The sequence below is a fragment of the Xanthomonas pisi DSM 18956 genome, assembly GCF_001010415.1.
GTDB classification, from domain to species: Bacteria; Pseudomonadota; Gammaproteobacteria; order Xanthomonadales; family Xanthomonadaceae; genus Xanthomonas; species Xanthomonas pisi.
The window spans coordinates 1-43,013 of record NZ_JPLE01000073.1 but is presented as its reverse complement, the minus strand read 5'-3'; the positions used below and the strand labels follow the sequence as shown (position 1 = coordinate 43,013).

The 43,013-nt window shown below is 65.9% G+C and carries 31 protein-coding genes and 1 riboswitch; of the genes, 13 read left to right on the top strand and 18 right to left on the bottom strand.

Annotation, left to right across the window (positions count from 1 at the left end; translation table 11 throughout):
• From Y887_RS15375 to Y887_RS15355, 5 genes are all read right to left on the bottom strand, one after another.
• Positions 1-1,474, bottom strand: a 1,474-nt coding sequence (locus Y887_RS15375) for a Tle-like phospholipase domain-containing protein (protein ID WP_046965178.1), incomplete at its 3' end; no start/stop codon positions are given.
• 144 nt (positions 1,475-1,618) lie between these two features.
• Positions 1,619-2,470 (bottom strand): ankyrin repeat domain-containing protein, encoded by an 852-nt coding sequence (locus Y887_RS15370; RefSeq protein WP_245879434.1) that lies wholly within the window; start codon positions 2,468-2,470, stop codon positions 1,619-1,621.
• A 161-nt stretch (positions 2,471-2,631) separates the two neighbouring features.
• Complete coding sequence (locus Y887_RS15365) at positions 2,632-3,489, bottom strand: ankyrin repeat domain-containing protein (protein ID WP_046965173.1); 858 nt, start codon at positions 3,487-3,489, stop codon at positions 2,632-2,634.
• Positions 3,490-3,846: 357 nt separating this feature from the next.
• Entirely contained in the window at positions 3,847-5,112 is a 1,266-nt protein-coding gene (locus Y887_RS15360; RefSeq protein ID WP_245879435.1) for a phosphodiester glycosidase family protein, read from the bottom strand.
• Complete coding sequence (locus Y887_RS15355; RefSeq protein WP_248827424.1) at positions 5,102-7,738, bottom strand: TonB-dependent receptor; 2,637 nt, start codon at positions 7,736-7,738, stop codon at positions 5,102-5,104. Before Y887_RS15355 ends, Y887_RS15360 begins: the two co-directional genes overlap by 11 nt.
• A gap of 146 nt (positions 7,739-7,884) precedes the next feature.
• Between Y887_RS15355 and Y887_RS15350 the strand changes: the two genes are divergently transcribed.
• The gene (locus Y887_RS15350) at positions 7,885-9,030 is read left to right on the top strand and encodes an ROK family protein (protein ID WP_046965177.1); all 1,146 of its coding nucleotides are present in this window, start codon (positions 7,885-7,887) and stop codon (positions 9,028-9,030) included.
• A 73-nt stretch (positions 9,031-9,103) separates the two neighbouring features.
• Here the strand turns inward: Y887_RS15350 and Y887_RS15345 are convergent, their stop codons facing one another.
• The 6 genes from Y887_RS15345 to Y887_RS15320 all read right to left on the bottom strand — a co-directional run bounded on the left by Y887_RS15345 (position 9,104) and on the right by Y887_RS15320 (position 16,018).
• Entirely contained in the window at positions 9,104-9,859 is a 756-nt protein-coding gene (locus Y887_RS15345; RefSeq protein ID WP_245879437.1) for a hypothetical protein, read from the bottom strand.
• Between the two features lie 56 nt (positions 9,860-9,915).
• Positions 9,916-10,806 carry a peptidylprolyl isomerase gene (locus tag Y887_RS15340; RefSeq protein ID WP_046965171.1) on the bottom strand — a complete coding sequence of 297 codons (891 nt, stop codon included), beginning with the start codon at positions 10,804-10,806 and terminating at the stop codon, positions 9,916-9,918.
• Positions 10,807-10,893: 87 nt separating this feature from the next.
• Positions 10,894-11,901 (bottom strand): glycerophosphodiester phosphodiesterase family protein, encoded by a 1,008-nt coding sequence (locus Y887_RS15335; RefSeq protein ID WP_084726065.1) that lies wholly within the window; start codon positions 11,899-11,901, stop codon positions 10,894-10,896.
• Between the two features lie 623 nt (positions 11,902-12,524).
• Positions 12,525-14,252, bottom strand: a complete 1,728-nt coding sequence (locus tag Y887_RS15330; protein WP_046965169.1) for a cation acetate symporter — start codon at positions 14,250-14,252, stop codon at positions 12,525-12,527.
• Entirely contained in the window at positions 14,249-14,566 is a 318-nt protein-coding gene (locus tag Y887_RS15325; protein ID WP_046965168.1) for a DUF485 domain-containing protein, read from the bottom strand. Before Y887_RS15325 ends, Y887_RS15330 begins: the two co-directional genes overlap by 4 nt.
• A gap of 69 nt (positions 14,567-14,635) precedes the next feature.
• Positions 14,636-16,018 (bottom strand): DcaP family trimeric outer membrane transporter, encoded by a 1,383-nt coding sequence (locus tag Y887_RS15320; protein WP_046965167.1) that lies wholly within the window; start codon positions 16,016-16,018, stop codon positions 14,636-14,638.
• Between the two features lie 295 nt (positions 16,019-16,313).
• Here Y887_RS15320 and acs point away from each other — a divergent pair, with 295 nt between their 5' ends.
• Together acs and Y887_RS15310 are read left to right on the top strand one after the other, a co-directional pair.
• Positions 16,314-18,257, top strand: a complete 1,944-nt coding sequence (gene acs, locus Y887_RS15315; RefSeq protein ID WP_046965166.1) for an acetate--CoA ligase — start codon at positions 16,314-16,316, stop codon at positions 18,255-18,257.
• Positions 18,258-18,487: 230 nt separating this feature from the next.
• Complete coding sequence (locus Y887_RS15310) at positions 18,488-19,156, top strand: response regulator transcription factor (protein ID WP_005995494.1); 669 nt, start codon at positions 18,488-18,490, stop codon at positions 19,154-19,156.
• 300 nt (positions 19,157-19,456) lie between these two features.
• On the opposite strand, the gene Y887_RS15305 is transcribed toward Y887_RS15310, so the two are convergent.
• Positions 19,457-20,362 carry a DUF4424 domain-containing protein gene (locus Y887_RS15305; protein WP_046965165.1) on the bottom strand — a complete coding sequence of 302 codons (906 nt, stop codon included), beginning with the start codon at positions 20,360-20,362 and terminating at the stop codon, positions 19,457-19,459.
• Between the two features lie 449 nt (positions 20,363-20,811).
• On the opposite strand from Y887_RS15305, the gene Y887_RS15300 reads away from it, so the two are divergent.
• On the top strand, positions 20,812-21,375 hold the full coding sequence (locus tag Y887_RS15300; RefSeq protein WP_181113180.1) for a peroxiredoxin family protein: 564 nt from the start codon (positions 20,812-20,814) through the stop codon (positions 21,373-21,375).
• 3 nt (positions 21,376-21,378) lie between these two features.
• Complete coding sequence (locus tag Y887_RS15295) at positions 21,379-21,582, top strand: hypothetical protein (RefSeq protein ID WP_046965163.1); 204 nt, start codon at positions 21,379-21,381, stop codon at positions 21,580-21,582.
• A gap of 138 nt (positions 21,583-21,720) precedes the next feature.
• Here Y887_RS15295 and Y887_RS15290 read toward each other — a convergent pair whose 3' ends face one another.
• Positions 21,721-23,343, bottom strand: a complete 1,623-nt coding sequence (locus tag Y887_RS15290) for a family 43 glycosylhydrolase (RefSeq protein ID WP_046965162.1) — start codon at positions 23,341-23,343, stop codon at positions 21,721-21,723.
• A 607-nt stretch (positions 23,344-23,950) separates the two neighbouring features.
• Between Y887_RS15290 and Y887_RS15285 the strand changes: the two genes are divergently transcribed.
• From Y887_RS15285 to Y887_RS15265, 5 genes are all read left to right on the top strand, one after another.
• Complete coding sequence (locus Y887_RS15285) at positions 23,951-24,976, top strand: aldo/keto reductase (protein ID WP_046965161.1); 1,026 nt, start codon at positions 23,951-23,953, stop codon at positions 24,974-24,976.
• Positions 24,973-25,845 carry an amidohydrolase family protein gene (locus tag Y887_RS15280; protein WP_046965160.1) on the top strand — a complete coding sequence of 291 codons (873 nt, stop codon included), beginning with the start codon at positions 24,973-24,975 and terminating at the stop codon, positions 25,843-25,845. Before Y887_RS15285 ends, Y887_RS15280 begins: the two co-directional genes overlap by 4 nt.
• Positions 25,842-26,612, top strand: a complete 771-nt coding sequence (locus Y887_RS15275) for an SDR family oxidoreductase (RefSeq protein ID WP_046965159.1) — start codon at positions 25,842-25,844, stop codon at positions 26,610-26,612. The genes Y887_RS15280 and Y887_RS15275 overlap by 4 nt, the downstream gene beginning before the upstream one ends.
• A gap of 225 nt (positions 26,613-26,837) precedes the next feature.
• A complete protein-coding gene (locus tag Y887_RS15270) occupies positions 26,838-27,695 on the top strand; it encodes a fumarylacetoacetate hydrolase family protein (protein WP_046965158.1) in 858 nt (285 codons plus the stop codon).
• 592 nt (positions 27,696-28,287) lie between these two features.
• On the top strand, positions 28,288-29,610 hold the full coding sequence (locus Y887_RS15265) for an L-fuconate dehydratase (RefSeq protein ID WP_046965157.1): 1,323 nt from the start codon (positions 28,288-28,290) through the stop codon (positions 29,608-29,610).
• A 320-nt stretch (positions 29,611-29,930) separates the two neighbouring features.
• On the opposite strand, the gene Y887_RS15260 is transcribed toward Y887_RS15265, so the two are convergent.
• Together Y887_RS15260 and fucP are read right to left on the bottom strand one after the other, a co-directional pair.
• Positions 29,931-30,290 (bottom strand): L-fucose mutarotase, encoded by a 360-nt coding sequence (locus tag Y887_RS15260; protein ID WP_046965156.1) that lies wholly within the window; start codon positions 30,288-30,290, stop codon positions 29,931-29,933.
• 2 nt (positions 30,291-30,292) lie between these two features.
• A complete protein-coding gene (gene fucP / locus Y887_RS15255; protein ID WP_046965155.1) occupies positions 30,293-31,594 on the bottom strand; it encodes an L-fucose:H+ symporter permease in 1,302 nt (433 codons plus the stop codon).
• A 179-nt stretch (positions 31,595-31,773) separates the two neighbouring features.
• Between fucP and Y887_RS15250 the strand changes: the two genes are divergently transcribed.
• Together Y887_RS15250 and Y887_RS15245 are read left to right on the top strand one after the other, a co-directional pair.
• Entirely contained in the window at positions 31,774-32,523 is a 750-nt protein-coding gene (locus Y887_RS15250; protein ID WP_046965154.1) for an IclR family transcriptional regulator, read from the top strand.
• Between the two features lie 439 nt (positions 32,524-32,962).
• A riboswitch (yybP-ykoY riboswitch) is annotated at positions 32,963-33,124 on the top strand.
• Between the two features lie 12 nt (positions 33,125-33,136).
• Positions 33,137-33,718, top strand: coding sequence for a manganese efflux pump MntP (locus Y887_RS15245; RefSeq protein ID WP_046965175.1), 582 nt, complete (start codon positions 33,137-33,139; stop codon positions 33,716-33,718).
• Between the two features lie 420 nt (positions 33,719-34,138).
• Here Y887_RS15245 and Y887_RS15240 read toward each other — a convergent pair whose 3' ends face one another.
• The 3 genes from Y887_RS15240 to Y887_RS15230 all read right to left on the bottom strand — a co-directional run bounded on the left by Y887_RS15240 (position 34,139) and on the right by Y887_RS15230 (position 41,812).
• Positions 34,139-37,588: a hybrid sensor histidine kinase/response regulator gene (locus Y887_RS15240; RefSeq protein ID WP_046965153.1), complete on the bottom strand. Its 3,450-nt coding sequence runs from the start codon at positions 37,586-37,588 to the stop codon at positions 34,139-34,141.
• 439 nt (positions 37,589-38,027) lie between these two features.
• Positions 38,028-40,427 (bottom strand): GH36-type glycosyl hydrolase domain-containing protein, encoded by a 2,400-nt coding sequence (locus Y887_RS15235; RefSeq protein ID WP_181113171.1) that lies wholly within the window; start codon positions 40,425-40,427, stop codon positions 38,028-38,030.
• 2 nt (positions 40,428-40,429) lie between these two features.
• Entirely contained in the window at positions 40,430-41,812 is a 1,383-nt protein-coding gene (locus Y887_RS15230) for an MFS transporter (protein WP_046965151.1), read from the bottom strand.
• A 157-nt stretch (positions 41,813-41,969) separates the two neighbouring features.
• Here Y887_RS15230 and Y887_RS15225 point away from each other — a divergent pair, with 157 nt between their 5' ends.
• Entirely contained in the window at positions 41,970-42,554 is a 585-nt protein-coding gene (locus tag Y887_RS15225) for a gluconokinase (RefSeq protein ID WP_046965150.1), read from the top strand.
• Positions 42,555-43,013: the final 459 nt, after the last annotated feature.

Here is a 43,013-nt window from a genome sequence, read left to right as displayed (position 1 = left end):
GCGCCGACACGCTGCGCACCTGATCTGCAGCTGCGTTTGCGGCGCCTGCGGTGGTGCGCATCAAGGCCTCGGCCTGGTGGGCGCTGTCTTGGCGCAACCGCGCGGCGTGCTGCTCGGCCTGCTGGCGGTCTGCCTGGGCCTGTCGCTCCAACGCCTGGGCCTGCTCCAGCAAGGTGGCCTGTGCGGTATCGGGCAACCAGCGTGCGACACCGCGCAGTGCGGCGGCGGCGGTGTCCTGCGCTTGCGCCTGGGCCTGCAACGCCCAGCGTTGCGCGCTGGCATCCAGCTCACCGGCAACCGCACGGCCTGCGGCCAGCCCACGTCCGAGCGTGTCGCCACCGGCGTCCAGTGCCGTGCCTGCGGCGCTGCCGCCATGGCGGATGGCCGCGCCGCTCATCTGCATGCTGCGCGCCGCGCCGTCGCCGGCCGCATCCAGCGCCGCACCGCCCGCCCGTCCCAGCGCGGCGCTGTGTTCGCCCAGGCCACGCCCGATCTGCGCGCCGGCAGCGCCAGCCCGCAACACCCCGAGCGCCGGGCCGGCCAGGTAGAGGCTTTCCTGCAAGGTCAGCGCCTGCGCGCGGTCTACCAGCGCGCCATCCTGGCCCTGCATCTTGGCCGGCAACACCGGCTCGATGCGGCCGGCGGCCAGCGGCAGCTGCTGCAGCAGCCGGGCGGTATCGCCCTGCGCCAGCCGGTCCACGAACGCATGCACCGCCGGCTGCGCATTCAGCGGCACATCGCGGGTCAGCGCGCTGTCGAGCAAGGCCTGTCCCTCCGGCAGGGTGCGCACCAGGGTGGCGGTGTCGCCCATCACCGCGGCCAGCTGCTGGCGCCGCGCCGCATCCAGCCGGTGGATATTGTCCTGGATGCCGTTGTTGAGCATTTCGCCCTGGACTTGATAGGCAACGACGGTGTCGGCGGTGTCGTAGAGCTGCACACCCGGTGTGCTCTTGGCAAAGCGCTGGGCGGTTGCCGGATGCAAACCGGCGGCATTGAAGGTGGTTGCCGGCACGCCGCTCACCGCCGAGGCTGCCGAACCCATACCGCCACCCAGGGAATGGCCGGCGATTTCGAAATCGACGTTCTGCAGTTTCAACTGGGATGCCAAACGCATGGCACGATCGTAGTAATCGGTTTGCATGCCGACCGACTGCGGGAAGTTGTTGGCCAGAAAATCTTCGGCGCTGGTGTCGCGCAGACCATTGGCGGTTTTCACTTCCCCTGCAGAGCCTTTGTAGACCACGGTGGGCTTGTAGCCGGGGCCAAGGACTGCTGCATCTGGGAGGTAGATTTCGGCGCGGAAGCCGGATTTTTCGGGCCGGAGAAGATCCCGAAGCTCCTCGTCGTTTACCCTCGCCAATTCCGGCATGCCGCTACGAAGCCGATCAAGATTCTCGCTGCCGCGAAGCCATCCAGCTGGCGCCTGTCCATATCCCTTTGCAGAGTCGTAAACATCATCTGCCAGCGAAGCCATTTCATGCGCATGATAAAGCTGTTGCAACTCGGTAGCGCGCGCCGCAGCCTGCGCAGTGTCACTGGCACGCAAGTCCTCCAGCAGTTGCTCGCGTTGTCTGTGCAAGTCTGGCGTTTGCATGCAATCAATCCTTGTGCATGGAGGTCAAAGCAACGGGATATCTTTTTCTTCCGTTGGGAAGTGGAACGCCTTGCGCATGCGTTTGTAATGGTCCGGCATTGCAGGCCGCGCGTACCCACGCGCGAACAGCCATTGCTGGCACTGTCGCTGCCAGCTGGGATCCTTTGGATTTCCCGGATGCCAATAGATCGAAGTGATCGTGCGTGAGTCCAGTTTCCTCATCGCGGCACCTCCGGAATACTCAATACGCGGATCAGCACCGTGCTCCAATAACCAGAACGCTGGCTCGAATCCGCCCGTACCGACGTAGTTCTCGATAAGAGTCCCTCCCATTCCTGCCAATGCATTGACATCGGCACCGCGCTCGACCAACAACTGGATGTTCGGCCACTTGTCTTGCTTGATGAGCGCATGAAACAACAAGCTCTCGTTGTTCGCATTGCGCGTATTCGGGTCACCGCCATGATCCAGCAACAACTTGAGATAGATCGGATCGTCCTGCTCAGCTGCCCAAACCATTGCATTTGGGTTATTGCGCACGCCTCGATCCAATGTCTGATAGGGCAGCGCCACATTCGGATCGGCCCCATTCTCCAGCATCGCCTTCAACCCGGCCGGGCTGTGGGTGAAGATCGGCCAGAACAACAATGGATATCCGTCCTTGGAGAAGATGGTGTCCGGGTTCACGCCTTCGACCTTCATCAGCTGTCTTACTTCCTCGGCATCGCCCTGCTCGGCCGCCAGCGCCAGCGCCAATGCCTTGGGATCGGTGAAGTTGCGTTGGGGCGAATAGCGCGATTGCGCCGCTGGCGAGCAGCCGGTGATGGCCAGCAACACCATGCAGCAGAACCGGATTAAAATATGCGGTGGCTTCACGCGCGCCTCCGTTGCGGCTGATTGCACAGGTGCTGGATGGTAAGCCAGTTGGCCGCTTGCCGTGCGCGATCTGCCCCGCACTTTGTGTGGGCTGCATCATATTGGCGTTGTGGTGCGTGTTGGTCGGGCGTTTGCATGCGATCAATCCTTGCGCATGGAGGTCAAAGCAACGGGATATCTTTTTCTTCCGTTGGGAAGTGAAACGCCTTGCGCATGCGTTTGTAATGATCGGGCATTGCCGGTCGCGTGTATCCGTGTGCCAGCAGCCATTGCTGGCACTGTCGCTGCCAGCGGGGATCCTTTGGATTTCCCGGATGCCAATAGATCGAAGTGATCGTGCGTGAGTCCAGTTTCCTCGTCGCGGCACCTCCGGAATACTCAATACGCGGGTCCGCCCCATGCTCCAACAACCAGAAAACCCGCTCGAATCCACCGGTGCCCGCGTAATTCTCCACAAGGGTTCCTCCCATGCCCGCCAATGCATTCACATCGGCGCCGCGCTCTACTAACAACTGGATGTTTGGCCACTTGTCCTGTTTGATCAGTGCATGAAAAAGTAATGTCTCGCCGTTTGAATTATATGTGTTCGGATCCACGCCATGATCGAGCAGCAGCTTGAGATAGACGGGATCATCCTGCTCGGCCGCCCACACCATTGCGCGGTTCCGGTAACGTCCCTTGAACCGCGTAGTCTCTTGCAAAGGATGCAACTGCCCCGCGTTGGGATCGGCCCCATTCTCCAGCATCGCCTTCAACCCGGCCGGGCTGTGGGTGAAGATCGGCCAGAACAACAGCGGATGACCGTCCTTGGAGAAGATGGTGTCCGGGTTGACGCCCTCCACCTTGATCAGCCGTCTTACTTCCTCGGCATCGCCCTGCTCGGCCGCCAGCGCCAGCGCCAATGCCTTGGGATCGGTGAAGTTGCGTTCGGGCGAATAGCGCGATTGCGCGGCAGGCGAACAGCCGGTGATGGCCAGCAGCACCATGCAGCAGAACCGGACGAACAAATGCGATGGCATGACGCGCCTCCGTTGCGCCGTGCCCGCCGAGCGGCGGGGTGAGAGTTATCGCCGCTGGGCATGCGCTGCCACCGACCGTTGCGGCGACCACCACACTAGTGCAAGCGATACTAACGCACATAGCATAGCCCAACGCGGCGGCCTGGCAAGTCGGCGAGTCATCGATTCCACAGGTATAGCCGCAGTGGCAGACAGATGCGGCGAGGCGGCCGTGTAGCGGAAGAACGCCTCAGAGGGGCACACCTCAACGTGGCGATCGGCGGCCACAGAGAGTGGACGACGCGGACACCGGCGTGCGCGTGGGGCATGCCGGTGTCCGGAAAACCCGCGCCCTGCGGTGAGCGCGTCGTAGATGTGTCAACGGCTCTCAGTGGAGAGGTGCGATGCGCACCCCCAACTGGTTGGCCACCGGGCGTTCGCGCCCCGGAATGCCGGTGTGGATGGGGCGGTTGAGCGTGCGTACGCGCCCGTCGACGCGCGCGGCCAGGTGCTGGAACCGCCACCGTCCAGGTTGATGGCCGCGTGGGCGCCGAGTTGCTGCAGCACCGCGGTCAGCGCGTCCAGCGTCATGCCGGCGCTGTAGCCGGGCTGGCGGCCGTCGGCGACCACCATCCACAGGGTCTTGCCGGCGCGGTCCAGGCCCAGCGCGCTGCGCGGTTCGGGGCCGTCGTAGTAGTCGGCACGGCTGGCTTCGCGCGGTTGGTGTTTGCCATCGAGCAACAGCAGCGGGCCGGCGCCCACACCGACACGCGTGCCGGCTGGGCAACTGCCGCGCACGATGTGCACCGCGTTGCGCTTACTCACGCAAAAAGCGCCATCCACGCGCGCATCGCCGGTGGCGGCCGCCGAATCGAGATGGCCGTCGTCGATCGCCAGGCCTTCGGCGGTCACGCCCTGCCCGGCTGCCGGCACGAAGGCCTTGTCGAACAGATGCCCGCCATCGAACGGCAGGAAATAGTCGGCATTGATCGCCAGCGCCAGCCCGCCATCGCGCACGAAGGCGGTGGTCGGGTTGGCGAGAAATTCGCCACCGCCGCTGCGGTCGCCGCGCGTGCCGACCAGTTGCAGGCCCGGCGTGGTCAGGTCGATCCGTGCGATGTGCAGCATCACCGGCTGCGGCCCATCCACGCGCTGGCGCCAGTAGCGCACGCCCGGCGCCAGCGTGATCGGTTCCGCGGGCGCAGGCACCGCCTGCACCAGCGGCTCGATGCTCGCGCGGGCACGCGCCTGCGCGTGATCCAGCGCCGCCACCACCGCAGCGATGCGGGCCGGCGGCGTGCGCAACAGCAGGGCTTGCGCCGGTGCCGACTGCAGCAGCTGCGCCAGATCCGCGCAGCGCGCGCCGTTGCAGGGCTGCGCATCGATGCCGACCCGTGCGGGGCCATCGGCATCGTCGATGACCTGCAGGGCGATGCGATTGTGCTCGGCCGGTTTGCAGCGGCTGACCGCCGCCAGCACATCGTCGGGCCATTGGCCCCAGCAATCGCCGCTGACGACGGTCTCCATCGCCACGAACGGCGGCGTTGCCGCGGGCATGGCGGCTTGGTCGGCGGATGCATTGCCGATGGAGACGGCCATCAGGCAGGCGAGCAGCGTCGACGCGCAACGGCGATCAGAACGCATAGTCCACTCCCAGGTAGTACGCGCGGCCGTTATCCAGTTGCTCGCGCATCAGTTGCTGGTCGGCGCCGATGACGCGGGTCAGCCGCGCGTTGCTGAGATTGCGGCCTTGCAGGGTCATGCGCAGCTTGTCGGACACGCGCCATGCCAGCTGCGCGTCGTAGCTGGTGATGGCGTCGTAATAGCGGTCGTTGACGCGGTTGTCGGTAGCCGCCGACAGCAACTGCAGGCCGGTGTAGTTGGCGCTGACACGCGCACTGAACCGGCCGATGTCGTACAACAGCGAGGCATTGGCGCTGCGCTTGGGCGACTCCATCAGGCCGGGCAGCGCGCGCAGGCTGCCATCGCTCATCTGCACGTCGGCGGTGCGAGGGGCGAGCAGGGTCAGATTGGCCATCGCGCCAAGATGCGACCAGGCGCCGGGCAGAAAATCGAAGCGCGTATCGATGGCGGTGAACTCGACGCCGCGCACACTGGCCGCACCGGTATTGATCGCCTGGGTGGTGGTGACCTGATAGGTGCCGATCAGCCCGCCCGGATTGCGCTGCAGATCGGTGCTGGTGACGCGCACAATCTCGTCGTCGATGCGCTTGTGGAAGAGCGCCACCGACAGCTGCGTATCCTGATCCGGATACCACTCCAGCGACAGGTCCAGATTGTCGGCGCGGCGTGGGCGCAGCTGCGGGTTGGCGATGCTACGGTTGATGGTCAAGCCGGTGGTGTCCACCACCGGACTGCTGTTCTGGCCGATATCGCCGTAGGTGGGCAGGCCGATGCTGCGGCTGCCCGCCATGCGCAGTTTCAGCGCCGGGGTGATGTCCCAGGCAAGGTTGGCCGATGGCAACAGGAAGCGTCGGTCGCTGGCGTCCGATTGCTGCAGGTAATTGGTGGTGCTGCTCAGCGGCTGCGGCACTGCGCTGAGCACCTCGCGCTGCAGATACTCGTTGCGCAGGCCGAACGCGGCCTGCGTGCGCTGCCCATGCCAGGTGCCCATCAGGTAGGCCGCGCCATTGCGTTCGTCGATGCGGAAATCGCTGATCGCACTGTTGCGTGCATTGGTGCCTGCCAGTGCGTAGGCGCCTGGCGAGGCGTCCGCAAACGCAGCCACCCGCGCCGGATCGACCAGCAGCAGGCAACTGAAATGGGCGTACGGGCAGATACGTGCATCGTCGCTGCCCACGGTCGCCAGACTCACCCGCCCCACCGGATTGCGGCGTACTTCATCCAGATTGTACCGCTGTTGCAGATCGCGGTACTGCAGGCCGGCGCGCAGCCCCCACCCCTGCGCATCCGCATCGGCGTTCTGGCTGTAGTCGACCTTGACGGTGGTGGTGTCGGTGCTGCTCCTTTCCACCCGGGTCAGGAAGTACGACTGCAGGTAATTGTCCGGATTGCCGTAGTAGCCGGGGTCGACCAGGGCGATGGTCGGGCGCGTGTGGTCGCCCAGCGCGTAGCCGAATCCCAGCCGTGCGGAAGCGGCCGCGGTGAAGACATCTTCGCGCGTGTCTTGTCGATACTTGCCGGTGGCACGGTTGAACAACACATCGAGATGGCCCTGCTGATTGAGGCGGAAGCGGCCGCTGGCCTGCGCGTAACGCAGCGTGCGGGTCTGGTCGAAGCGGTTGGCATCGGTCTGTGCGCTGCCCTGCGCATAGCGGCCGTCGTCGGCATCGGCCACCACCGCATTGCCGACCCGGTTGATCCACTGCGAGCGACGTTGTTCGTCGTTGTCGTGTTCGAAGGAGCCGGCGCTCAACGCCAGTTTCACCACATCGCCATCGTCGTACTCCAGCTTGCCGAACACGCTGCGGCGCTGACGCACGTTGTCGTAGCTGAGCGGGCGGAACCGGTCCGGCGCGATCGCCATGCCGTCGGTGTCCAGCGTGGGGGTCAGGGTCTGCCGTGCGCCGTTGGCGTAATAGCTGTAGCTGTCGATGGCGGTGTTCAACGACGAGGAGTCGCGGCGGAAATAATCGGCCGACAGCACCACGCCGAAGCGGTCGTCCGGCCCGAAGGTGTCGCTGAAACTGCCCTGCACCTGCCCGGACGGGCCGCTGCCCTGCAGTTGCCGGCGGTTTTCCCAGTCGGCCAGGTTTGCGCGCACGGTGGCGAACGGGCCCTGGTGATCGAACGCGCTGCGCGTGCGCAGCGACGCGATGCCGCCGATGGCATTGCTGTCCATGTCGGCGTTGAAGGTCTTGTAGATGTCCACCTGCTGCGCCAGCGATGCGGGGATCACATCCAGCGACTGCACGCGGCGGCTGGTTTCGGTGGATGGCAGCGCCACGCCGTCGATCAGCACCGTGTTGTAGTCGGGGTTGAAGCCGCGCAGGCTCATGAACTGCGCTTCGCCGCGGCCGTTGTTGACCACCATCGACACGCCCGGCACCCGCTGCAGCGCCTCGCCCAGGCCGAAGTCCGGGATCGAGCCGATATCGTCGGCGGCCACCCCATCGGAGACCACCGCCGCTTCGCGCTTGGCGCCGATGGCCTGGCGGATCGACAGGTGCTGGCCGGAAACCTGCACGGTGTCCAGCTGTACCGGTGCGTCGCTGGCGGGAGCCGACGACGCCGGAATCGGCTCGACGGCATGGGCGTTCAGGCTGGTGCCGATACACAGGGCCAGCAAACAAAGACGGGGGCACGGGCGGGTGCTGAAGCGGGACATGGGACGGCCGGTCGAGGATGAGGCCGACAATTTAATAACTTACTGTGAATTAATTATTTCAGCCAGGGGCGGGTAAGCTAGCCGCTCCCCCCGTGACACTGCGTGCCATGCCCTCCACCGTCGCTTTTGCGCTGCCTCCGCACGCGCCAGCCCTGCCCGGCTTGAGCCTCAACGAGCGCGACATGCTCGACCGCCTGCGGCTGGCCGGGGTGCTGACCCGCGCCGACCTGAGCCGTGGCACCGGGCTGACCGTGCAGACCGCGGTGCGCCTGATCGAGGGCCTGCAGACGCGCGGCATGGTGCAGATGGGCAGCAGCATCGCCCGTGCCGGGCGCGGCAAGCCGGGCGTGGCGGTGTCGTTGAACCCGGGCCACGGCCACACCCTGGGCATCTCCATCGCCACCGACGCGCTGAGCCTGGCGCTGATGGATTTTTCCGGTGCGGTCCTGGCCGTCACCGACGTAGCGCTGACCGATACCACCTTGTACGGCGTGCTGGCGCAGCTGCAGGCCGCCGATGCCGCGGTGCTGGCGCGTGTCGACGCGGCAGGCCCGCGCCTGGGGATCGGCGTGGCGGTGAGCGGGTTCTTTACCGGCGTGGACAGCTTCATCAATCCGCCCGAGCCGCTGCGCGCCTTGGGCCAGATCGCGCTGTGTCCGTGGCTGGCCGAGGCATTCGCGCAGCCGGTGTGGATGGACAACGACGGCAGCGTGGCTGCGGCCGGCGAGGCCATGCTCGGCGTGGGCCGGCGATACCGCGATTTCGCCTACCTCTACCTCAGCTACGGCTTCGGCGGCGGGCTGGTGGTCGACGGCCAGGTGCTGCGCGGCGCGCGCGGCAATGCCGGCGAGTTCGCCGGCATGCTGCCTGCGCAGAAGCTCGAACGCGCCACGCTGGAACTGCTGCGCGAACTGCTGGCCGACGACGGAATCGCACTGCCGGACGTGCGCGCGCTACTGGCCGCCTATGACCCCACCTGGCCGGCGATCGAGCACTGGATCGCACGCAGCGCGCCGGGCGCATCGCTGGTCGTCTCGGCGATCACCGCGGTGTGCGACCCGGAAGCGATCGTCTTCGGCGGACGTCTGCCGGCGGATCTGGCGCAGCGCCTGATCGCCGCCGTGCAGATCGACAACCAGCCGCGTCGCGGCCAGGGCCGCCCGCTGCCGGCGCTGCTGCCGGCCGAAGCGCCGGCCGATGCCTGCGCGATCGGGGCGGCGACGCTGCCGTTGAAGGCGCGCTACTTCCGTTGAGTGAAGGTACCCCTGCCCTGCCGCGGGTGCTGACAGTCTGCGTTGCCGTTGTTCGTGCGTCGCAGAACACGCGTCAATCTGCGGTGGCAGTGCGCCCACGGCAGCAATAGCCGAACAACTCGACCGCCAGCCCACGTGCCTGTTGCTGCTGCTGTTGGGTAAGCGACTCCAGCAATTCGTCTTCTGCCTGCAACGGTGCCGATGGATCCAGCGCGTGGCCCGGCGGTTGGCGCGATGCCAGCCGCCACGCCGCCGCGTACACCGGGTCGGGCGCAAGCAACAGCGGCGATTCCACCACCTGCGCCAAGGTGTCGATGGCATCGCGATGGCCCGCCAAGGCCAGCGCTTCCAACTCGGCCACAATCGCGGCCATCTCCTGTTCGTCGCTCGCCGACAGTTGCGCAGGCATGCCGGCAGGTGCGCCGGCCACCGCACGTTGCAGCAACTCGGCCGCACGCCGTGCCAGCAGATAGCGTTTTGCATCGGCATCGCCATTTGCTGCAGCGGTGCGCAGCATTGCTTCGATCTGTAACTGCGTACCTGCAACGCAGCGATTGCTGGCCGACTCTGGCGCGGCTGCGCCAGCACCTCGGGCGATCTGCGCTGCGTGTTGCTCGCTACGTTCGCGACAGGCCAGTTGTTGCATGGCACTGTCGAACAAATCCAGCGGCGCATGCGCCAGACGTGGTGGCAGTGGAACGGCTGCACGCGCTGCATGCCCCATTACCGGGACGTTCTGCACGCTGCGCGCATCCGGCGTGCGGATTGCCCAAACGCCAGATGCAAGAAGTAGCGCTACCACACTCAGCACGGGCGCCACCGAGCGCATGTGATTGCCGCCGGGCACGCGCGCGTCTTGTCGCTGGCTGATCATCGTCACTGCCTTCAGCGCAATGCCGCTTCCAGCGTTGCGTGATCGAACTGCAGCGGATTGGCCTGACGCAAGCGTTCCATCGCCGCACTCGCCGCCTGCTCGCGCAGTTGCACTTCGATCTGCCCGCGCGCCGTTTCAAACGTGGCCGGCGTGCGCGCATCCACACGGATCAGGTGATAGCCCTGCGGGCCGCGCACTGGCGCCGACACCTGGCCCACCGCCAAGCCCTGCACCGATGAGACGAAGACATCAGCCACATTGCGCAGGAAGATCGACGACAGTTGCCCCCCCTCGGACGCAGTGGAGGCATCGTCGGATTCCCGTATCGCCAATTCGGCGAAGGGCGTGCCCGCATCGAGCTGCTGCTTGAGCTGCTGCGCACGTGCTGCTGCTTGCGCATCACTCAGCGTGTGACCGCGACGTGCATCGCCCTGCGGATCGAGCGCCACAAACAGGTGGCTCATGCGCACTTCGTCGTAATCGTGCGGATGTGCATCGAACTGGGCCTGCACTTGTCCTGCGTCGATATGCGCCGACTGGTATGCGCGCGCCTGCATCGCGTTGACAAGAATGGCGTCGGTGGCCTGGCGAATGCGCGCAGCGACGGCCGGGTCGTCCTGCACATCCGCCTGGCGCGCCTGCTCCACCAACAACAGACGATCGGCAAATTCGCGTACGAACGCCGGGTCCGCTGCGGTAGTCGGGTTGGATCCTTGTGGTAGATCGGCCAGGGCAAGCGCGCGATATTCCGGCGCACTGAACGACTGCTTGCCAATCTGCAGCACCGCGCCGGAGCGCGGGCGTACGCCGGTGCTGGCAGTGACATCGGCTGCCTGCGCCAGCGACGTGCTGGCGATCAGGCTCAGCGCAAGCGCGGCGGAAAAGAAACGTATAGGGAACATGCAAAAGATCTCCGTTTTTGGCAGGAACCGACGGCGGGAAGCCGCCGTCGGGGTCGCCGACCCGGATGGGCCGACCAACTGCATTGCCTAGTCGTGCTTGCCGCGCGCACGCAGGTAGGCGATGGCCGCTTTCGGGTCGTCGCTGGTGATCAGGCCAAAGGCCTCGTCGCGCACGATGAAATCCAGATTGCCGCGATTGTCGGCGGTGTCGCGACCACCGCCGTAGGAGAAATACAGATCCGACAACGCGTAGCAGCAGGCGCCGCTGTTTTGATAGAACTTGCCGGCAGACGGGCCGTCGGGAATCGCCTGGAACACGCCCACGCGATAGCCACGCTCGCGAATGAAATCGGCATCGCTCTGCAGCAGGCCGCCGAGTTGCTTGACGTTGATCTCCATCGTCTGGTGACCGTTGTTCATCCATGCCGAGATCGTCTGGCGCACATTGATCTTGCCCAGCATGTTGGTGGTGAACACCGGAATGCCGACCATGCCGCTGCCATCTGCACGGTAGGCATCGCGACTGGTGTACAGCGTTGCATTGACCTTGGCGGCCACATAGCTGCCCGATGCCACGCCGAACTGGCTCTCGGCGGCCTTGCGCACTGCGCGTACCGTGGCCGCATCCTTGATGTCGAACACCATCGGCGTACGCAGGTTGTGCTGCTTGTAATAGGCAAACAGCTCATCCACACGCGGTACGTGATAGCCGGTGGTGGTACGACGATCCGGCGTCAGCAGGAACAACTGGCTGACCTGCGACCACGGGGTGACCAGAATCGACGGGTTGACGCCCTGGTTGGTGATCGGGTCGTACTTCACTCCGGGATGTTGCTGCCACACGGTGGTGGTGCGGCCCAGGTTGTAGTCGTGCAGCAAAACCGGCACGCCATCGCTGGTGAGCTTGACGTCCAGTTCCACGCCATCCATGCACTGGTCGTTGGCGATCTGCAGCGAGCCGCGCGAGTTTTCCGGCATGTCGGCGATGCCGGCGTATTTGCCCCATAAGCCACGGTGCGCCAGCACAACGGTATTGGAGGAGTTGAACAGGATGCGTTGCATCTTGATGTCGGAGCTGTCGTTGCAGGCGGCCATCGCCAGCTGCGGCAGTGCAGCCAGCAGGGCCAGGGCGCCGAACAGGCGGCAGGCGCGCGCCAGCGGATGTGGAGCGAGGAGGGTAGGCATGGTCTCTGTGTCCCGGTTCGTAGGTGCAGGAAGGGCAAGGGATGGACGAGAGCCGACGGGTCGACGCAATCGGCGGACTCGCTTGCAGCGCACTCGCCAGCCGGTCGATACCGGGGAGAGGCCAAGCCGGGCGTGATCAGCGTTCGGCTTGCGGCCAATTTAGTCACCCTCGATGACTTAATTTCTTCGCTGGTGTTGCGGTTGTTCGCGATCGCGCAAGCATTGCGTGAAAAACGAAGTGGACGATGCGATCGCGTCGATGCCACGCAAGGACGCAGCGCGTGCATGGGCACTCAGCGCGTCGGGCGCGTGCGCGCCGAGGTCTGATGTGGCATTGCGCCTGGGTGGTCACGACGCTGGATCGCTGCCGGCATCCGCGCTGTGCGCACGGTCGACCGATAAAACCCCCGGACCTCACGTCGGCGGATGATCGTAGTGACCTGGCAACACAGACGCTGCCCGCTCCCAGCCTTGGCCAAAACGCAAAACGCCGGCACTAGGCCGGCGTTCTGCGACTGCTCGGTGACTATGCGTCAGTGACCCGACGCACCGCTGGCACCCAGGCCGGTTTCGGCGCGGATCTGCTGGGCCTTGAACGCTGCGCGTTCGTTGGCCGCCTGCGGGCTGTGATCCAGGATCGAGAACAGCCAGATGCCGACAAAGCCAATGGTCATCGAGAACAGCGCCGGCGAGGTGTACGGGAACGGCGCCGAACCGGCCGCGTTACCCAGCGTGTCCACCCAGACCGACGGCGACAGGATGGTGAGCACCAGCGAGGAGACCAGCCCCAGGAAGCCGCCGGTCACTGCGCCGCGGGTGGTGCAGTTCTTCCACAGCAACGACAGGATCAGCACCGGGAAGTTGGCCGAGGCCGCGATGGCGAAGGCCAGCGAGACCATGAAGGCCACGTTCTGCTTCTCGAACACGATGCCCAGCAGCACGGCGATCACGCCCAGCACCAGGGTGGTGGCGCGCGAGACCTTCAGCTCCGAGCCCGGCGCCGGATTGCCCTTCTTGATCACCGTGGCGTACAGGTCATGCGACACCGCCGAGGCGCCGGACAGGGTCAAGCCTGCGACCACCGCCAGGATGGTGGCGAAGGCCACCGCCGAAATGAAGCCCATGAACACGTTGCCGCCGACCGCATTGCCGACCAGCACCGCCGCCATGTTGGCCGCACCCTTGCCGCCGTGGATGGTGCCGGTGGTGACGTCCGCAAACTGCGGGTTGGTCAGGACCAGCGCGATCGCACCGAAGCCGATGATGAAGATCAGGATGTAGAAGTAACCGATCCAGGTGGTGGCCCACAGCACCGACTTGCGTGCCTGCTTGGCATCGGGAACGGTGAAGAAGCGCATCAGGATGTGCGGCAGGCCGGCGGTGCCGAACATCAGCGCCATGCCGAACGAGATCGCCGAGATCGGATCCTTGACGAAGCCGCCCGGGCCCATGATCGCAAGGCCGGCCTTGGCCGCGTCTTGCTGCGATGCGCCGCCATTGGCCGCAATGGCCGTCTTCACCCGCACGCCCTCGGCAAACAGCGCCTCGAAGCTGAAGTTGAAGTGCCACATGATCGCCACGGCCATGAAGGTCACGCCGGTCAGCAGCAGCACCGCCTTGATGATCTGCACCCAGGTGGTGGCGGTCATGCCGCCGAACAGCACGTAGATCATCATCAGCACGCCGACCAGGGTCACCGCGACCCAGTAGTCCAGGCCGAACAGCAGCTTGATCAACGCACCGGCACCGACCATCTGTGCGATCAGATAGAACAGCACCACCACCAGCGTGCCGGAAGCGGCAAAGCTGCGGATGGCGGTCGGCGCGAAGCGGTAGCCGGCCACGTCGGCGAAGGTGTACTTGCCGAGGTTGCGCAGCCGTTCGGCCATCAGGAAGGTCAGGATCGGCCAGCCGACCAGAAAGCCGATCGCATAGATCAGGCCGTCGTAGCCGTTGGCCATCACCGCCGCGGTAATGCCCAGGAACGAGGCCGCCGACATGAAGTCGCCCGCGATCGCCAGGCCGTTCTGGAAACCGGTGATGCCGCCACCGGCGGTGTAGAAGTCAGCGGCCGACTTGGTCTTGGCCGCCGCCCACTTGGTGATCCACAAGGTGCCCAGCACGAAGAAGCCGAACATGCCGATCGCCACCCAGTTGGTGGGCTGCTTGTCGACCTGGCCCATGTCGCCGCCAGCGGCCAGCGCGAGGCCTGCCGGCAGCAGGCCGGCCAGAATCAGGAGAAGGCGCGAAGTCTTGCTCATTTGCGGGCTTCCTCGAGGATCTGCGCGGTCAGCTGGTCGTAGGCGCTGTTGGCGCGACGCACATAGATGGCGGTGATGATGATGGTGAACACCATCACCCCGATCGCGATCGGAATGCCGATCGAGGTCACCCCGGCGCCGATCGGCTTGGCGAGGAATTCCTTGTCGAAGGCAATCAGGCCGATGTAGCCGTAGTAGGCGAGCAACATCAGCACGGTCAGCGTCCAGCCCAGCGTGTTGCGTTGGCGTTTGAGCGCGTGGTACTTCGGATTGGCATCGATCTTGGCGATCAGTGCGTCATTCGAGACGGTCATGGTCTGTCTCCTGGAGTGCGGGCGGCACGGCCCGCCCACATACGTGGCGGGCCGCCGGCGGGATGAAGCTTAGAAGCTGTACTTGGTGGTGAACTGCAGACGCGAGATGTCGCCGGAATCTCCGTTCTCCGCTTCGCGGCGGCCGTACATCAGCTCAGCACCCACATCCACCTTGGGCAGCGGCGAATAGAAGACGTTGGCGCGGATGCTCTGCTGCGACTTGCTCGCCAGCCCGCCGGTATTGGCGATGTCGTGGTCGTAATTCACTCGCGAATACATGATGGTGCTGCGCAGCTTGGCGTTGTAGTCGTGGCGCCAGGCCACCCAGCCTGCGATCGTGCTGACGGTCTGGATATTGCCGTCGATGTCGATCTCCACGTCCGAGCCGTTGCCCAGGCCCAGATAGCGGCCAAGACCTTCGCCATAGCTGAGCTGATAGCGCAGATCGTTGTTGGAGTTGATGATCCAGCGGCCGCCACCGGCGATGGCGCCGCCGAAGTCGGTGTCGTTGGTCAGCGCGCTGCGGGTGCGGTACTGGCGTGCGATCGCCGACAGTCCGAACGTGCCCCAGGTGCCCTTCCAGTTGTAGCGCATGGTCAGATCCGGCATCGCGCCGTGGTCCGAGGCCAGGATGGTATTGCCGCCCTGGTAGGGCGTGGTCAGCGTTTCGGGGTTTTCCGCCGACACGCTGAAAGCGCCGCGGGTGTAGCGGATCTGGGTCTGACGGCTGAACAGCGCGCCGTCGGTCGGCCCGACGATGTCGGCCGCCTCTGGCAGGATCGTGGCGTCGATGAAGTTGGACCAGGTCTGGCCAGCCAGCCAGTTGTTCCAGCTCATGTAGGCATGCCGCAAGGTGCCGCCGTACAGATTGTTGACCTGGTTGGCCAGCGCGTTGCCGAAGAAATCCAGTTCGATGAAACCGGTGAGCTTGTCGCCGTTTTCGGTGACCGTGTCCACGCCCAGGTTGAAGCGCGAGAACTTGGCATGGAAGTCGGTGTCGGTGCTCGACGCCTGCCCCCCGACAGGCGTCTGCGTCGGAATGTACAGGTAGCGCCCCACCGCACCTTCAGGCAATGCGCCGTCGCTGGTGCGGGTGGTCATGAAGTCGGCCTTGATGAAACCACCGTAACGGAACGTTGTCCCCGGCAACGCGTTCGGCGTGATGCTGGTCAGCTGGATCGGCTTCTTGCCGGCAGGAACCGCCGGCGCGGCAGGTGCCTGCGCCTGTGCAGCGCGGACCTCGGTGACCTGGGTCTGCGTCTGGGCGATCTGGCCCTGCTGCTGTTGCTGCGCAGAGACCAGCAATTGAACCTGGCGCTCGAGCTCGGCAATGCGCGCTTCCAGCGCCTTTTCCTTGGCCGTCTGCGCAAACGCCACGCCCGGCAGCATGATGGCCACGAATAAGGCGGCGGCCAGCGGTTTGCGCACCAACGGTGCAATACGGTGTGTCATGGAACCCTCTCCCCAATGAAGGCCTCGCGCTTGATGGCGATGCTGTGCGGAGCGTGAGGCAGTCCGCGGTTTGCAGCCTATTCGCCTTTGGTCGTAGCTGCAACGCAGCATTCCACAAGGTGACCGATGGTCGCACCAGGACTCGCAACGGATGTGCGCCAGCGCACGCCACCGGTTACGACCATGGTCTAACGCGCCGTTGACCACCGGGACAGAATGGATACGGCACACTGATTGCCTACCGAGGGCAGCCGCACCGCCCTCTCCCGACAAGTTCATCGCAAGTGAGGGTGCCATGGCTGATGTTTATCCCGTCGATCCCGCGTTCGCCAAGGGCGCACGCGTCGATGGCGAGCAGTACGCAACGCTGTACCGCGAATCGATCGAGCATCCCGAGCAGTTCTGGGGCAAGGCCGCACAGCGGCTGGACTGGTTCAAGCAACCGACCCAGGTCAAGGACGTCAGCTTCGCGCTGGACGACTTCCATATCCGCTGGTTCGGCGACGGCGAACTCAATGCCAGCGTCAACTGCCTGGACCGCCAGCTCGCCACGCGCGGCGACAAGACCGCGCTGCTGTTCGAACCCGACAGCCCGGACGCGGCGTCGTACCCGGTGACCTATCGCGAGTTGTATGAGCGCGTCTGCAAGCTGGGCAATGCGCTGCGCAATCTTGGCGTCAAGAAGGGCGACCGGGTCACCATCTACCTGCCGATGATCGTCGATGCCGCCGTGGCCATGCTGGCCTGTGCGCGCATCGGTGCGGTGCATTCGGTGGTGTTCGGCGGGTTTGCCGCCAACTCCATCGCCGACCGCGTGATCGACTGCCAGAGCAAGCTGATCATCACTGCCGACGAAGGCCTGCGCGGCGGCAAGAAGATTCCGCTCAAGGCCAACGTGGATGCGGCGCTGAAGATTCCCGGCACCAACACGGTCGAAACCGTGCTGGTGGTGCGCCACACCGGCGGCGCGGTGGAGATGCAGGCGCCACGCGATCGCTGGTTCCATGACGTGGTCGATGGCCAGCCGGCCGAGTGCGAACCCGAGCGCATGAACGCGGAAGACCCACTCTTCATCCTCTACACCTCCGGCTCCACCGGCAAGCCGAAGGGCGTGCTGCACACCACCGCCGGCTACCTGCTGTTTGCCAGCTACACGCACGAAGTGGTGTTCGACCTGCGCGAGGACGACATCTACTGGTGCACCGCCGACGTGGGCTGGGTGACCGGCCACAGCTACATCGTCTACGGCCCGCTCGCCAATGGCGCCACCGCGGTGATGTTCGAAGGCGTGCCCAACTACCCCAACGTCTCGCGCTTCTGGGAGGTGATCGACAAGCACCAGGTCACCTTGTTCTACACCGCGCCCACCGCGATCCGCGCACTGATGCGCGACGGCGAAGCGCCGGTCAAGAAGACCTCGCGCAAGAGCCTGCGCCTGCTCGGCAGCGTCGGCGAGCCGATCAATCCGGAAGCCTGGCGCTGGTACTACGAGGTAGTCGGCGACAGCCGCTGCCCGATCGTGGACACCTGGTGGCAGACCGAAACCGGCGGCATCCTGATTTCGCCGCTGGCCGGCGCCGTCGACCTCAAGCCGGGCTCGGCCACCCTGCCGTTCTTCGGCGTGCAGCCGGCGCTGGTCGATGCCGAAGGCAAGATCCTGGAAGGCGCCACCGAGGGCAATCTGGTGCTTCTGGATTCGTGGCCGGGCCAGATGCGCAGCGTCTACGGCGACCATCAGCGGTTCATCGACACCTATTTCCGCACCTATCCGGGCAGCTACTTCACCGGCGACGGTTGCCGTCGCGATGCCGATGGCTATTACTGGATCACCGGCCGCGTGGACGACGTGATCAACGTGTCCGGCCACCGCATCGGCACCGCCGAAGTGGAAAGCGCGCTGGTCTCGCACCCCAAGGTCGCCGAAGCGGCGGTGGTCGGCTTCCCGCACGACGTCAAGGGCCAGGGCATCTATGCCTACGTGACCCTGATCGCCGGCGAGACTCCGAGCGAAGACCTGCACAAGGAACTGGTGAGCTGGGTACGCAAGGAGATCGGCCCGATCGCCTCGCCCGATCACCTGCAGTGGGCCCCCGGCCTGCCGAAGACGCGCTCGGGCAAGATCATGCGCCGCATCCTGCGCAAGATCGCCGAAAACGCCCCCGACCAGCTCGGCGACACCTCGACCCTGGCTGATCCATCGGTGGTGGATTCGCTGGTCAATGAACGGCTAACGCGCTGAAGGGCCGGAATTAGGCATTGGGGAGTGGGGATTCGCAACAACGGGTTCCCAATCCTTCGCCATTCCTCTCCCTGGATATCCAGGATTGAGCGGCAATCGGGAGGCAGACGACTTGCAGACCGGCTGTTGCGAATCCCGACATCCCCGGTTCTACGACTCACGGCTCCAGAATCCCAACATCCCACGCTTGTGCGAATCCCGAATCTCCAATCCCCAATCCCGGCCCCTCAATGACCACCCTGCTGATTGCCGATGACCATCCCCTGTTTCGCGAGGCCTTGCGCGGGGCGGTGCAGCGGGTCATGCCGGGCGTGCAATTGTTCGAAGCCGACAACGTGGATGCGTTGTACACGCTGGCCGATGCGCAACCGGACGCGGACCTGCTGTTGATGGATCTCAACATGCCGGGCGCGCAGGGCTTCAGTGCGTTGGTGCATATGCGCTCGCTGCATCCGCAGTTGCCGGTGGTGGTGGTGTCCGCACGCGAAGAGCCCACGGTGATGCGGCGTGCGATCGATCACGGCGCGTTCGGCTTCATTCCCAAATCCGCTGACTCGGACACCATCGGCCGCGCCTTGGCCACCGTGCTGGATGGCGAACGCTGGATTCCGGCCGAAGCGCAGAACCTGCCGCCCACCGATAGCGAAGAGCGCGAGGTCGGCCAGCGGTTGCGCGATCTGACCCCGCAGCAGTTCCGCGTGCTGCAGATGCTTGGCGCAGGCCGGCTCAACAAGCAGATCGCCTACGACCTGGGCGTGTCCGAAGCCACCATCAAGGCGCACGTCACCGCGATCCTGCGCAAGCTCGGCGTCACCAACCGCACCCAGGCGGTGCTGATGGCCGGCAAGCTCGCCATCGATGCCGACGGCATCGTGCTGCCGCCGCCGGAAGAGGACTGACGCGCGCAGGGGTCGGCTGCGTGCGTGGGAGTTGGTCGGTAACGCTTCGTCGCGCCCGGCTGCGCTCCTACGTGCGATCCCGTCACCTCGGCCGTCGTCGGTGGTGGGCTATCGACGGATTGCCATGCAACGCGGCGCGTCACCTAGCGTAGGAGCGCACCTCGGCGCGATGCGCATTCTCGGCAATGCTGCATTTTGCAGAAGACAACCGATGCACGTAGGCGCGGACGAGCGTGATGGGCGTTGCCGGTAACACTCCGTCGCGCCCGGGTGCGCGCCTGCGGTTGCTGCTTGGCGGGTTTATTCCGGCGCGCGCACGAACAGGATGTTCAGATCGCGCATCGGAACGAAGTTGGCCTGCTTGAACTGGAAGGTCAACGGGTCGATCTTTTTCAGCTCGCCGTCGAAGCACAGGCTGAGGATGTCGCTGGCGGCCTGCTTGCGGATGGTCAGCTGAAACTCCTTGATCGGGCCGTTCCAGTTCTTGCCGGTGGTGAGCACGTAACGCAGATTGGCCCAGGCCAGGCCGAACTGGCCTTCGCGGCGCTGCATGCTGGCCTTGGTGGCCGGTTCGATGCAGGTGTCCTTTGCATAGGACTCCAGCAGAGACGTGCTGGGCTGCGGCACGCCGGTGGACAGACTGGGCACGTACGCATGCCGGATCTGCACGCTGCGGCGCGCCGCAAATGCCTGTTGCCAGACGAAGTACTCGTTGAGGGTGAAACGCGGTTGCGCATCGGTATCGACCCAGCGCGCGGGCAGCGGTTTGCGGCCCTTGGGCGGGCTGCCGGATTCGGTGAAGGCTTCCACGTCGTCCTGGGTCCATCCGGTGGCGGCGAACGCCTTGGAGATGTCGCTGCCGTCGTCCAGCAACACCACCAGCGTGCGCGTGGTGGCGACCGGCTTGCCGTCCACCCAGAGTTTGAAGTCGGTGAGCGCGCTGTGGTCGGCCATGCCGAAATACATCGGCGGCATCGGGAAGGCTACCGGCACGCTGAGGTCGCGCTCGCTGTTGTTGGTGAACACGTAGTCCACCTGCACGCGTTCTTCGCTGAGCAGCAGCGCTTCCTTGTCCATGCTGATGTCGGGCTGGTGCAGCAGCCGGATGGTGCCGTTGTCGTCGCCAAAACTGCTGTCGTTGGCGTGCGCGCTCGCGCAGACGAATACCGCCAGCAACAGCCGGCGCGCGATTGAACCCTTGTGCATCGCTCCCCCCGAAACCGGCACGCACCGACGCGCCGCGGTGCACAGCATGCCATGCACCGCACACCGGCAGATGGCAGCGTGCGACAGCTCCCTGCTGCCCCTCGCAAGGCCGGGCCTGCCGCGGTGTTTGGCGCGCGGCGCCGGCGTGTCATTGCCGATGCTGGCAAGCCCAAGTGTAGTTGCTTGATCGCAGCGGCAGAGCGCATCACGCCACTGCTGCGTGAGTCACCTGCAAGGCCTGCCGGCAGCCGCGTTTGCGCAAACCGTTCGTCTGGCGTTTTCCGATGGTGGCAAGCCCAAGCGCACCGGCGTGATCGCATCCACACCTGTGCACCGCACGACATCGCAGTTGTCGATATCACCATTGACCATGAGCTGATGCCTGGGCAAGGCTCGGGCATCAAGGACGCTTTGGAGATGGCATGGCGCGACGTTTTCCCTGGCTATGGATTGGCCTGCTGGTGGCATGTGCCTTGATTGCCGTGCTGGCGTGGCAGAACCGACAACTGCGCGTGCAGCAGCAGTGGCTGCAGACGCGCGTCAGCACGCCGTACGAGGGGATGTACGTGCCGCGCATCGAGGCGGTGGATGCACAGGGGCAGCGCCATCTGCTGGGTGCGCCGCAGGGGCAGCCACAGGTGCTGTTCTTTTTCACCACCACCTGCCCGTATTGCCAGCGCTCGGCGCCGACCGTACTGCGTGCGGCGCGGCAGTTGCAGGCCAACCTGCCGGGTCGGCCGCAGTTGCTGGGCGTGTGCCATTGCGATGCGGCGCAGGCCGCGCGCTATGCGCATGTGCATGGCTTCGATTTTCCGGTGGTCACGTTGACCGATCGTCGCGCGCTGATGCTGTTCCGCGCGCGCAACGTGCCGCTGCTGATGGCCATCGATGGAGACGGGCGCGTGCGCCATTCCCATGTTGGCGTCTTCGATACCACGGAGCGGGTGCAGGACCTGGTCGCCGCCTTGGGCCGCACGGATGCGCCAGCGGCTTTTGCAACGTTGAGGGAGTAATGCATGAAAAAGCGTTGGGTAAGCTTGCGCAGTGCGTTGATGGCAGCGACGTTTCTGGCCAGCACCGGCTTCGGTGCGTTTCAGGTGATGGCGGTCGGTAACGTACAGCCGAAAGTCGAATCGTGTAGTGCCTGGGCCTGCAAGGCCGAGTGTCCGGAGTTCGGCGGCGATCTGGGACAAGGCAACGTCTGCTACTGCTGCGGTTGAGTCCAGCGGCGGGGGCCCCACGGCCCCCCCCCCCCCGCGCGCACCCCCGCCCCCCCNNCCACACCCGCCTGACGACTGCTCGCTACGTTTTGTTAGCCACTCTTAGTGCCAGTGCGCCTGGTCCGCCGTGCGCCGCGCTCAGCCCAGCGCGCTGTACCGAAAATCGTGCAGCACCACCTCGCCTTGCTGCGCGGCATACAGGCCCAGCTGCAGGCTCAAGAAACCGCCGAACACGTTGTGATGGAATCCGGACACTTCCATGCGCGTGGGATGGCGCGTCCATTGCCGGCCGTCGTCGAACGAATACTCAAAGCTCACGACGTGGCGATCGTTGGTCAGCCGCACGCGGATGCGGCGATGCGTATTGGGCGCGCGCGCCCACACCAGTTCTTCGGAATATTCGTAGGTCTTCATGGTGTCGGCGGTGAAGCCGATGCCGACGAAGGCCTTGTGGTTGTAGAACAGCACGATGCCGCCTTCGGCATCGCCGACCAACTCCAGCGTGACCTCGGCCGCGTAGGCGCGATCGGGCATGCCGCAGGTCAGCGGCGCGCTGTCGATGGGCGATGTGCCCGCGCAGGTCAGCGTCAACGCCCTGTTGGCCCGCCGCACGCGCGCCTGCTCGCCCGGTTTGGGCGCGTGCAGGCTCCACTGGGTGCCGAATCGGTCGGTGGAAAAATCATCGGACAACGCCATGCCGGTGGCGATGGACGCACCGCCGGCGGCAGCGCGTGCCGGCGTGCGCAACGGCTTGGACAGGTCGCCGCCGGTGGCGCGAAACCAGCCGTCGGCGGTCCACTCGATCGGCTCCAGCAGGGTCTGACGCCCCAGGGTGCGGAAGCCGTTTTCGTAGCCGTGATAGACCAGCCACCAATCGCCACGTGGGCCCTGCACCAGCGTGGCATGGCCGCGCGACCACCAGGGCTCCTGTTCGGACTGGGTGCGCACCAGCGGATTGCGTGGGCAGTGTTCCCACGGCCCGTGCACCGAGCGCGAGCGCGCGGCGATGACCATGTGCCCGGTCACCGGGCCGGCGGTGCCACCGACGGCGGTCACCAGATACAGCCAACCGTTGTGCCAGGTGAGCTTGGGGCCTTCGGGCGCGAAGTTCTCCACCACCCAGTCGTCGGGATAACGCCACGGCGCATAGGCCGGTTCGAGTTGCCCATCGGTGGCCAGGCCGTCGTCGCGCAGGCGGATCTTGCGGATGCCGTTGACGAACAGATAGCGCTTGCCGTCCTCGCCCACCACGTGGCCGGGATCGATGCAGCCGGCGATGTTCAGATCGATCGGCGCGCTCCATGGCCCACGAATGTCATCGGCCCAGATCACGAAGATCGACCAGCCCTTGTCGTCGGGATTGGCCGGAATGTAGATGTAGTAGCGATCGTTGTGCTTGCACAGATCCAGCGCCCAGATCGTGCCCAGCTGTTTGCGCAGCGCCGGGCCGATCGGCGTCCAGTTGACCAGGTCGGTGGAATGCCACAGCACGATGCCGGGGTAGGAGAAGAACGACGAGAACGTCATGTAGTAGTCGTCGCCATCCTTGAGGATGGTGGGGTCCGGGTGATCGCCGGCCACGATAGGGTTGAGGTAGGTCCCGTTGCCCAGGTCTGCCTTGCGCTGGCCCTCGATGCCGCGCGCCCACTGCGGCGGATGCGCGCCGCCCATGGCGGGCGCCTGCGCGGCGGCCGGCAGCGGCGCGACCAATGCGCCTGCGGCCAGCACCTTGAACAACTCCCGCCGGGTCGTGTCTGGCATGCATCAGCTTCGTCGGATCAGGGTTGACATCTAGCCTGACGCGCTGCCACGAGGCAACCGCGCAAGCGGCGTTATAGGAATTGGTGATGCGGCATTCGGATTTTGAAATAGCAGCACTTGGTTGGCGTCGCAGCGTCAGGAACAACATCGCCGCGGTGCGTGTCTTCGCCGCGCAAGCGGGCATGCCCGCGATCAGGCCGCGCGAGTTGGCGGGGCCAGCGGCAGTGCAGCACCTGCGGATGAGCGCGCCCGGATGGGTGCTCGCTGGTCCGAGGCCATGCCGGTCTGCATCCTGGATGGCGCGCTGTTGCCGGCGCATCGTCGGCACCGGGATCGCTCCGGCCGACCAGCGGGTCCGGTCTTGCCATCGGCCAACCGACCACAGCGCGGGAGGCCAGGCCTGCAAGGCCAGCCACACCCCTCGCACAATCCCGCCCCCGATCCAGCCTCATCCCGCCATGCTGCACTGCAGCGTGATCTGTTCATTGATGATTGCGATATTCATATGCGAACAGCCGGGCGCCTGCCGGCTGGTGGACGTCGCAATGCAAAGCTGCCGCCTTTCAGAATCAGCCCGCGCCTGCGCCAGCCCTGCCGGGCGTCGCGCGTGAGCGCGCTGGCACGGCAACGCCTGGGCCGCACCGAGGTGCAGCTGTCGGCGCTGGGCTTTGGCGCTGCGCCGATCGGCAATCTGTACGCCGAGGTCGCCGAGGCAGACGCACTGGCTGCGGTGGCGGGCGCGTTCGAGGCCGGCATCCGTCACTTCGACACTGCCCCCTACTACGGCTACGGGCTCAGCGAAGCGCGCCTGGGCCGTGGCCTGGCTGGCCTGCCGCGCGCCGCCTACACGCTGTCGACCAAGGTCGGCCGCTGCGTCTACGACGACGCACAGGCGATCGCGGGGCGCGACGGTTTTGCGGTGGCCGGCCGCCGCGCCGAGTTCGACTACAGCGCCGACGGCATACGGCGCGCGTTCGCGTCCAGCCTGGAGCGCCTGGGCACCGACTACATCGACGTGCTGCTGCTGCACGACATCGGTGCCCTCACCCACGGCGACAACCACGCCCACGTGCTGCAGCAGGCCTTGGAGGAGGCCTTGCCGGCCATGGCGGAGTTGAAGGCGGCCGGTGCCTGCGGGGCGATCGGGCTGGGCGTCAACGAGCAGGACGTGGCACTGGAGGTGTTGCCGCGCTTCCCGATCGACTGCGTGATGCTGGCCGGGCGCTATACGCTGCTGGAACAGCACGGCGCGCGTGCGCTGCTGGACCAGGCGCAGCAACACGGCGTGTCGATCCTGTCGGCCGGCCCGTACAGTTCCGGGCTGCTCAGCGATGCGCGCGGCCCCGGCGCCACCTATAACTACGCTCCGGTGGACACCGCCACCTTGCAGCATGCACAGCGTCTGTATGCGGCCTGCGCGGCCTTCGACGTGGACATCGGCGCGGCCGCGTTGCAATTTCCGTTGGCGCATCCGGCGGTGACCACGGTGGTGGCCGGCATGCGTACCGTCGCCGAAGTGCAATCGGCCGCCGCGCGGTTGCAGGCAGCGATCCCGCCTGCGCTATGGCAGCGCCTGCGCGACGGCGGCCTGCGCGACGGCGGCCTGCTCGATGCGGAGCTGCCCACTCCATGAGCCGCGTCGATGCGCACCTGCATTTCTGGCACCTGGCCCGTGGCGACTACGACTGGCTGACACCCGAGCTTGCGCCGCTGTATCGCAACTTCGCGCCGCACGATGTGGACGAGGCACTGGATGCAGCCGGTATCGACAGCGTGGTGGTGGTGCAGGCCGCCGCAACCGAAGCCGAAACCTGTTACCTGTTCGAGCTGTCGCACGACACCCCGCGCATTGCCGGCGTGGTCGGCTGGGTGGATTTTGCCGCACCCGATGCCGCCGCACGCATCGGCGCACTGGTCCGCGCAGGCGGCGGTGCGCTCAAGGGGCTGCGCCCGATGGTGCAGGACATCGCCGATGCGCAGTGGTTGGCGGGCCCAGCCTTGGACGCCGCCTTCGATGCGATGCTGGTGCATGATCTTGCCTTCGATGCGCTGATCCGCGCCGTGCATGTGCCGGCATTGCAGGCGCGCTTGAAGCGTCATCCGCAGTTGCGCGTGGTCGTCGATCACGGCGGCAAGCCGCAGATTGCGGCCGGCGAGTTCGTTGCCTGGGCTGCCGGCATGGCCGCGTTGGCACAGCATCCCAACGTGCACTGCAAACTGTCCGGGCTGCTCACCGAGGCCGCGCGCGGTGCCGGCATCGATGCACTGGAGCCGTATGTTGCGCATCTGTTTGCGCGCTTCGGTGCGCAGCGCCTGCTCTGGGGCAGCGACTGGCCGGTGCTGACCCTGCGTGCCGATTACGCGCAGTGGTTTGATCTCGCACAGCAACTGGTCACCCGTCATGCCGCCGAACACGCCGCTGCGGTGTTCGGCGACAACGCACGCATGTTCTATCGTCTGCCACGGCCGGCGGCCCCCACCCACGGAACCCTATCGGTATGACAGTCTCCATTCCCACCACGCCCAATACCCGTCTGCAGGGCAAGCGTTGCCTCATCACCGCCGCCGGTGCCGGCATCGGCCGCGAAAGCGCGCTGGCCTGCGCACGCGCCGGCGCGCAGGTGATCGCCACCGACATCGATGCCGCTGCCTTGCAGGCGCTGGCGGCCGAATCGCAGGCGATCACCACCCACTTGCTCGACGTCACCGATGCCGCCGCCATCGCCGCGCTGGTCGCCGCGCACGGCCCGTTCGATGTGCTGTTCAACTGCGCCGGCTACGTGCATCAGGGCAGCATTCTCGACTGCGACGAGCCGGCCTGGCGCCGGTCGTTCTCGATCAACGTCGATGCGATGTACTACACCTGCAAGGCGGTGCTGCCGGGCATGCTCGAACGCGGTGCCGGCAGCATCATCAACATGTCCTCGGTCGCCTCCAGCATCAAGGGCGTGCCGAACCGCTTCGTCTACGGCGTGACCAAGGCCGCGGTGATCGGCCTGAGCAAGGCCATTGCCGCCGACTACGTGGCGCAAGGCGTGCGTTGCAACGCGATCTGCCCGGGCACCATCAAGACGCCGTCGCTGGGCCAGCGCGTGCAGGCCCTGGGCGGCGACGAACAGGCGGTATGGAAGAGCTTCACCGATCGCCAGCCGATGGGACGCCTGGGCGATCCGCGCGAAATCGCGCAGCTGGTGGTGTACCTGGCCTCGGACGAATCCTCCTTCACCACCGGCCAGACCCACATCATCGACGGGGGCTGGTCCAACTGAACGCGGCCGACGACACTGCCGTGCGGCGGCCAGACCCGTGGTCGCTGGCGATGGTTTCGCAGGCGTACTGAAGACCGCTGACAAGACGCCGCATCGCATGCCTGAGGTGGCCTGCCAGCACGCATCACCGACACTCCTGTTCCGAGCGCGCCGTCCAGCTCCTGCCGATCCACCGTGCACCAGGTCGCTGCTCGCTCCGATTCCTCCCCTGCAAAGGAAGACTGCATGAAACTCGTACGTATTGGCGCCGAAGGCCACGAACGTCCCGGCGTGATCGACACCGCAGGCCAGATCCGCGACCTGAGCGGCGTCATCGACGATGTCGCCGGTGAGCACCTCACCAACGCCGGCCTGGAAAAGCTGCGCGCCTTGGACCTGTCCACGTTGCCGCTGATCGAGGGCGCGCCGCGCCATGGCGCCGCGGTGGGCCGCATCGGCAAGTTCATCTGCGTGGGCTTGAACTACGCCGACCACGCCGCCGAATCGGGCATGGACGTGCCGAAAATGCCGATTCTTTTCATGAAGGCCACCACCGCCGTGTGCGGCCCCAACGACACCGTCATCATCCCGCGCGGCTCGGTCAAGAGCGACTGGGAGGTGGAACTGGGCGTGGTGATCGGCGATATCGCACGCGATGTGTCGGTGGACGAGGCGCTCACTCATGTGGCCGGTTATGCGGTGATCAACGACCTGTCCGAGCGCGAGTTCCAGCTCGAGCATGGCGGCCAGTGGGTCAAGGGCAAGAGCGCCGACACCTTCGGCCCGATCGGCCCGTGGCTGGTCACCCGCGATGAAGTGCCGGACCCGCAGAACCTGTCGATGTGGCTGGAGGTCAACGGCCATCGTTACCAGAACGGCAGCACCCGCACGATGGTGTTCGGCGTGGCCGAGCTGGTCAGCCATATCAGCCGCTACATGACGCTGATGCCGGGCGATGTGATCAGCACCGGCACCCCGCCAGGCGTGGGCCTGGGCCAGAAGCCGCCGGTGTATTTGAAGCCGGGCGATCTGATGGAACTGGAGATCGAAGGACTGGGCCGCCAGCGTCAGCCGGTGGTGGCGCATCCGCGTGATGCTGTTTGAAGGTTGAGCTTGGTGATTTGAGCTGCGTGGCCTGAGCTTCGAGCTTCGAAGCCTGACGCATGAGGCATGACGCACGAAGAGCTGCTCCGTGCCAGAGAACGCACGAGGTGAGTGGACGGCAACGCAGTGCACACCATCACCCAACGCGATCTCGTCAGGAATACAGCTATCGGCACAGCAGCAGCGCACACATCGCGTGCCGCAGCCTGAGTCCCTCTCCCACCGGGAGAGGGGTTGGGGTGAGGGTACGCAACCCAGCCTTCCAACGGTTCTATGCAATGCACTGTGTTTTACGCACCACAGATTCAGTGCTGCACGGCACGTGACGCAGCCTGGTTCGCACAGGTGATTGAACGCATGCGCTGCGTGTTTGAGCACCTGAGTAACGTTCCATGCAGTTCCCAGCCACCGTCAGTGCACTGCACGCATCGGCAGGCAGCGATACCCACGCTGCGTGCGACGGCGCCACTTCCGGCGCTGCGCGCTCGTACCCTTACCCCTCTCCCGGTGGGAGAGGGGCTCAGGCGCACCGCTTCGCTCACGCTTTTTTGGCCCGTTTTTTCATTTCCCGCTTCCATCGCCCAGGACCTTCATGAGCACCATCGTCGCCCTCGATACCCACGACGTCCGCTTCCCCACCTCGCGCGAGCTCGATGGGTCGGACGCGATGAATCCCGATCCGGATTACTCGGCCGCCTACGTCGTACTACGCACCGATGCGCCGGATGACCTGGCCGGCTACGGCCTGGTATTCACCATCGGCCGCGGCAACGACGTGCAGACCGCTGCGGTGGCCGCACTGGCCGAGCATGTGGTCGGCCTCTCGGTCGAGGACGTCATCGCCGACCTGGGCGGCTTCGCGCGCCGGCTCACCAACGACTCGCAGCTACGCTGGCTGGGTCCGGAAAAGGGCGTGATGCACATGGCCATCGGCGCGGTGATCAACGCCGCCTGGGATCTGGCCGCACGCGCGGCGAAAAAACCGCTGTGGCGTTACATCGCCGAACTCACGCCCGAGCAGCTGGTCGACACCATCGACTTCCGCTACCTCACCGACGCGCTCACCCGCGATGAAGCGCTGGCCATGCTGCGCGCCGCGCAACCGCAGCGCGCGCAGCGCACCGCGCAGTTGATCGAGCAAGGCTACCCGGCCTATACCACCTCGCCCGGCTGGCTCGGCTACTCCGACGAAAAGCTGGTGCGGCTGGCCAAGGAAGCGGTCGCCGATGGCTTCCGCACCATCAAGCTCAAGGTCGGCGCCAACGTGCAGGACGACATCCGCCGCTGCCGCCTGGCGCGCGAAGCGATCGGCCCGGACATCGCGATGGCAGTGGATGCCAACCAGCGCTGGGACGTGGGCCCGGCAATCGACTGGATGCGCCAGCTGGCCGAGTTCGACATCGCCTGGATCGAAGAACCCACCAGTCCGGACGATGTGCTCGGTCACGCGGCGATCCGACAAGGCATCACGCCGGTGCCGGTCTCCACCGGCGAACACACCCAGAACCGGGTGATGTTCAAGCAACTGCTGCAGGCCGGCGCGGTAGACCTGATCCAGATCGATGCTGCGCGCGTCGGCGGCGTCAACGAAAACCTCGCCATCCTGCTGCTGGCCGCCAAATTCAATGTGCGCGTGTTCCCGCATGCCGGCGGCGTCGGCCTGTGCGAGCTGGTGCAGCATCTGGCGATGGCCGACTTCGTGGCCATCACCGGCCAGATGGAAGACCGTGCAATCGAATTCGTCGACCATCTGCATCAGCACTTCCTGGACCCGGTACGCATCCAGCACGGCCGCTACCTCGCCCCGCAGGTGCCCGGCTTCTCGGCAGAAATGCACGCGTCGTCGATTGCCGAATTCAGCTACCCGGATGGACGTTTCTGGGTGGAAGACCTGGCAGCCGGTCGACAGGGCTGACCAGCGCCCTCATCCGCCCTTCGGGCACCTTCTCCCGCTTGCGGGAGAAGGAAAGCGGGAGCGGAGCAACGACGAAGCAGAAATCAGAGCAGTGATGACTGCGAGGGCGAGAACGATAACGACGTCATGACTGCGAGGGGGAGAACGGTAGCATCGTCATGATTGCGAAGGCGAGAACGCTAGCCTAGTCGTGCCTGCGCGCGGGGAGAACAGTAGCGTCGTCATGGCGGCGCGCGGAAAATGCACGCTGCAGCCCCTTCGCCACCACCCTTCTCCCGCCTGCGGGAGAAGGTGCCCGCAGGGCGGATGAGGGACGCGACTCAGCCTTGCGCCGCCACCGCCTCACTCAACGCAAATATCCGCCCGGCCTCCCGCCATTTTTCCCCGGACGCACTGCCCGGCAGGGCTTTCTGAAACCGCCACATCAGCGCTTCCCATGCCTGGATCCGTGGATCGGCCGCATCGCGCGCGGCCTTGGCGGCCGGATCGTAGTCCTCGCCCACCTCCATCAGCATCACCAACCGATCGCCGCTGCGAAAGATCTCCAGTTCCAGGATGCCGGCCTGCTGCAAGGAAGCCACCACTTCCGGCCATACCTCGGCGGGCCGATGCCAGCGCTCATACTCGGCGATCAACGCCGCATCGTCGTGCAGATCCAGTACATAGCAAAGACGCGGCATGCTCAGGCTCCGGCAATCGCAGGCGCGACGCGACGTGCGCGCAACGCGAACAACAGGATCACGCCAAAGCACGCACCCGGCACCACCATCGCCCAGTGGATGCCAGCCATGTCCGACACCGCCCCCATGACCGCGGTGAGCAACGCGCCGCCGATGATGGACATCACCAGCAGGGAAGAGCCCAGCTTGCGCGCGTCGTCGTGCATGCCATCCAGGCCCAGCGCAAAGATGGTCGGGAACATCACCGACATGAACACGCTGGCGGCTACCAGCGCATACAACCCGGTCCAGCCTGGCAACGCGATGGCGACCGCACACAACACCAGGTTGATCGCGGCAAAACTCGCCAGCAGTCTGGCCGGCGCCAGATAGCGCAGCAAGGCGGTGCCGATAAAGCGGCCGGCCATGAACAACACCAGCGAGATGGTCAGATACGTGGCGGCGGTTTTTTCCGGCGTGCCCGGCACCGCATCCTGCAGGTAGCGGATCAGATAACTCCAGATGCCGACCTGCGCACCCACGTAGAAAAACTGCGCCACCACCGAAAACATGAAGCGTCGATTGCGCAGCAGTTCGCCGAAGCGTGCACGCTTGGGCGCCACGCCGCTGTCGCTCTCCGGCGCGCCGGTGGGAAAGCGCACCAGCGCGATCAGGATCGCCCACAGCACCACCACCGCGCCGATGATCAGATACGGCATCTGCACGGCTGAGGATTCCGCGGCAAAGAACGCCTCGCGCGCGGCTGGCGCCATTGCCGCCAGCTCGGCCGGCGTATGCTCCACCCCGGAGAAGATGAAATGCTGGCCGACCAGCACGCCGGTGATCGACCCCAGGGGATTGAACGCCTGCGCAAGATTCAGCCGCCGCGCCGCACCGTCGGCCGGGCCGAGGACGGTGACCAGTGGATTGGCGGTGGTTTCCAGGAAGGCCAGGCCGCTGGCGATCACGAACAAGGCCAGCAGGAACAACCAGTAGGTATGCACCTGCGCAGCCGGGTAGAACAGAAACGCCCCGCATGCATACAGCAGCAACCCGAGCACCACCGCGGCCTTGTAGCTGTAGCGGCGCATGAACATCGCCGCCGGCATCGCGAACACGAAATAGCCCATGTAGAAGGCGCTCTGCACCAGCCCGGCCTGCAGGTCGGTCAGCTCGAACGCCTTCTTGAACTGCTTGATCAGGATGTCGTTGAGGTTGTTGGCCATGCCCCACAAAAAGAACAGGCTGACGATCAACAACAGGGGAACCATGGCGGTACGCGCCAGGTTGCCGCGCGGTGACGCGGCAATGTCACTGTGATGCATGCGACCGATCCCCTCCCAAGGCTGTGGCGCTTGCGTTGCAATCTCGCGAGCGTACTGCGCACGCCAACGCCATGCAAATATAAAATCTTTGTTTATATTTGCACGCAAGCACCACACCTCACCCCTGCCCGCGATGCCTGTACCCTGGCGCGCCGCACCTTGCCTGGAACCGCAAACGGATGAGCCCCGAACCCGCCAAGTACCGCGCGCCGGCCCTGGACAAGGGGCTGGATATCCTCGAACTGCTCGCCCGTCAGGCGCAGCCGATGAGCATGGGCGCGATCTCGCAGGGCATCGGCCGCTCGCGCGGGGAGATCTTCCGCATGCTGCAGGTGCTGGAGGAGCGCGGCTATCTCACCCGCGACGGCGAAGGCGACTACGTGCTGACCAACCGGCTGTTCATGCTCGGCATGCAGCAGCCGCCCGTGCAGAGCATCAGCGAGGCCGCGTTGCCGGTGATGCGGCGGCTGGCCGATGCGATCTGCCAGCCCTGCCACCTGGTGGCGCCCTCGGGCGACCAGATCGTGGTGATCGCGCAAATGGACGTGCCCAGCGACCTGGGCCTGGTGGTGCGGCCGGGGCATCGCCGCCCGCTGACGCATTCCAGTTCCGGGCTGGTGTTGTTCGCCTTCCAGCAGCCGGACGTGCAGGCGCGCTGGCTGGAGATGCTGGACGCCAGCGAGGTGCCGTTCGAGCGTGCGCAGTTCCTGGCGGCCGCCGCGCAGGCACGCCGCGATGGCTACGCCATGCAGCCCAGCGAGGCAGTGGTGGGCGTGGTCGATCTGACCGCGCCGATCCTGCAAGGCGGCAACGCGACCTATACGTTGACGGTGCCGTTTATCGAACGCCGCCCGGAGCTGGTCGGCGCACGGGCGGCGCTGGACGCGCTGTGTGCGGCAACGGCAGAGATATCCGGCGCGCTGCACTGACCGCAACACGGCAGCGCACGTGGCGCTCCCGCAGCTCGCACAGGGTGTCCGACCCGGCGCGCTGAACCCGGCCGCAGCATTCCGGGCTCTGGCCATCGATCGGGACCGCGTGGCGACATCCAGTGCAGCGTGGTGTTCGATCGCTGGCCAGCGCCGTCCGATGCAGCCAGCGACACGGGGCTGCCACTGCCCGGTGCGTCTTCGATCACGCACCACCACGCGTGTTCTGCAGCGTGCTGCATGAGCTGAGGCACGACCGGCACGACAGGACGTCCGAGGCAAATCTCCCGCAGCCTGACACCCGCAGCGGCGCGACCGTCCTGGCGCATCCGGCACGACGCCACATGCCTTCGCACATAGCCCCGGCTATAAAGATCAGACCGACCTTCGCGTGCAGGCAAAACGCCCGAAAGCGGGTTTTGCGTTGTTACACTGCGCGCCCCTTGGGGAGTAGCCTGCTTTCGTTTATCGAAAGCGCCTGCATCAACATACTCGGCCATTGCGCCGTGGTGCAGGCAACCAGTTCCGGTTTGGCGAGACCAGCGGCATGCGTGCACAACAACGGTTGGCGCGGGCGCATGCCGTTGTGATCGTGCCCAACCCGAGAGTGTCGATGTCTCCTTTTTCCATTGTGTTGATCGGTTTTGCGATGTCCACCGATGCGTTTGCCGCAGCCATCGGCAAGGGCGCGGCAATGCGCAAACCGCACTGGCGCGATGCGCTGCGGGCCGGCGTGATCTTTGGCTGCATCGAAGCGATCACACCGGTGATCGGCTGGTTGCTTGGCCGCGCGGCGTCCAGCTATGTCTCTGCCTACGATCACTGGATCGCCTTCGTGCTGCTCGGCGCGCTGGGCACGCACATGATCGTGGCCGGCCTGCGTGCCGATCCCGACGATGCCGATGCGTTGGCCGATGCTCCGAAGAAAAACGGCCTGCTTGCACTGGCCGCCACCGGCTTTGCCACCAGCATTGATGCGATGGCGGTGGGCGTGAGCCTGGCATTTCTGGATGTGCACATCGGCGTGGTGGCCGTGGTGGTCGGCCTGTGCACTTTCAGCATGGTCACCGCCGGCATCATGCTGGGCCGCGTGCTCGGCAACCTGATCGGCAAACGCGCCGAGATTCTCGGCGGTTTGATCCTGGTGATCGTGGGCAGCGTCATTCTCTACGAACACTTGAGCGGTGCGGCGTAAGCGCCCTGCATCGCAGGAGCGCGCTGGCGCGCGATGAAGCAGTCTCGATAACGTCCCCTCGCGCGCCGGCGCGCTTCTACGCCGCATGACCTTGCCATCCGCGCGCGCGCAGTACCGCACGTTCATCGATGCCGCGTACATTCCTGCATCGCGTCAAACGTGCCGAGATTCTCGGCGGTTTGATCCTGGTGATCGTGGGCAGCGTCATTCTCTACGAACACTCGAGCGGCGCGGCGTAAGCACACTGCTTCCCGTAGGAGCGCACCTGGGCGCGATGGGGCGTTATCGATAAAGCCACTCGCGCCCAGGTGCGCTCCTACGCTGCATGGAATTGCGCCCCCCACGCGATGGGCATCATGGGGTGTCTGATCGATGCCGCGTGCATCCCCACATAGCGGGGCGATGGTAGAGATGCACCCCTCAGCGCTTTTTCGCATCGTGATACGCGCTGAGAAACGCGCGTAGCGAAGCCGGCTTTACCGGCTTGGTCAGCAGGCGGTAGCCGCGTTCGCGCGCGAGTTGCTTGAGTTCGTCGCGGCCATCGGCGGTGAGCAAGGCACCGGCAATCGGTGTCGATGCGGCGGCCTGCAGCGCATCCAGCGTGTCCAGGCCGTCCAGCCTGTCGTGCAGGTGATAGTCCACCAGCATCAGGTCCGGTTGTTCGAGCGCGCGCTCCAGCGCCTGATCCACGGTGCTGGCGGTGATCACCTCCACCTGCCAGCGGCCGAGCAGCGCACACATGCCGTCGAGAATCTCGCGGTCGTTGTCCACGCACAGCACGCGCAAGCCCGCCAACGAATCGCCGCTGGGCAATGCGCGCGCGGCAGGCGCCGGCAAGGGCGGCGTCACTGGCACGGCGGCCACGCGCGGCAGCAGGATCGAGAACATGCTGCCGCGGCCGACCTGGCTGCGCGCGCTCAGGTCGTGATCGAGCAGGCGCGAGATGCGCTGGCAGATCGACAGGCCCAGCCCCAGGCCCTGCTCGCCCCAGTCGAACGGTTGCTGGTAGCGACGGAACTCTTCGAAGATCTGCCGCATGTGGTGCTCGGGAATGCCCGGGCCGGTGTCCCACACCTGCAGCTCCACGTGGTCGCCGCGTCCGCGCATGCCCAGCACGATGCGGCCCTGGCGCGTGTAGCGCAGCGCATTGGCCAGGAAGTTCTGCATCACCCGCCGCAGCAGACGGCGGTCGCTGCGCACCCAGATCGGCCGGCTATGCACCTGCAAACGCAGGCCGCGGCTGGATGCGACCGGCGCATATTGCGCGGCCAGCTCGTGCATCAATGCGCTGGCATCGAAGTCTTCGACCGTGGGGCGCAGCCCGCCGGCATCCAGGCGCGAGACATCGAGCAGGCCGTCGAGCAATTCCTCGGCCGCACGCAGCGAGGCATCCACACGCTCGGCCAGATGGCGTTGTTCTTCGTTGTTCTGATGGCTCTCGCGCAAGGCGGACGCGAACAGCCGCGCGGCATTGAGCGGCTGCAGCACGTCGTGGCTGATGGCGGCCAGAAAGCGCGTCTTGGACTGCTGCGCCAGCTCCGCCTCGCGCGAGCGGTCGGCCACGCGCTGCTCCAGGTTCTCGTTGGCGTCCAGCAGCGCGCGCTCGGCGCGCTTGTAGTCGGTGATGTCGTTGTAGCTGGTGACATAGCCGCCGCCGGGCAGCGCCTGCCCGCGCATTTCGATCACCTTGCCGTCGCTGCGGGTACGCTCGAACACGTGCGGCGAACCGGCGCGCATGTAGCGGATGCGGCGATCGATCTGGTCTTCGATATCGCCCTCGCCCAACTCGCCGCGCTCGGCGTTGTAGCGGATCAGGTCGGCCACCGGGCGGCCGACGTACAACATGCCGTCCGGATAGCCGAACAATTGCTGATAGCGCCGATTCCACGCGGTCAGGCGCATCTCCGGGTCGACCACGCTGACCGCGGCGCTGATGTTTTCCAGCGTGGTGGACAGGATCTCGCGATTGAAGCGCAGTTCCTGGCCGGCTTCGTCCAGCACCGCCACCACCTCGCCCAGCTCCATGCCCGAGCCGCGCAGCAGGCTGGTCAGCACCAGCCGCGCCGACGCCGCGCCGATCGAGGCGGCCAGCAGACGCTCGGTGAACTGCACCCAGGCGCGGTCGGCGACCACCGTCGGTTGCAGCTCGCGCTCCAGCAGCACCGCCTGGTCGACAAAGGCGCGATGCGCATGCCGCTCGCCCACCACCCGCTCGGCCAGCGCCTGCAGATCGGCCACGCGCACATGGCCGGGCCAGTCGCCGGCCACCGCCGGACGCTGCGCATACGGATCCAGGAACGGCGCGGCGCGCAGGCGCTCGTTGACGCCGGGACGCCAGCGCGCCGACACCAGCATCATCGCGCCGACATTGATCAGCAACGACCAGAAGGTGCCATGCGCCAACGGGTCCCAGCCGCGCATGCCGAACAGTTGCTGCGGCTGCAACCAGGCGATGCCGAACGGCCCGTCCGCCAGCCACTCCGGCTGCAACCAGCCCGCGCGCGTGGCCGCCGGCAGCAGCAGCGTGTAGATCCAGGTCGCAAAGCCCAGCACCATGCCGGTTTCCACGCCCTTGCGGCTGGCGCCGCGCCAGTACAACCCGCCGATCAGGCCCGGTGCGAACTGGGCCACTGCCGCAAACGCCATCAAGCCATACGCCGCCAGGGTGGTGTCGTTGGCCACGCTGCGGTGGTAGCCATAGGCGATCAGGGCCAGCAGCAGGATGGCGACACGGCGGATCCACAGCACCCTTGAGGCCACCGACGCGCGCGCATCGGCACTGCCGCGCCGACGCAACAAGACCGGCATCACCAGGTCGTTGCTGACCATGGTGGCCAGGGCGATGCTGGCCACGATCACCATGCCGGTGGCGGCCGAAAACCCGCCCACATAGGCCACCAGCGCCAGCACCGTGTTGCCCTGGCTCAGCGGCAGGGCCAGCACCACCGCATCGTCCACCACCGCGCTGCCCTTGCCGAACAAGGCGATGCCGGCCGAGGCGATGGGCACCACCATCGCCGAAATGATCACCAGGTACGCACCGAACAGCCAGCGTGCGCGACGGATGTCGCCCACATCGCTGCATTCGACCACCGCCACGTGGAATTGCCGCGGCAGGCAGATCACCGCCAGAAAACTCAGCAGCGTCTGCGAGATGAATCCCACCGATGGCGTGTGTTCGAACAAGGTGCGCGCCGAATCGGCGATGTGCAGCTGGTGATCGCTCAACCACAGCCACGCAAACAGCCCCACCGCCACGATGGCGATCAGCTTGATCACCGACTCCAGCGCGATGGCCAGCATCATGCCGTGGTGGTGCTCGGTGGCATCCACCTGGCGGGTGCCGAACAAGGTGGCGAACAACGCCATCAGCAGCGCCACATACAACGCCGGATCGGCAAAGATCCCGCGCCCGGCGCTGCTATGCCCGGTCAGCACTTCCAGGCTCATCGCCACCGCTTTGTACTGCAGGGCCAGATACGGGACGATGCCGACCAGTGCGATCACCGCCACCAACGCGGCCAGCCGCCGCGAGCGGCCATAGCGCGAAGAAATGAAGTCGGCGATGGAGACGGTGTTTTCGGCGCGTGCGATCAGCGCCAGCCGCTCGATGATGCGCCAGCCGAACAGCAGCAACAGCAGCGGGCCGAGATAGATCGGCAGATAGCCGATGCCGTTGCGCACCGCCGAGCCCACCGCGCCGTAGAACGTCCACGACGAGCAGTACACCGCCAGCGCCAGGCTGTAGACCGCCGGGCGCAGCCACGGCCGCTCCGGATACATCGGCCGGCGGTCGCCCCACCACGCCACCCCGAACAGCAGCGCGGCGTAACCCAGCGAGACCAGCAGCAGTATCCAGCTCGAGACCAATGGGTGTCCTAGGCGGCGCGATGCGAACCTGGGAGTTTACGCAGTGGGGAACAGCGCGTGGGCGGCGGGGCGCTGCCGGTGGTGGATTGGGCAGCTGGGCGCTGTGCGTGGACGGCTGGAGAAGCTGGAATGGGGTGGCTGCCCCCATCCGCCCTTCGGGCACCTTCCCCCGCAGGCGGGGGAAGGGAGAGGAACGAACGAGAACGGAAGGCCGGTTGCCAGCTCCACTGGCTGTGGGCTTCAGGCTTTTCGATCCCGGATCTGGGTTGGAGCGTTACCTTTGGGCTGTAGCTGTAGCTGTAGCTTTGCCTTTGGCTCTCGCAACGACAATCTCAAAACTGCCGGCAACCTCCCCTCTCCCCCGCGGGGGAGAGGGTGCCCGAAGGGCGGGTGAGGGCCACAGGTGAGGACCACTGGCGACAACCGCCGCAGACACCCCTCAGCCCGGCAGACGCACGCGCACCTGATACCTGCGCCCGGCAACGATGCCGTGCACGCGCTGGTCCGGGCAGGGAGCGCCATCCACCTCGACCTCGACCTGTGTGCGCCCCGACTCACGCGTCAACACAACCTCGAACTGGGCACCGCGAAATTGCCGCGTCACCTGCGCATTGGGCCAATGCGAAGGCAGCTGCGGGCGGATCGCCAACGCATCGCCCTCGCCGACCAGGCCGAACAAGCCCTCCAGCACGCAGCGATACACCCACGCCACCGTGCCGGTGTTGAACAACTGGCTCGAGCGCCCGGCGGTACGTGGGTACTGATGCCACGCGCCACGGTAGTAGTTGGGCAGCGACACCGGCAGATGACCGCGCTGCAGCACGTCCTCGCGGGTCGGGCCCGGCAGCATCGCGCGCAGGATCTCCCAGGCGCGATCGGCCTCGCCAATCTGGTACAGGCTGTACAGATAGAACGCCACCGCGTGGTTGTAGACCGCCCCGTTCTCCGCCGCGCCCGGCCATTTCTGGGTGAGGCGCCCCACGTCGTCGCGCATGCGGGTGTAGGCCGGTGCCAGCATGACCGGGCCATACGGCGTGTGCAGTTGCTCGCGTACCGCCTCCAGCAGCGCCGCGCGTTGCTGCGCATCGGCGGTCCCGGCCAACAGCGCAAAACTCTGTGGATTGAGATAGATGCGGCCCTCCACATCGTCGGCGATCCCGAAGCGCACCCCGTCGTCGGTGATGCCGCGCGCATACCAGTTGCCGTCCCACAGTTCGCGGTTGGCATCGGCATTGACCGTGCCCACGGCCTGGCCGAATGTCTCCGCCTGCGCGGTGCGTCCATGCGCTGCGCAGATGTCGGACCACAGGCGCAACGCATAGGCGGTGGCCACGGTGAGCCAGCCGGAGACGCCCTTGCCGCGCCAGCCGACCATGTTCATCGGGTCGTTCCAATCGCCTTGTGCAATGAAGCTCAGGCCGCGCGCATCGCGCGCATCCAGCAACCACTGCATGGCCGCATCCAGTCGCTCGGCAACGCTGCGCGATTGACCGTCGTGCGTGTGCACCATCGCCTCCAGCACGCTGGCATCGCCGGTTTCGGCAAGATACGCACTCAGGAAAATCGGCAACCACACGCAATGGTCGGTATGCGGCACCTGGTTGATGTATTTCAGCTCGGCGCCTTCCACCAGCAGGATGCCGTCCGGCATCGCGCCGCTGGGTTCCTGCTGCGACAAGGCATGCAGCAACGCCGCACGCGCGGTGGCCGGCTGCAGGTAGGCCATGCCCATGTGGTCCTGCAGATAGTTGCGCGTCTGCGGATCGGTGGTCAGGCGATTGACGTCGCCGTGATAGAACACCTGCCGTGGCAACCAATGGTTGACCAGGTTGTCCAGCGCCGCATCCGGCGTTGCGATCTGCACGCAACCATGGCCGGCCTGCAGATAGTGCGCATAGCCGCGCGCCGCCGCAGCGAAGCCTTCCTGCGATAGATAACGCGCACGCAGCGCGGCGATTTCCGCATCGTCCTTGGCCGGCCCGAATGCAAAGCGGTATACGCTGGTCGCGTCGGCTTGCAGACTCAGCCGATATTGCAGCGCGGCGGCCGGCGTTTCGTAATGCGCCTCGCGGTTGCCCAGCTGCTCGGCCTGGATGGCAGAAGGCGCATGCAGGCCGCCCTCGCCTTCGAACGCCTGTTGCTGCGCGTCCCATGCCACCGGCGGTTGCTCGTGCAGCAGGAAGGTGCAGTCCTTGAAATCGCGCTGACGAAAGTAATCGTCCACTTTTTGATAGGGCGCCACGCTGCGGCAGACGATGCCGCCCAGCGCCGGCTCGTAGCCGCCGGATTGATGCATCCACGACATGTAGCCGACCGGGAAATACACATACAGGCTCAACCGCCGCGCGCGCCCGGAGGCGTTCTGCACGCGGCATTCCCACAGTTCCACCGCATCGTCGGTGGGCAAGGCCACGCACAGCTCCACCACGATGTCGTCATGCTGCACGCGCCAACGCACATCGTGCTTGCCGGCGGAGAATTCGAAGGCCTGCGGTTGCGCACGCACCGGCTCGTACGGCACCGAGTACAGCGCGCCGCTGTCTTCGTCCTTGAGATAGAAAAAACGCCCGGGGTGATGCGCGTAATACGGCTGCTCGGGCATCATGAAGTTGCGTGCTTCCAGCACCGGCGCATGCGCGTACTTGGATGGCTCCGGCTGCATGAACTGGCCGGTGGCATAGCCGCGGCAGGTCAGCTGCAACATCATGCGGCGGTTCCACAGGAAACTGCCGGCATTGGGCATGGCGGTCGGGCTGTAGAGCGCGTAGCGCGTGCCATCGGCGCTGGGCGCCATCAAGGTGGACAATGAGGCGGACGCAGCAGTGGGCGTTGCAGACACGGTCAGGGATGCTCCGGTTCGTCGCGCTTGCGCGCGGCCAGTTCGTGCTGGATCCGGCTCAGCAGGCCGTCATCCAGCGGATAGAAACGCATGGTCCAGGCAGCCAGCAGCGCGACCGCTCCAGGGATCACCGTCAGCAGCAGCACGATGCCGGTCAACGACCCGGTGGACTGCGCACTGTTGGCCACATAGCCCATCCCGGCCAGCACCCAGGCGATGCCGGCCGAGGCCAGCGCGCCGCCAAGCTTTTGCGAAAACGTCGCCGCCGCAAAGGTCATCGCGGTCGCGCGTCGGCCGGTGCGCCATTCGGTGTAGTCGGCGCTGTCGGCATACATCGAAAACGCCAGCGGCGACTTCGGCCCCAGCGCCAGGCCGATCAACATGTTCAACGCGAAGATCGCCCATACCGCATCGGCAGGCACGAAGAACATCGCACAACTCAACAAACCGACGATCACCATCAGCCCGCACATCAGCTGACGCTTGTCCCAACGCCGCGTCAGCAATGGGGTGATGGCTGCACCTACGCCCAAGGCCACCGAGTAGCTGCCCAGGAACAGACCGACCAGATCCGGGCGTTGCACGTAGTACTTGAGGTAGTACACGCCTGCACCACCGCGCATGGTGATCGTGATCATGATGATCAACGACAGCACGAACAACACGCACCACGGTTTGTTCTGTAGCAGATCGGCGATGTCGCGCCGGATCGGTGTGCGTTGTTGCGGGGGCGGTTGTACGCGCTCGCGCGTGGTCAATGCCACGGTGACAAACAACACCAGCGCCACTGCGCCGTACAGCATCATCGTGCGCTGCCAGCCCAGCGCATCGTTGCCGCCGCCGAACCAGCGCACCAGATCCATCGTGAAGTAATTGACCAACGTGGTGCCTGCAAACGCACCGATGAAACGCAGGCTGATCAGCCCGGTACGCTGCTGGCTGTCGGCGGTGATCACGCCCGACAAGGCCGAGTACGGAATGCTCACCACCGTGTAGGCCAGCATCATCACCAGGAAGGTGACCGTGGCCCACAGCATGCGCCCGTGTTGATCCAGATCCGGCGTGGTGTAGGCAAGCACGCCGGTCAGCGCCATCGGCACCGCGCCCCACAACAGATACGGACGGAACTTGCCCCAGCGACTGCGGGTACGGTCGGCGATGGCGCCCATGGCCGGGTCGGCGATCGCATCGGCGATCTTGGTCAACAGGATCACCGTGCCCACCGTTGCGGCCGGCAGATGCATGGTGTCGGTATAGAAGATCAGCAGAAACGCCGAGATGTTGGCCCAATACAGATTCAGGCCCAGATCGCCGGCGCCATAGCCCAACTTTTCGCGCCAGCGCAGGCGCGCCGATGCAGGAGACGGTGCGGGTGTTGACGTCATCGACAGACCTTCGGATGCGTTGTACCCGGCCGGGCACGCCGTTACGCTGGGTGCCCGCTCACCTGGCAAGGAGCGCCGACGCTACACCACGCATCGGCTGCCGCCAACGTGAAATCGGCTCGAATGCCGAATCGATCCGGAGATATAACCTGACGTGATGGACACCGCCGTACCCGCCAAGCTCGCGTCCGCTTCGCCCATGGCCATCGTTGTGATGGGCGTCTCGGGCAGCGGCAAGACCACCATCGCGCAGGCGCTGGCCGCGCATTACCGCTTCCGTTTTCTGGATGCCGACGACTATCACAGCGTGGCCGCACGCGCCCAGATGGCGGCCGGCCAACCGCTGACCGACGCCATGCGTCTGCCCTGGGTGGAACTGCTGGCCGCCACCTTGCGCGAGCGCGTGCAGGCCGGCGAATCGGTGGTGCTGGCGTTCTCCGGCTTGCGCAGCACGCACCGCCAATTGCTGCGCGGCAGCGGCGTGCCGATGCGCTTTGTGTTCCTGCATGCGGCGCCGCATGTGATTGCCGCACGCCTGAGCGCACGCGCCGGTCACTTCATGCCGCCAAGCCTGCTCGACAGCCAGCTGCAGACGCTGGAGCTGCCGCTGGACGAGGCGGACGTGGTGTCGGTCGATGTGGATGCCACGGTACCGGAGGTGGTGCAGGATGCGATCGCGCAGTTGGCGCTGACCGCTCCGGCTGCAGCGCAGACAGCCACGCACTCGCCGCAACGCGCGTGACGCGCCGAACTCATCGCTGATGCGTGCGCATGATCGTTCCTTCTCCCCTCGGGAGAAGGTGGCGCAAAGCGCCGGATGAGGGTACGTGCGGAGCCTCGTGCTGCTGGGATATGGAAGGGCTTCGCCCCCGTACCCTCACCCCAACCCCTCTCCCGGTGGGAGCCGGGCTCACCTCGCGCCGGGAGAGGGCTTATCTCGCCACGGGACGTGCATGAGTGAGTGAGCGTACGCCCGATCGTTCCTTCTCCCATCGGGAGAAGGTGGCGCGAAGCGCCGGATGAGGGTACGTGCGAAGCCTCGTGCAGCTGGGATATGGAAGGGCTTCGCCCCCGTACCCTCACCCCAACCCCTCTCCCGGTGGGGGCCGCGCTCAGCTCGCGCCGGGAGAGGGCTTATCTCGCCACGGGACGTGCATGAGGGAGTGGGCGTACGCCCGATCGTTCCTTCTCCCATCGGGAC

Excerpts from the sequence above, each read along its gene's own strand:
- Y887_RS15225 (WP_046965150.1), top strand. The coding sequence starts at position 41,970 with ATGGACACCGCCGTACCCGCCAAGCTCGCGTCCGCTTCGCCCATGGCC.
- Y887_RS15275 (WP_046965159.1), top strand. The coding sequence starts at position 25,842 with ATGACAGTCTCCATTCCCACCACGCCCAATACCCGTCTGCAGGGCAAG.
- Y887_RS15340 (WP_046965171.1), bottom strand. The coding sequence starts at position 10,806 with ATGTTCCCTATACGTTTCTTTTCCGCCGCGCTTGCGCTGAGCCTGATC.
- Y887_RS15280 (WP_046965160.1), top strand. The coding sequence starts at position 24,973 with ATGAGCCGCGTCGATGCGCACCTGCATTTCTGGCACCTGGCCCGTGGC.
- Y887_RS15305 (WP_046965165.1), bottom strand. The coding sequence starts at position 20,362 with ATGCACAAGGGTTCAATCGCGCGCCGGCTGTTGCTGGCGGTATTCGTC.
- Y887_RS15265 (WP_046965157.1), top strand. The coding sequence starts at position 28,288 with ATGAGCACCATCGTCGCCCTCGATACCCACGACGTCCGCTTCCCCACC.
- Y887_RS15290 (WP_046965162.1), bottom strand. The coding sequence starts at position 23,343 with ATGCCAGACACGACCCGGCGGGAGTTGTTCAAGGTGCTGGCCGCAGGC.
- Y887_RS15310 (WP_005995494.1), top strand. The coding sequence starts at position 18,488 with ATGACCACCCTGCTGATTGCCGATGACCATCCCCTGTTTCGCGAGGCC.
- Y887_RS15335 (WP_084726065.1), bottom strand. The coding sequence starts at position 11,901 with ATGGCCGCCTGCAACGACAGCTCCGACATCAAGATGCAACGCATCCTG.
- Y887_RS15365 (WP_046965173.1), bottom strand. The coding sequence starts at position 3,489 with ATGCCATCGCATTTGTTCGTCCGGTTCTGCTGCATGGTGCTGCTGGCC.
- Y887_RS15295 (WP_046965163.1), top strand. The coding sequence starts at position 21,379 with ATGAAAAAGCGTTGGGTAAGCTTGCGCAGTGCGTTGATGGCAGCGACG.
- acs (WP_046965166.1), top strand. The coding sequence starts at position 16,314 with ATGGCTGATGTTTATCCCGTCGATCCCGCGTTCGCCAAGGGCGCACGC.
- Y887_RS15345 (WP_245879437.1), bottom strand. The coding sequence starts at position 9,859 with ATGCGCTCGGTGGCGCCCGTGCTGAGTGTGGTAGCGCTACTTCTTGCA.
- Y887_RS15270 (WP_046965158.1), top strand. The coding sequence starts at position 26,838 with ATGAAACTCGTACGTATTGGCGCCGAAGGCCACGAACGTCCCGGCGTG.
- Y887_RS15230 (WP_046965151.1), bottom strand. The coding sequence starts at position 41,812 with ATGACGTCAACACCCGCACCGTCTCCTGCATCGGCGCGCCTGCGCTGG.
- Y887_RS15250 (WP_046965154.1), top strand. The coding sequence starts at position 31,774 with ATGAGCCCCGAACCCGCCAAGTACCGCGCGCCGGCCCTGGACAAGGGG.
- Y887_RS15320 (WP_046965167.1), bottom strand. The coding sequence starts at position 16,018 with ATGACACACCGTATTGCACCGTTGGTGCGCAAACCGCTGGCCGCCGCC.
- fucP (WP_046965155.1), bottom strand. The coding sequence starts at position 31,594 with ATGCATCACAGTGACATTGCCGCGTCACCGCGCGGCAACCTGGCGCGT.
- Y887_RS15360 (WP_245879435.1), bottom strand. The coding sequence starts at position 5,112 with ATGCGTTCTGATCGCCGTTGCGCGTCGACGCTGCTCGCCTGCCTGATG.
- Y887_RS15330 (WP_046965169.1), bottom strand. The coding sequence starts at position 14,252 with ATGAGCAAGACTTCGCGCCTTCTCCTGATTCTGGCCGGCCTGCTGCCG.
- Y887_RS15350 (WP_046965177.1), top strand. The coding sequence starts at position 7,885 with ATGCCCTCCACCGTCGCTTTTGCGCTGCCTCCGCACGCGCCAGCCCTG.
- Y887_RS15245 (WP_046965175.1), top strand. The coding sequence starts at position 33,137 with ATGTCTCCTTTTTCCATTGTGTTGATCGGTTTTGCGATGTCCACCGAT.
- Y887_RS15260 (WP_046965156.1), bottom strand. The coding sequence starts at position 30,290 with ATGCCGCGTCTTTGCTATGTACTGGATCTGCACGACGATGCGGCGTTG.
- Y887_RS15325 (WP_046965168.1), bottom strand. The coding sequence starts at position 14,566 with ATGACCGTCTCGAATGACGCACTGATCGCCAAGATCGATGCCAATCCG.